49 protein-coding genes, 1 tRNA gene and 2 riboswitches (2 of these 52 running past the window's edge) are annotated in these 57,671 nt (G+C 42.5%); of the genes, 18 read left to right on the top strand and 32 right to left on the bottom strand.

Annotated elements, in window-relative coordinates:
• The 4 genes from hpaB to LQ226_RS17440 form a co-directional block, all read right to left on the bottom strand.
• On the bottom strand, positions 1–907 hold the 5' portion of the coding sequence (hpaB, locus tag LQ226_RS17455) for a 4-hydroxyphenylacetate 3-monooxygenase, oxygenase component (protein WP_231419330.1). 512 nt of this gene lie to the left of the window's left edge; only the first 907 of its 1,419 coding nucleotides appear in the window; the start codon lies at positions 905–907; its stop codon lies off the left edge, out of view.
• Positions 908–1,036: 129 nt separating this feature from the next.
• Positions 1,037–2,398, bottom strand: coding sequence for a sodium/glutamate symporter (locus LQ226_RS17450; protein ID WP_231419329.1), 1,362 nt, complete (start codon positions 2,396–2,398; stop codon positions 1,037–1,039).
• A gap of 342 nt (positions 2,399–2,740) precedes the next feature.
• Complete coding sequence (locus LQ226_RS17445; protein WP_231419328.1) at positions 2,741–4,708, bottom strand: beta-propeller fold lactonase family protein; 1,968 nt, start codon at positions 4,706–4,708, stop codon at positions 2,741–2,743.
• A gap of 15 nt (positions 4,709–4,723) precedes the next feature.
• Positions 4,724–6,823, bottom strand: coding sequence for a hypothetical protein (locus LQ226_RS17440; protein ID WP_231419378.1), 2,100 nt, complete (start codon positions 6,821–6,823; stop codon positions 4,724–4,726).
• Between the two features lie 240 nt (positions 6,824–7,063).
• Between LQ226_RS17440 and LQ226_RS17435 the strand changes: the two genes are divergently transcribed.
• The 5 genes from LQ226_RS17435 (at position 7,064) to LQ226_RS17415 (ending at position 10,570) form a co-directional block, all read left to right on the top strand.
• Positions 7,064–7,136, top strand: a tRNA-Ala gene (locus LQ226_RS17435).
• Positions 7,137–7,594: 458 nt separating this feature from the next.
• Positions 7,595–7,801, top strand: a complete 207-nt coding sequence (locus LQ226_RS17430; protein ID WP_231419327.1) for a PLDc N-terminal domain-containing protein — start codon at positions 7,595–7,597, stop codon at positions 7,799–7,801.
• On the top strand, positions 7,798–8,706 hold the full coding sequence (locus LQ226_RS17425; RefSeq protein WP_231419326.1) for an ABC transporter ATP-binding protein: 909 nt from the start codon (positions 7,798–7,800) through the stop codon (positions 8,704–8,706). Before LQ226_RS17430 ends, LQ226_RS17425 begins: the two co-directional genes overlap by 4 nt.
• On the top strand, positions 8,703–9,482 hold the full coding sequence (locus LQ226_RS17420) for an ABC transporter permease (RefSeq protein ID WP_231419325.1): 780 nt from the start codon (positions 8,703–8,705) through the stop codon (positions 9,480–9,482). Before LQ226_RS17425 ends, LQ226_RS17420 begins: the two co-directional genes overlap by 4 nt.
• A 308-nt stretch (positions 9,483–9,790) precedes the next feature.
• A complete protein-coding gene (locus LQ226_RS17415) occupies positions 9,791–10,570 on the top strand; it encodes an SDR family NAD(P)-dependent oxidoreductase (protein ID WP_231419324.1) in 780 nt (259 codons plus the stop codon).
• Between the two features lie 17 nt (positions 10,571–10,587).
• Here the strand turns inward: LQ226_RS17415 and LQ226_RS17410 are convergent, their stop codons facing one another.
• Together LQ226_RS17410 and LQ226_RS17405 are read right to left on the bottom strand one after the other, a co-directional pair.
• Positions 10,588–11,313 carry a peptidoglycan recognition protein family protein gene (locus tag LQ226_RS17410; RefSeq protein ID WP_231419323.1) on the bottom strand — a complete coding sequence of 242 codons (726 nt, stop codon included), beginning with the start codon at positions 11,311–11,313 and terminating at the stop codon, positions 10,588–10,590.
• The gene (locus tag LQ226_RS17405) at positions 11,291–11,599 is read right to left on the bottom strand and encodes a hypothetical protein (protein ID WP_231419322.1); all 309 of its coding nucleotides are present in this window, start codon (positions 11,597–11,599) and stop codon (positions 11,291–11,293) included. Before LQ226_RS17405 ends, LQ226_RS17410 begins: the two co-directional genes overlap by 23 nt.
• A gap of 202 nt (positions 11,600–11,801) precedes the next feature.
• Between LQ226_RS17405 and LQ226_RS17400 the strand changes: the two genes are divergently transcribed.
• The 5 genes from LQ226_RS17400 to LQ226_RS17380 all read left to right on the top strand — a co-directional run bounded on the left by LQ226_RS17400 (position 11,802) and on the right by LQ226_RS17380 (position 17,537).
• Complete coding sequence (locus tag LQ226_RS17400; RefSeq protein ID WP_231419321.1) at positions 11,802–12,815, top strand: ABC transporter ATP-binding protein; 1,014 nt, start codon at positions 11,802–11,804, stop codon at positions 12,813–12,815.
• Positions 12,796–13,770: an ABC transporter ATP-binding protein gene (locus LQ226_RS17395; RefSeq protein ID WP_231419320.1), complete on the top strand. Its 975-nt coding sequence runs from the start codon at positions 12,796–12,798 to the stop codon at positions 13,768–13,770. Before LQ226_RS17400 ends, LQ226_RS17395 begins: the two co-directional genes overlap by 20 nt.
• A gap of 34 nt (positions 13,771–13,804) precedes the next feature.
• Complete coding sequence (locus tag LQ226_RS17390) at positions 13,805–15,472, top strand: ABC transporter substrate-binding protein (protein ID WP_231419319.1); 1,668 nt, start codon at positions 13,805–13,807, stop codon at positions 15,470–15,472.
• Between the two features lie 149 nt (positions 15,473–15,621).
• Positions 15,622–16,626 carry an ABC transporter permease gene (locus tag LQ226_RS17385; RefSeq protein WP_231419318.1) on the top strand — a complete coding sequence of 335 codons (1,005 nt, stop codon included), beginning with the start codon at positions 15,622–15,624 and terminating at the stop codon, positions 16,624–16,626.
• Positions 16,627–16,640: 14 nt separating this feature from the next.
• Positions 16,641–17,537: an ABC transporter permease gene (locus LQ226_RS17380; protein ID WP_231419317.1), complete on the top strand. Its 897-nt coding sequence runs from the start codon at positions 16,641–16,643 to the stop codon at positions 17,535–17,537.
• A 47-nt stretch (positions 17,538–17,584) separates the two neighbouring features.
• On the opposite strand, the gene LQ226_RS17375 is transcribed toward LQ226_RS17380, so the two are convergent.
• From LQ226_RS17375 to trpE, 9 genes are all read right to left on the bottom strand, one after another.
• Positions 17,585–19,057, bottom strand: coding sequence for an FAD-binding domain-containing protein (locus tag LQ226_RS17375; protein ID WP_231419316.1), 1,473 nt, complete (start codon positions 19,055–19,057; stop codon positions 17,585–17,587).
• A gap of 120 nt (positions 19,058–19,177) precedes the next feature.
• On the bottom strand, positions 19,178–19,477 hold the full coding sequence (locus LQ226_RS17370) for a hypothetical protein (RefSeq protein ID WP_231419315.1): 300 nt from the start codon (positions 19,475–19,477) through the stop codon (positions 19,178–19,180).
• A gap of 204 nt (positions 19,478–19,681) precedes the next feature.
• A complete protein-coding gene (locus tag LQ226_RS17365) occupies positions 19,682–20,281 on the bottom strand; it encodes an anthranilate synthase component II (RefSeq protein ID WP_231419314.1) in 600 nt (199 codons plus the stop codon).
• 43 nt (positions 20,282–20,324) lie between these two features.
• On the bottom strand, positions 20,325–21,134 hold the full coding sequence (gene trpA, locus LQ226_RS17360; RefSeq protein WP_231419377.1) for a tryptophan synthase subunit alpha: 810 nt from the start codon (positions 21,132–21,134) through the stop codon (positions 20,325–20,327).
• Positions 21,127–22,338 carry a tryptophan synthase subunit beta gene (trpB, locus tag LQ226_RS17355; RefSeq protein WP_231419313.1) on the bottom strand — a complete coding sequence of 404 codons (1,212 nt, stop codon included), beginning with the start codon at positions 22,336–22,338 and terminating at the stop codon, positions 21,127–21,129. Before trpB ends, trpA begins: the two co-directional genes overlap by 8 nt.
• Positions 22,316–22,975, bottom strand: coding sequence for a phosphoribosylanthranilate isomerase (locus LQ226_RS17350; protein ID WP_231419312.1), 660 nt, complete (start codon positions 22,973–22,975; stop codon positions 22,316–22,318). The genes trpB and LQ226_RS17350 overlap by 23 nt, the downstream gene beginning before the upstream one ends.
• The gene (gene trpC, locus LQ226_RS17345) at positions 22,972–23,733 is read right to left on the bottom strand and encodes an indole-3-glycerol phosphate synthase TrpC (protein WP_231419311.1); all 762 of its coding nucleotides are present in this window, start codon (positions 23,731–23,733) and stop codon (positions 22,972–22,974) included. Before trpC ends, LQ226_RS17350 begins: the two co-directional genes overlap by 4 nt.
• On the bottom strand, positions 23,726–24,751 hold the full coding sequence (trpD, locus tag LQ226_RS17340) for an anthranilate phosphoribosyltransferase (protein ID WP_255688801.1): 1,026 nt from the start codon (positions 24,749–24,751) through the stop codon (positions 23,726–23,728). Before trpD ends, trpC begins: the two co-directional genes overlap by 8 nt.
• The gene (gene trpE / locus LQ226_RS17335; RefSeq protein ID WP_231419310.1) at positions 24,744–26,270 is read right to left on the bottom strand and encodes an anthranilate synthase component I; all 1,527 of its coding nucleotides are present in this window, start codon (positions 26,268–26,270) and stop codon (positions 24,744–24,746) included. The genes trpD and trpE overlap by 8 nt, the downstream gene beginning before the upstream one ends.
• Positions 26,271–26,690: 420 nt before the next feature.
• Between trpE and LQ226_RS17330 the strand changes: the two genes are divergently transcribed.
• Positions 26,691–28,232, top strand: coding sequence for a potassium/proton antiporter (locus LQ226_RS17330; RefSeq protein WP_255688800.1), 1,542 nt, complete (start codon positions 26,691–26,693; stop codon positions 28,230–28,232).
• A gap of 112 nt (positions 28,233–28,344) precedes the next feature.
• On the opposite strand, the gene LQ226_RS17325 is transcribed toward LQ226_RS17330, so the two are convergent.
• Positions 28,345–29,304: a DUF2927 domain-containing protein gene (locus LQ226_RS17325; protein WP_231419308.1), complete on the bottom strand. Its 960-nt coding sequence runs from the start codon at positions 29,302–29,304 to the stop codon at positions 28,345–28,347.
• Between the two features lie 252 nt (positions 29,305–29,556).
• Positions 29,557–29,658: riboswitch (purine riboswitch) on the top strand.
• Between the two features lie 112 nt (positions 29,659–29,770).
• Between LQ226_RS17325 and LQ226_RS17320 the strand changes: the two genes are divergently transcribed.
• Positions 29,771–31,072: an NCS2 family permease gene (locus LQ226_RS17320; protein WP_231419376.1), complete on the top strand. Its 1,302-nt coding sequence runs from the start codon at positions 29,771–29,773 to the stop codon at positions 31,070–31,072.
• 426 nt (positions 31,073–31,498) lie between these two features.
• Complete coding sequence (locus LQ226_RS17315) at positions 31,499–32,704, top strand: helix-turn-helix domain-containing protein (protein WP_231419307.1); 1,206 nt, start codon at positions 31,499–31,501, stop codon at positions 32,702–32,704.
• An 85-nt stretch (positions 32,705–32,789) separates the two neighbouring features.
• On the opposite strand, the gene LQ226_RS17310 is transcribed toward LQ226_RS17315, so the two are convergent.
• Positions 32,790–34,991, bottom strand: a complete 2,202-nt coding sequence (locus LQ226_RS17310) for an ATP-dependent helicase (protein WP_231419306.1) — start codon at positions 34,989–34,991, stop codon at positions 32,790–32,792.
• A 124-nt stretch (positions 34,992–35,115) separates the two neighbouring features.
• On the bottom strand, positions 35,116–36,354 hold the full coding sequence (locus tag LQ226_RS17305; RefSeq protein ID WP_231419305.1) for an aminopeptidase: 1,239 nt from the start codon (positions 36,352–36,354) through the stop codon (positions 35,116–35,118).
• A gap of 378 nt (positions 36,355–36,732) precedes the next feature.
• Between LQ226_RS17305 and LQ226_RS17300 the strand changes: the two genes are divergently transcribed.
• On the top strand, positions 36,733–38,364 hold the full coding sequence (locus LQ226_RS17300; protein ID WP_231419304.1) for a BCCT family transporter: 1,632 nt from the start codon (positions 36,733–36,735) through the stop codon (positions 38,362–38,364).
• Between the two features lie 106 nt (positions 38,365–38,470).
• On the opposite strand, the gene queE is transcribed toward LQ226_RS17300, so the two are convergent.
• The 3 genes from queE to queC are packed head-to-tail and all read right to left on the bottom strand — an operon-like array spanning position 38,471 to position 40,325.
• Positions 38,471–39,187, bottom strand: a complete 717-nt coding sequence (gene queE / locus LQ226_RS17295) for a 7-carboxy-7-deazaguanine synthase QueE (protein WP_231419303.1) — start codon at positions 39,185–39,187, stop codon at positions 38,471–38,473.
• On the bottom strand, positions 39,184–39,654 hold the full coding sequence (gene queD / locus LQ226_RS17290) for a 6-carboxytetrahydropterin synthase QueD (RefSeq protein WP_231419375.1): 471 nt from the start codon (positions 39,652–39,654) through the stop codon (positions 39,184–39,186). Before queD ends, queE begins: the two co-directional genes overlap by 4 nt.
• Before the next feature lie 5 nt (positions 39,655–39,659).
• On the bottom strand, positions 39,660–40,325 hold the full coding sequence (gene queC, locus LQ226_RS17285; RefSeq protein ID WP_231419302.1) for a 7-cyano-7-deazaguanine synthase QueC: 666 nt from the start codon (positions 40,323–40,325) through the stop codon (positions 39,660–39,662).
• A gap of 95 nt (positions 40,326–40,420) precedes the next feature.
• Positions 40,421–40,465, bottom strand: a riboswitch (PreQ1 riboswitch).
• Between the two features lie 960 nt (positions 40,466–41,425).
• On the opposite strand from queC, the gene LQ226_RS17280 reads away from it, so the two are divergent.
• Together LQ226_RS17280 and LQ226_RS17275 are read left to right on the top strand one after the other, a co-directional pair.
• Complete coding sequence (locus LQ226_RS17280) at positions 41,426–42,268, top strand: STAS domain-containing protein (RefSeq protein ID WP_231419301.1); 843 nt, start codon at positions 41,426–41,428, stop codon at positions 42,266–42,268.
• 139 nt (positions 42,269–42,407) lie between these two features.
• Positions 42,408–42,914 carry a cupin domain-containing protein gene (locus LQ226_RS17275; RefSeq protein ID WP_231419300.1) on the top strand — a complete coding sequence of 169 codons (507 nt, stop codon included), beginning with the start codon at positions 42,408–42,410 and terminating at the stop codon, positions 42,912–42,914.
• A 157-nt stretch (positions 42,915–43,071) separates the two neighbouring features.
• Here LQ226_RS17275 and LQ226_RS17270 read toward each other — a convergent pair whose 3' ends face one another.
• On the bottom strand, positions 43,072–44,130 hold the full coding sequence (locus LQ226_RS17270) for a class I SAM-dependent methyltransferase (RefSeq protein ID WP_231419299.1): 1,059 nt from the start codon (positions 44,128–44,130) through the stop codon (positions 43,072–43,074).
• Positions 44,131–44,136: 6 nt separating this feature from the next.
• On the bottom strand, positions 44,137–45,474 hold the full coding sequence (locus tag LQ226_RS17265) for an FAD-dependent oxidoreductase (protein WP_231419298.1): 1,338 nt from the start codon (positions 45,472–45,474) through the stop codon (positions 44,137–44,139).
• Positions 45,475–45,608: 134 nt separating this feature from the next.
• Here LQ226_RS17265 and LQ226_RS17260 point away from each other — a divergent pair, with 134 nt between their 5' ends.
• Positions 45,609–46,160, top strand: a complete 552-nt coding sequence (locus LQ226_RS17260; protein WP_231419297.1) for a GNAT family N-acetyltransferase — start codon at positions 45,609–45,611, stop codon at positions 46,158–46,160.
• A 50-nt stretch (positions 46,161–46,210) separates the two neighbouring features.
• On the opposite strand, the gene mbcS is transcribed toward LQ226_RS17260, so the two are convergent.
• The 7 genes from mbcS to LQ226_RS17225 form a co-directional block, all read right to left on the bottom strand.
• On the bottom strand, positions 46,211–47,794 hold the full coding sequence (gene mbcS / locus LQ226_RS17255) for an acyl-CoA synthetase MbcS (protein WP_231419296.1): 1,584 nt from the start codon (positions 47,792–47,794) through the stop codon (positions 46,211–46,213).
• 156 nt (positions 47,795–47,950) lie between these two features.
• A complete protein-coding gene (locus tag LQ226_RS17250; RefSeq protein WP_231419295.1) occupies positions 47,951–48,589 on the bottom strand; it encodes a YczE/YyaS/YitT family protein in 639 nt (212 codons plus the stop codon).
• 301 nt (positions 48,590–48,890) lie between these two features.
• A complete protein-coding gene (locus LQ226_RS17245) occupies positions 48,891–49,526 on the bottom strand; it encodes a YczE/YyaS/YitT family protein (RefSeq protein ID WP_231419294.1) in 636 nt (211 codons plus the stop codon).
• A gap of 277 nt (positions 49,527–49,803) precedes the next feature.
• Complete coding sequence (locus tag LQ226_RS17240) at positions 49,804–50,493, bottom strand: GntR family transcriptional regulator (RefSeq protein ID WP_231419293.1); 690 nt, start codon at positions 50,491–50,493, stop codon at positions 49,804–49,806.
• A gap of 66 nt (positions 50,494–50,559) precedes the next feature.
• Positions 50,560–51,408 (bottom strand): YitT family protein, encoded by an 849-nt coding sequence (locus LQ226_RS17235; RefSeq protein WP_231419292.1) that lies wholly within the window; start codon positions 51,406–51,408, stop codon positions 50,560–50,562.
• A gap of 262 nt (positions 51,409–51,670) precedes the next feature.
• Positions 51,671–52,111, bottom strand: a complete 441-nt coding sequence (locus LQ226_RS17230; protein ID WP_231419291.1) for an SRPBCC family protein — start codon at positions 52,109–52,111, stop codon at positions 51,671–51,673.
• Positions 52,112–52,173: 62 nt separating this feature from the next.
• Complete coding sequence (locus tag LQ226_RS17225; protein ID WP_231419290.1) at positions 52,174–52,551, bottom strand: hypothetical protein; 378 nt, start codon at positions 52,549–52,551, stop codon at positions 52,174–52,176.
• 144 nt (positions 52,552–52,695) lie between these two features.
• Between LQ226_RS17225 and LQ226_RS17220 the strand changes: the two genes are divergently transcribed.
• Positions 52,696–53,931 carry an Ig-like domain-containing protein gene (locus LQ226_RS17220; RefSeq protein ID WP_231419289.1) on the top strand — a complete coding sequence of 412 codons (1,236 nt, stop codon included), beginning with the start codon at positions 52,696–52,698 and terminating at the stop codon, positions 53,929–53,931.
• Between the two features lie 332 nt (positions 53,932–54,263).
• On the opposite strand, the gene LQ226_RS17215 is transcribed toward LQ226_RS17220, so the two are convergent.
• A complete protein-coding gene (locus LQ226_RS17215) occupies positions 54,264–56,687 on the bottom strand; it encodes a glycogen/starch/alpha-glucan phosphorylase (protein WP_231419288.1) in 2,424 nt (807 codons plus the stop codon).
• Positions 56,687–57,671 carry the 3' portion of a glycogen synthase gene (locus tag LQ226_RS17210; protein ID WP_231419287.1) on the bottom strand. Its footprint extends 455 nt past the window's final position, so only the last 985 of its 1,440 coding nucleotides appear in the window; its start codon lies off the right edge, out of view; it ends in the stop codon at positions 56,687–56,689. The genes LQ226_RS17215 and LQ226_RS17210 overlap by 1 nt, the downstream gene beginning before the upstream one ends.

Here is a 57,671-nt window from a genome sequence, read left to right as displayed (position 1 = left end):
GAGCAACACCGAGAACAAATTCAGCCTTAATCACTTGCCTTGAGACAATCTGATGGACCGTAAACGGAATAAATTTGCCTTCCTTATAAAGGCTTGTTACCGCTCTTACATTCTCATAAATAAAAACCCGCTCCCATGGAACGACCACATCTTCAAACAAAACGACCGTATCCATTTCATCAAACCGGGATGAAAGAGGCGTATCCGATTCTACAAACGAACGCCTGCAGACGAACGTTAATCCTTTTGTATCCGTCGGGATTGAAAATAAATACGATTGATCTTCTTCTGCGGTACCGGGGTTGGAGTATACAATGACCTCATCTGTAATTCCTCCTTGCGTCGCTAGTAATTTAGCTCCGCGAATCACTAAACCATCATCCCGTTTCTCAACAATCCGAGCATTCGTGACTTCATCATCAAGGAACGCTAGCTTAGACCGATTCGACTGAGGACTGATGAACGTATGCGTAAAAGATAGGTCATTCTCCCTCGCATATTCATAGAAGTCCCTCAATTTCTTCGGGAAGGTCTTTTTCTCCCCTTCTAATAGATCAAGAGAAGCTGCAAAAGAGGTAAGAACGGTATTCATATAGTCTGGACTTCTCCCCATAAATCCTCCATTATGAGTGGCCCACTCCTGTATCATTTCTCTACGCTTCTTTACATCTTCCACAGATCTCGGGATCAGATACGATACACCGATTCCCGTTCCTGACTTTTCGCATGTAAACGTCATATTTTCTTTTTGATGCTGCAAATCATATAGGGCTGCCTGACTTTTCATAACACCAGCAAAAGCTCTATGCTCTGAAAGTTTTCCGGTAATCCTCTCTCCGTCATACCATATGTTGCTCTGTAATGTATCAATTCGCTTGATATACTCGTCACCTGTTATGGCCGGCATGTGCTCACTTCCCATTTTTATAAGTTCATACCTATATTATTAGGGAAGCCTAAAAACGTGAGCCCGAACTAAAGATCCACTCACCCCACGAAAAAAAGAGCTTCTCACAATGAGAGCTCTTTCTTCACACTAGGAAACTTTTGAATCCTCTGTAGGAATATACGCTTTTGAACCTGGCACAAGCCAGCCAACTTTACCCGCTACAGCAAGGATCACCAGACTTCCACCTAATAAGATCAATGAGAACACAGGACCAAGTCCACTCATCGCCATTACAGGTCCAAGTGCAATAATCAAGATTTCGATCGGGATCATACCTACATAACCGAGCGCATAATCATCAAGCGTCGTACTTTCAGCCTTCGGGTCGACAATACGAAGTAAGGCAATCCCCATCGCTACCGTTCCGGTACTCCATCCCCAGCCAAAGATTCCATTCTCAAACCAGTGCTGATGGAATACGCGCGGAGCAATAAAACGGAATATGCAGTATGCCCAAATGACACCAAACACCATTAAGGCTAATAGCGGCCATAAGTAAGACGCCACAACGGCCAGGTTAATCGACGTCATTCCGAATACCACGATAAGATCTGTAGCTGTTCCGCTTAAGCGATCAATGATACGCTTATCCACGTATTCGTTCGTCCCTGTCCCATTTAACACCATTTGAATAATGAGACCAACGACAAAGGAAAGGCTCAATAACGGAATGCTCACTTGCGGAAATACGGCTTCAATTCCTGATTTCAGATAATAACTGCCTAACACCACGACACCTAAAATCGCAATGTGGAAGAATAAAGGGTCAACCGTATTACTAGAAACCGTATCTTCCCCTGATACAACACGCTTATCTTTCTTCACAAGTCCTGTCCGTAATTCTTGTGGCAGGTCGCTAAAATCTGAAATAAAGTTCGTTTGTTTCTTTTTTGTGTTCGTTTTAATTAGGAGAAGTCCGCCTAAAATGGAAGCCACAAGTCCAATTGTCGCAGAGGTATACCCAAGGTCTGTCGCTTCTTCCCATCCGAGACCGCTAAACGCCTCTCCAATCGCAGCAGCCGTACCATGACCTCCAAGAAATCCTGCGCCTAAGATGAGCCCAAATCCATCTGGAACGTCACTGACTCTCGCGATGACAAGATACGTAACTAAAGCTCCGCCTCCCCACATTAGGAGTGTCAGTAGCATAGAATAGACCCACATATTTCGGACACGACCGAATGTTTTCTTCCACTGAACTTTAGCAGCACCAATCGGAATGGCACCAAAAATAACGGCAATAAGAACGGTTGGATAAGAAGATACCATATCGCTAAAAGGTAATAGATCAAATCCATTCGGACCAAACGTTAATCCTAAAACTCCGGCTGTAATACTTGCTGGAATAAATAATTTTTGCATAAACACGACTTTGGCACGGAGAACCACACCAATTAGTAATAATACTGAAATGACACCTAAATCAATAGCTAAATCCCAAACTGTCATTTACCCACGCTCCTTGTATGATGTTGTAGTCTTTCTTTCTTCTTTCGTATAGGGTAACTCTGTAAATGTAGGGTAGAGTTGTCGCGGAAGTTAAAACTTCTAAAATATGGAAAGGTTGTTCAATAAAAACGACTTTTTCAGGCAGAAAAAAGCCGCTTCAGGTAGAGGGATCCTCTTGTGTTGGCAGCCTATGTGCGGGAATTCGACAAAATATCTCGACTTCCGACTTATTTAATTATAAGCATTTTTACGATTTTCGCAAGGAAAATTTTTTTGATAGGTTGTGAAGGTATTTCCTCCGATACAAAAAAGACCCAAAGCCAGGCTCTGGGTCTAGAATGACTATTCAATTGATTTCAAGTAAGCTGTAATCTGTTCAACTTCTTGCTGTGAAAGAAGAGAGACCTCTTGGTATTCATGTTTCTCTACTGCTTCTTCCAAAGTCTCAGCTGAACCATCATGCAGGTAGGGAGCTGTTGCCCATACCCCTCTTAATGTCGGTGTATCAAACTGATTCGTTTCACGGGGATTTGTAAAGTCCGCACGAGCATCCCCATCTGAAGGCTGATCTCCTTCATTGGTTGTGCCGATATCGTGCAAGAAATCCGTGTTGTCTGTTGTTAAATCCTTGTTTTCACCCACTGCCTGGTCGCTGTCTGTGAACTCACTTCCTGCGTGACAGCTCATACAATTCCCTTTTCCTTCAAACAATTCCTTCCCTTGCATCGCTTCTTCTGTTAACGAACCATCTTCTGCACGATAAGGGCTCTTTGGTGGTTCAAAGTCTGGGGATTCTTTTAAGTAAGCAAACAAGGCATCATACATGTGGGACACATCTTCCGGTAGCGGTTTACTCGCATCATATTCCGTCATACCACCCATTTCCCCTTGAACGGTTAACAAGTAATCTTTAAAATCATCACGACTCCCGTCCCACATAAACAACCCTGTCTTTGTTGCAACAGCGTTACTTGGAACATTACGGGGGCCCTTTTGCGTTTGGAGTGTTAGACCATTGATCAAACCGTCGCTATGGCAAGACGCGCAGCTCATCCAGTTGTTCCCCGTGATCTCAGCGGCATATTCATCACTATTGGCACTGTAGAACACTCTTTTCCCTTCTCGCACGAGAGGATCTAGCGGATCGTTGCCTATGAGGGCGATTGCTTCTTTCGATTGTGTAGCAGTCGCATAAGGACTTGAACCACCCGTATCTATAGTGGCGAGATCGTGGCTCATCGCGTTATGAACATAAACACTCTCTCCGTCAGGACTCATAACAATGCCACGGGGATTGTCTCCTTCAATCCTTCTCAGTACCTGAGTCGCATTCCCCCCGCGTTTTCGGTCAAAGACAACTAAGTCTTCACTTCCGGACATCACTACATACGCCTTGGCCCCATCTGGTGAAAACGTAACATCATAAGGGTTTGATACGATCATAGTTTCATCTTTCTTATCTGTTACGTTCATTTCTTCAAAGAGCTCTTTACGCTCATCGACCATCTCTTCCCCTTTCTCTAAATCAATAACTGAGATCGCTGGGAAGATTGTTTCTTCAAAATGAATTGGGGTATCCGTATTGGTTAACAGATGTGGAACCCAGGCCCGCTTGCCATCAGGACTAATAACAAAGTTCTCGAGCGTATTCGGAATACCCTGGCTTTTCTTTTGATCGGCCTGGTCAGGTGAATCGGCAAGCTGAATTTCGTCTATGACTTTCTGATTTTCTGTATCAATGACACTGATTTTCCCAGATAAGTAATGAGGCACATAAAGTTTATCACCATCCGGGGTGAGGGCTAGTGTCCTCGGGCGTTCTGGCACTTGAATCTCTTTTTCTACTTGCCCTTTCTCCACATCAATGACACTGATCGTGTTCGAACGATAATTGGCCACATACAATGTACGGCCATCCTGACTTGTAAGCACTCCATACGGCTCAACCCCTACATCAAATGTATCAATCACTTCCTGTTTCTCTACTGAAATGACATCCACTTGGTGGTCATCCATGCTAGATACATAGAGATAGTGTTCATCGGGACTGAGTGTTAATTGACGCGGTGCATCTCCGACGGGAATCTCAGTGACTACTTCCTTTGAATCAGCCTTCATCATGGTTACGGTTGATACATCAATATTGGCTGTATAAATATAGTCGCCACGATCGTCCAACACGATGTTGTCACTATGAGCCGGTTTATTACGAACGACGGAATTATCCACGGTTATGCCTTTGGTTTGGTTTTGGATAAAAAGGAACGCTCCCACTAGCAGGAGCGTAACTATAAGAAATCCTTTTTTCATATGGATCAACCTTCTTTAATTTCGTGTAATCTCTACGTCTAATAATACGGGAGCAATGCCATGTTCGCCATGACCTGCTTGAATCTGTAATACATTGTCTTGATCCGTATTGCCACTGTCATCATCTGTCTTGTAGAAGTCACCCGTATCCCAGAATTCACTCACTTGCATGCCTTGATCCGTCGCAGGACCATCAATTACTACATCAAAGAATTCCGTGTAGCGGGAAACAATCGTTTCACGATCTAATGAAGCCGGTTTTTGTTCGTCCTCGTTCATATTCGCCAAATTATTGATCGCTACACGATAAACAGCTGCTACTCCCCCGGCCGTTTCTGGTGTGTAGACCATCTCTTCGCCTTTCGTTGCATAAGCTTTCACTTCTTCATCCCAAAGCTTCTCATCCATGGCTTGATAGATGGTGCGGGCCGCTTCACGATATTGCTCGTCTTTTGTTGCAAGGTAAGCTGCCGTTAAACCACGAATCGCTCCAATCTGAGCATCTAGCGTTGTAGCATCTTCGGCGCCTTCCCCAATTTTATAACCGCTTGCGACAAGCCCAGAATCGAGCATTAATTTATCTTTAATAAAGTCTGCTTGTTTCGTAATCAGTTCAAGGGCCCGTTTCCCTTCTTCTGTCTCAAGACCTTTTGCAGATTCTGCATTTGCATATCCTACAGGTAATCCATCAATCGCACGCTCGAAGATTCGCAAGGATTCGATGGTGTAACCCGCTTCAAATGTATCCACATAATCCCCTTGCTCAGAACCGCTATGACTCGTTACAAATGCGCCCACTTCTTTATTAAAATGCATGGCATCTAAATTCTTAAACACGTGCATCATCACGTCTTTGTTCGCAGAATATGGATCATTCGACGCTACATCATTGGACGCATGATCATCCAGGTTCTCAGCAGGTGCGCTTGGATAAGGATTGCTATCAAATAGCGCACGGAAAGCCGGATTAACATTTTCATTCGCTGGACGCTGATCTGTCATGCCGTAAAACTCAGCAGATGGCCAAAGCATAAGCCACTGGTCACGCAGTTGGCTGCTAGCATCTGAGACTTCTAGACTCTCAGCATTTGCTGCTTGATCATTTCCGTCTTCTGTGACGGCGATTTTATGTGGTAAGTATACAAGCCCTTCTTCCGGATTGTAGGAATCTCCTAATTGCGCTTGAGTAAGACCCTGGTCATTTGCACTGTAAAATAGAGAATCGCGAACATAATTCACTTTGTTCCAAATTTCTTCCGTCAAGATCAGACCCTGCATGCCATCTGCTGAACTTACGCCAAGTGCGATATTCTCATCAGAATCTCCGTCAGCCGATTCGGCTTCTAGTTCTTCGTCTCCATCCACCGTGTGGAAACCACCCATGAAATCTCCAGCCCAAAGGGATTGCTTAAGGAACGTACCGCCATATGCAGCTGGTGTTAACACTTTATCCATCTTCCCGCGATCCCAGCGTAGCGATTGGAAGTCCACCTGGTACATCGGAACGTACGTGCCATCATCATTTGAAGCATACTCCCCTGTGTTCACTTCCTGAGCATAGTGAGGATCCCCACTTGAGTATTCAATCATAGTCGGGTACATGTTTTGGAATATTTCTTCCCGTGGATAGCCTACTTGATCAGCTAATGTATAGAAACGTTCACCAAGAACTTGAGAAGGCTCTTTCTCTTCCTGTTCTGCTATATTCTGAACAGCCGGCCCGTTCACAAGATGTAAACCTAGTCCTGACTTCTCCACAACTTCGTACATGGCTTCTTCAGAATACTCATATGCTTCAACGCCTGCTGTATAATCAAATTTTGTTGGCGCATCCACATTTTTAGGATCTAACACATCAAGATCAAGCCCAAGCCCTTCAACGAGAGGTTCTCCAGACAATTCGAACTCCGCATAGGCAAGCATATTGCCCGCTGTATCAAATGAGTTGTAGTCTTTTACAGAGACACTTGCTACAGAAGACCCTTTCGCTTGCTGATCTCCTTCTCCCTCTTGCTGTTGATCCGTTTCTTCTACTTGTTCATCCGTCTTAGAAGATGCCTCATCATTTGTACAACCTGCTAGTAGAATGGCTGAAGCAAACATCATTGAAGACATCACTTTCCATGGCTTTTTCACGTACACTCTCTCCCTATATGTATAATGATAATCGTTATCAATGAGAACTGTTATCAGTTTACCGAAAACCCTAGGGAATGTAAAGGTTTTCTATAAAAAACCTACCTATTTAATTAAGACTCCCCCACTCCTGGTTGTTCTTTAAAAAAATCGCTTTCACTTTCTCTGTACAGACTTTTCTGAATGATGTATAATTTAATTGTCTTCACAATTACATACGGGGCATTAGCTCAGTTGGGAGAGCGCCTGGCTGGCAGCCATGAGGTCGCCGGTTCGAGCCCGGCATGCTCCACTATAAAGAAACCTTTGATAATCAAAGGTTTCTTTTTTTGTGCCTACTCCCCACTCACGAAGCTGTGAGAGTGTTTGCGTTTGCTTTAGGTGAGAGTTAGGCAGGCCCACCTTTTCCATATTTGAGTGAACGCAAACATGCCATCTAAAACCTCCCTTGAAACTAGCCTCAGGGCCGTTCCCCCTTTTATAGCCAGAGCTTGTTCGGGGACTGCGAGACTCCTACGGGGGAAAGAGCCTAGGTGAGACCCCACAGAGAGCGAATGCGAACGAGGAGGCTCCCCATCTCCCCGTCGGAAAGCGAGTTGTCCCCGAACAAGCCCAAGCACTCATAAAATATAACGGCCCCTTCCAAGTAAAATAAAATTTAACAGAGCCTACCAAAAAAATATTAATTGATTTGAACCCCTCCCTCTCCTCATACGTTATATACATAAAGAGAAAAAAGGAGGAGTAGGTATGACTGAAATATTCCAGTCCATTCCGTGGGTCTTAATCGCCCCCATCCTTGTCATTGAAGGCATCTTACTAATCGTTGCCCTAATTGATTGGGTGCGCACAGAACAAACGAATGGGCCAAAGTGGGTATGGCTTCTTGTCATCGTGCTACTGAATCTTATTGGACCGATTCTTTACTTTATATTTGGAAGGAGCAATGATCGATGAGTCTTGTTCACGTGCAAGATTTAACGAAACGCTTTGACGCTCAACCTGTCGTGGATAGGTTATCTTTCTCTTTAGAAAAAGGCAAATGCGTTTCGCTCCTCGGCCCGAATGGAGCCGGGAAGACAACGACACTTCGCATGCTGTCTGGATTAATGAAACCAACATCAGGGACTGTTTCCTTTGAAGGGATGCAAGGTCATACAGACATTCGCTCCCTGATCGGTTACTTGCCTCAATATCCTGTCTTCCATAACTGGATGACAGGAGCAGAGTTCCTGACGTATGTGGGCCGCCTCTCTCATTTATCTAAGAAAGAGGCCGTGACTCGTGCTGATGATTTATTAAAGCGAGTGGGCATTTACGAAGCCAAGAACCGACGAATCGGCAAGTATTCAGGTGGTATGAAGCAACGACTCGGTATTGCACAAGCTATGATTCATCGGCCCAAACTTATTATACTTGATGAACCCGTCTCCTCTCTCGACCCGATTGGACGTCGCGAGGTGCTGAATTTAATTGAGGAACTAAAAGAAGAAACAACGATTTTGTTCTCCACCCACATTTTGAGTGATGCAGAAGAAGTGAGTGATGAACTTATTCTGTTACATAACGGGACATTGCTCCATTCAGGCACATTAGAGGCGCTCCGAGACACGCATGCTGTAAACAGAATAGCCCTTCGCTTTGAATCGCACCCAGAATCGTATTTAGAGGCGATTGAATCTTTACCAGAAGTGACACGCGTCGAACGAAACGGGGATACGTTGCTTGTTGAGGTTCGTGATTTAGCAGTTGGACGATCTAGTATTCTTAAAACTGCGGCGAGCCAGCATTGGCCACTCACCTCGTTTGAATATGGGCGTCTTTCCCTTGAGGAGTTATTTATGAAGGTGGTGAACGAATGAGGCAGTGGATGGCACTTTTTCAAAAAGAATTACTTGAAAACTGGCGAAATTTTAAATGGATCTGGGTACCGATTACATTTATTTTGCTAGCCGTCATGGACCCGATCACAACTTACTATTTGCCTGTCATTCTCGAGAAGTCCGGTGAAATGCCTGAAGGAACAACGTTTAATTTCCCAACACCCACACCATCTGAAGCTTTCCTGTTAAGCTTTGGACAACTTAATCTCCTCGGGGTTGCCGTTGTACTCCTCATGACAATGGGGATCATCGCAGCCGAACGAAAGAGCGGGGTAACAGAATTAATCCTAGTCAAACCGGTAAGCTATGCCGCCTATATTACAGCTAAATGGGCTAGTACTCTCTTACTCGTCCTTATCAGTTTATTTCTTGGTTTAGTAAGTAGTTGGTATTACGTAAACATTCTGTACGGAGAGTTAGCCTTCTCTTCGATGCTCGGATCCTTCCTCCTATATAGCGTCTGGATGATGTTGGTTCTGACCATTTCTATATTTATGAATGTTTTCTTCAAGACACCTGGTCTTGTCGGGTTTCTATCAATAGCGGTTGTCATACTAATCAATAGCCTAAGCGGGCTTATATCACGCTTCATGGATGGGTACCCCGCTCAAATTCATACGTTTATTCGTACGTATGTTACAAACGGTACAACAAACGGAGACCTCTGGCTCACCGTCGCCATTACTCTTTTATTGATCGCTGTTCTGCTCGTTAGCTCCATTATGTTATTTCGAAAAAAAGAACTAGCCGCATAAAAAGGGAGGCTCTCATGAGCCCCCTTTTTTCGTTATCTCTCTTTAGATTTAGAGTACAGCCAATTAGGGTAAAGTATAGAAGATCGAGCATCCTGTTCATTCACCTCACACCTATTTCATATACGTTAAAAGGAGCTTAAACATGTTTGCTATTGTTTCTTCCATCATTATTGTTATAGCCGTCCTCATCTTTCTGATTTTCGGACACTTCCGTTCATGATGTCATCAAGTTGACTTTATGTAGAAATTTTTGTATGGTTTAAATACTTAAACATACGAACTAATATACATTGTAGGAGGTTCTCCAAATGAATCCAACAGCCCTTATTACAGGCGCATCTAGTGGTTTAGGGTATGAGTTCGCTAAGCTATACGCTGCGAATGGCTATAATTTAATTATCACAGCTCGAAACGAAGAGAAACTTCAACTGTTGAAAGAGGAATTAACACACATCGACGTGACAGTAATTCCAAAAGACCTTTCTCAGCCCGGAGCTTCGAAAGAACTTTACCAACAGGTTATGGATAAGAAACTCCCTGTGACGGCCCTCGTTAATAATGCTGGTTTTGGGTTAAACGGAAATTTCGACGAGCTTTCTCTTCAAGAGCAACAGGACATGCTTCAAGTGAATATTACAGCTTTAACTGAGCTCACTCACTACTTCCTGCCTTCCTTAAAGAAGGCGGCGAATCAAGGCTTGTCCGCTGGTATTTTAAATGTAGCCAGCACCGCTGCTTTTCAACCAGGCCCTAAGATGGCTGTTTATTACGCCTCTAAATCTTATGTACTCTCTTTCTCTGAAGCACTTGCCGAAGAGCTAAAAGATACAAACGTACACGTTACAACACTTTGTCCTGGAGCAACGGGTACAAACTTCTTCAAAACAGCCAAAGCAGAAAATGCGAAACTTGCTGCTAGCACCATGTCTCCACAAGCGGTAGCAAAAGCAGGGTTTGAAGGCTATCAGAAGAAACACCGTGTAATTGTACCTGGACGCATGAACCGGGTTGGAGCTTTAGCTGCCAAGTTCGTTCCTCGCTCTGTGGCTGCTCGAATCGCCCAAAATATGAATGGTGCCAATTCCTAAAGGAGTTGGCACCATTTTTATGCATCGATAACATAGATGATCCACCCGAATTCTTCTTTTAATACCGCCGCATAGCGATCTGCTTCTTCTTTCGATACAAATGTGCCTGTAACAAGTCGATAAGGCGGATTAAAGTTTGAATGATCGGCTCGTTCATAAATGGTCCAATTAAACCGACTTAACACCCTCTGCTTGCCTTTGGTTAACTCTTCTGCTGAAGGAAATGTACCTGTCATGATTCGATAACGTTTGACGTCTGCCTCTACCTTCGCATGTCCTAACACAGCTCGGTAATCAAAACACGGGCAGGCCTTCCATTCATATCCCGGAAATTCATTATGTCCTAGCGTTCGTTCATAACTGGTCATTTCTTGTTTTAACGCTTCATGAAGAGATTTTAAGGCCTTCTTCTGCTCAGGTGTAGGTTCATAATATCTGAAATCCCCGACCACACAAATTCCAACAGCGCGCTTATTCGCGCTTCCAACATGATAACTAATTCGGTCCAGATCATGATTCCATTCGATTGTCCCATCCTTCAAAATCACAAAATGATAGCCAATGCCCGGCCATTGATTTGTATTTACATGGTACCTGGCAAAGGCTTCTGAATCCCCTTCGTCTGTTAAGGAGTGATGAATGGCAATCTCTGTTTTATTCTCTAAAGCAACCCGTTTGTACTCCCCATCCCGCGCTGTCTTACCGCGCAAATCTACTAATTTAGGTAGACTCTTGATCTTCATCTTCATTCTCCTTTTCTTTAAGTTCTTCCACAACTTTTTCAATGGTCTCTCGATCTACTTTTGGTTCCTTTTCTTTTGAGTTCAATTCCTCTTCTAACACTTCTCGTATAACTTCCTTTTCAGGGGAATGAATCACCCCAAGGAAAATAAGGATTGAAAGAATAATACTTACATACATTTCGTACCGATCGACCATATCGATAAATCCACAGTCCTGTAAGAACATTCCTATGAGTGCCGCAATGGCCACCCATAGTCGATAACTTTTCCATTTGCTCTTCTTCAATAGCTCACCTCCTTCCTTTCTATAAAATATGAAGGGTGGTCCACTTTTGACTGTATAATCCAGGAAAAACGGCTCCTTTCACTCCTATAATCGCGTCCATTTTAATACGAGGTGCCTCTGTTCTATCAAATTCTATCCATGAATATTCATTCTGCTGCTTGAATAGAGTGTTAGTACTAGTTTTAGAGAAAGAGGTGCCACTATGGAGGAAAGCCAGGACATTTTACACGTACAAGGATTACGGACAAGTTTCTTCACGGATGATGGAATCGTACCAGCGGTTGATGATATTAGCTTTACCATTCAGAAAGGGGAAGTGTTAGGTATTGTTGGGGAGTCGGGTTGCGGGAAAAGCGTAACTTCATTATCCATTATGGGCCTCCTCCCTCAGGCTGGGAAAATTATCGGAGGTGAAATCACCTTTGAAGGTGAGTCCCTTACAAAAGCGAACGAAAAACGAATGCGTTCGATACGCGGGAATGATATGGCGATGATTTTCCAAGAGCCTATGACTTCTCTTAATCCCCTCTTTAAAATTGGTAATCAGCTTACAGAAGCCATTCGTACCCATCGTTCTTGTACAAAAGACCAAGCGAAAAAACGTGCCATAGAGATGCTTGAATTAGTCGGTCTCCCAAGAGCCGAGCAGCTTTTAAATGAATACCCTCACCAATTATCAGGTGGGATGCGACAGCGTGTGATGATTGCGATGAGCATGATTTGTGATCCTAAGCTTTTAATCGCGGACGAGCCCACCACTGCTTTAGACGTTACGATCCAGAAACAAATACTTCAGTTAATGAAAGAGTTAAATCATAAACTCCACACCTCCATTATGATGATCACTCATGACCTAGGAGTAGTGGCCGAGGTATGTGACCGGGTTGTGGTGATGTATGCAGGAAAGATTGTTGAAGAAGCGCCTGTAAGGACTCTCTTCAAGGAAGCTTTACACCCTTATACACAGGGGCTCCTCGCCTCTGTTCCAGATATACGATCTAAACAGGAGCGCCTCCAATCAATCCCTGGCAACGTACCGAAACCTGGTTCTATTAAGCAGGGATGTCGATTTGCAGCGCGATGTAGTCATGCTATGGACCGCTGTCACGTTGAGGATCCTTCCCTTTACACGCGTGATGAGAATCATCATGTCAGATGCTTTTTGTATGATTCCCAAACCAAAAAGGAGGCCGACCATGAAACAACCTCTACTTGAAGTCAACCACCTCAAGAAATACTTCCCCATTACAGGAGGCATTTTTGGAAAGAAGATCGGAGAAGTCAAAGCTGTTGATGGGGTTTCCTTTGCCGTCTATCAAGGAGAAACCCTAGGACTTGTTGGGGAAAGCGGATGTGGAAAGTCTACGATTGGACGGGTTTTGCTCCGTTTATTAGAAATCACTGACGGTGAAGTACGTTTTGAAGACAAAGACATTCACACCCTAAAAGCCTCCAACATGAAAAAGATTCGCAAGGACATGCAGCTCGTCTTCCAGGACCCATACGCTTCCCTAAATCCACGGCACAAGGTTGAAAAGATCCTTGAAGAACCGCTGATCGTTCATGGCATCAAGAATAAGAAGGAACGTAAAGAACGGATCTACGCCATGCTTGAAACCGTCGGCCTCGATCGCTATCACGCCTCTCGTTATCCACACCAGTTTAGTGGTGGACAACGCCAACGCATAGGGATTGCACGAGCTTTAATGACCCATCCGAAGCTTATTATTGCAGATGAACCCGTTTCGGCTCTCGACGTCTCGATTCAGTCTCAAGTGTTGAATTTATTAAAGGACTTACAAGCCGAGTTTGATCTGACTTATATATTTATTGCTCACGATTTAGGAGTTGTTCGTCATATCAGCGACCGTGTTGGCGTAATGTATTTAGGAAGAATGGTCGAGCTGACAGATAGCGAGCAACTTTATGAACAACCGCTTCATCCTTATACGAAATCGCTCCTCTCCTCTGTTCCTGTACCAGACCCTGATTACCGATCAGAGAGCGATATACTCACAGGAGAAATACCAAGCGCCTCTAACCCTCCAGCAGGATGCGCCTTTCATACAAGGTGTAAGGAGTGTATGGATGTATGCAAGACCACAAGACCCACTTTTCAAGAAGTTAATCCAGGGCACCATGTTGCGTGTCACCTATACGGGGATGCGTAACCTTATATAAATAACCTAAGGGGGAATTTCACGGATGACGAAACGTTTTTGGCTTGCTTCATTATTGCTTATGCTTGTCTTATCTGTTGCTTTAATCGGTTGCAGTGACAAGGAGAAAGAAGAAGAGACGAAGGAACCTGCTACAGATGAACAAACGGATGACACAGGAGAAGAAACAACCGATGAGGAATCAGAAGAGGCTACAGAGGTAAAAGATACACTTGTTTATGCGCGCGGCGGTGATTCAACTGCCCTTGATCCTATTACCACAACAGAAGGAGAAACATTCCGTGTCACGGAGAACCTGTTCGAAACACTCTTAAACTATGAAGATACCAATACAGAATTGGTACCAGGTTTAGCGAAAGAATGGAATGTTTCAGAGGATGGGTTAACGTACACGTTCACCCTTGAAGAAGGCGTGACCTTCCACGACGGAACACCTTTTAATGCCGAAGCTGTTGTATTTAACTTCGATCGTTGGATGAACGGGGATGCTGATCAGTTCCCTTACTATACGATGTTTGGTGGATTTAAAGGAGATGAGGGCCACGTCATTAAGGCCGTTGAAGCTACGGATGAGTTTACGGTTCAATTCACACTAAATCGTCCACAAGCTCCGTTCCTGAAGAACTTAGCGATGTCTCCGTTTGGAATGGCAAGCCCAGCTGCTGTTGAAGAATACGGGGATAAGTTCACGGAAAATCCTGTTGGGACCGGACCATTCAAATTCTCAGAGTGGAAACGAAACGAGCGCATCGTTTTAGAGAAAAACGAAAACTATTGGAAAGAAGGCTTACCAAAGCTTAATAAAGTCATTTACACCGTTATCCCTGAAAACTCAGCTCGCCTAAATGCATTAATGACAGGTGAAGTCGATCTTATTGACGGTGTAAACCCTTCAGACGTGGAACGAATTAAAGCAGATGATTCCTTACAGCTTCTAGAACGTCCTTCCATGAACGTTGGTTACATGGCCTTTACGGTTAATCGTGAGACACCTATGGCTGATGCGAAAGTTCGTCAGGCCCTTTCTCATGCCGTACCGAAAGACCAGATTATTGAAGCTTTCTACGGAGGATTAGCAGAACCAGCGAAAACGGTGATGCCTCCAAGTATCGAAGGATATAACGATGACATTGAAGATTATGAATACGATCTAGAGAAAGCCAAATCCCTTCTTGCTGAAGCGGGTTATGCGGACGGTTTCGAATTTGACTTATGGTATATGCCTGTCCCACGCCCTTATATTCCAGAAGGTCAGAAGATTGCAGAGGTTCTTCAACAAAGCTTCGCTCAAATTGGCGTAACGGCAAACTTACAAACAGCTGACTGGGGCACGTATCTTGAGAAAGCAAGTAAAGGGGACTTTGACGCCTTCCTTCTTGGCTGGACAGGTGATAACGGAGACCCAGATAACTTTATCTACACATTACTGGATAAAGACAGCATCGGTAGTAACAACTATGCATACTACTCAAACGATGAGCTTCATGACGTTTTAATTGAGGCACAAACGATTACAGACCAGGCCAAACGTAATGAACTCTACAAAGAAGCTCAAGTCATTGTACACAACGATGCACCTTGGATCCCGCTCGTTCACTCCACACCAGTCATCGCAGCTAAGAAAGAAATCAGCGGCTACATCCCGCATCCAACAGGCTCAGAACCAGTCACCAACACCGAATTCACTAAATAAATTCATACATTAAAGCATTAAACGGTGCCAGACACCCTGCCATACTGCACAGCAATAAAGGACTGAAGGGTGTCTGACACCTTCCTTTACTGTACAGCGTTAAAGTGGTGCAGGGTGTCTGGCACTCTAGTTATTATGGGAGGTGTGTTATGGGGGCTTATACGATAAGAAGGATTTTGATGCTCCTACCCGTTTTATTCGGCATGAGTTTACTCGTCTTTTCGATTATTTATCTCATCCCTGGTAATCCTGCGCAAATCATATTGGGTCAACGAGCTACACTTGAGGCTATTGCTGAAGTGGAGAAACAGCTCGGTCTTGATCAACCGTGGCACATTCAATATGTCGACTATCTTACAAGCCTTCTTCAAGGTGATCTTGGGACATCCATTAAAACAGACGTTCCAATCAGTCAAGAGATCTTTACTTATCTCGCTGCTACAGTAGAATTGACGCTCGTCGCGATGGTGATTGCCATTTTCATCGGTGTCAACGCAGGCATTATTAGCGCATGGTTCCATAATTCATGGTTCGATTATACAGCCATGGTTTTCGCTCTTATTGGAGTATCGATGCCAATCTTTTGGCTTGGTTTAATGGAACAATACATTTTCTCTGTGCAACTAGACTGGCTCCCCTCTACTGGAAGGTATGAGGCTTCAAGCGTAATTGATCCTATTACTCATTTGTATTTAGTGGACACGCTCTTACAAGGAGACTGGAAACAATTCGTTGATGTATCTAAACATTTAGTTTTGCCTGGTATTGCTCTTGCCACAATCCCGATGGCGATTATTGCTCGCATGACCCGTTCATCCATGCTAGAAGTGATGCGCTCTGATTACATTCGAACAGCACGCGCGAAAGGCCTGGGTAACTTTTGGGTCGTGTACAAGCATTCGTTAAAGAATGCTGTCATTCCAGTTCTCACTGTCATCGGCCTTCAAACCGGCCTCTTACTAGGCGGAGCCATCTTAACAGAAACCATCTTTGGCTGGCCTGGTATTGGACGATACATTTATGACGCTATTCAGTACCGGGACTACCCTGTCATTCAATCTGGCATTCTGTTAATCGCCACCATCTTTGTCTTTATTAATGTCATTGTAGATTTACTTTACGCCTTTATCGACCCAAGGATCAATTATAAATAGAAAGGAGGAATCACATGAACCACGCTACCCCTACACTAAATCACCCTGAAAACCCAACTGTTCAGAAGCCCTCTTCACCATGGCGCGACGCCTGGAGAAGCTTTTCCAAAAACAAAATTGCTATAGTGGGATTAAGTATCGTACTCTTCTTTATTCTACTCGCCCTCTTTGCACCGCTGATTATGCCTTATGATCATACAAAGCCTGACCTTCTGAACCGCCTGCAGGGTCCATCTGCCGACCATTGGCTCGGTACAGACGACTTCGGTCGCGATATTCTTTCAAGGATTATTTATGGCGCACGGATCTCTCTATGGGTGGGATTTTCATGTGTTGCCGGCTCCATCATTGTGGGCTGCACCCTCGGAATCTTAGCTGGATTTTATGGAAAATGGGTGGATACGATCATCTCGAGAATCTTTGATATCCTCCTAGCTTTCCCCAGCATCCTGCTTGCTATTGCGATTGTGGCAATACTTGGTCCGGATCTCCAAAACGCTCTTATCGCCATTGCGGTAATCAACGTCCCAAACTTCGGGCGCCTCATTCGTTCTAAAGTCTTGAGTGTGAAAGAAGAGGAATACATTACCGCTGCAAAGTCTATCGGTATGAAGGATATACGGATCTTGTTTCATCACGTTCTTCCAAACAGTATGACCCCTGTAATTGTTCAAGGAACCTTAGCAGTTGCTACGGCGATTATTGAAGTAGCCGCTTTAAGTTTCTTAGGACTCGGCGCCCAGTCTCCTGATGTGGATTGGGGGAAAATGCTCGCAGATTCTAAAGGGTATCTCGTACAAGCTCCTTGGACAATGATTTTCCCTGGACTTGCTATTATGCTAACGGTACTTGGCTTTAACTTAATGGGTGATGGCTTGCGAGATGCCCTCGATCCGAAAATGAAACAATAAAAAGATCGCGAAGGGGCTGCTCACTCTTCGCGATCTCTATAAACGTATTACTCCTTGAATAAATCAAAAGTGATCTGTTCGCTTTCATCCTTAGCTTTGGTCGCTTCCCTCTTCTTCCCTTTTGCCTCTGAATTCCCTTTATTCTCCACTTCATCCCACCGAAGCTTCACGTTTCGATTCGCCTTCTTTACATCGACAATAGGACCACAATAATCTAGGTGGAAGAACCCATCATATTTCCATGGTTCATGAATAAACGAATTCGGTACATGCTTTAATGTCGAAATATACTGACGAACGAATCTACCTTCCGAGTCATGCTTCTTCCCTTCTCTAACAGGATCATATAAACGGAGTTTTGTACCAGGCTCTAGAGCAAGCAGTGAATAAACCTGCTTATAGTGAATACCAGGTTCATAATCTATGAAAAGCCCTGCAAGGTATTCACAAGATCTCTTCCCATCCAACCCCATCGTATGACAAGCAAACGATAAAAGCATGGCCCGAGCTCTTTCATTGAGCCACCCTGTCTTAAGAAGAGCTCGCATAGCTGCGTCAATCATTGGAATGCCCGTTTGTCCAGTTGCCCACCGCTCAAATCCCTCCATCTCCACTCGTTCTTGATGAAAAGAAGAGTTCAGAGGACCATAAACAACATCCGGGCCATCTTTAAGCCATTGAATAGATCGACAACGAGATTGTAAATTTGAGTAGAAGGCTTTTAACTCCTTCTTCTCCTCCTGATCTTCACATACTTCCATTGCTTGTTCTGTTCGCTTGGCGACATATTTCATTGATAAGTTCCCATAAGCCAAGTAAGGGGAAAGACGACTACACGCATTTGTTGAAGCAAGAGGGTGTTGTCTGTCTTCCTTGTAACGCCTATAACGATCTTCCAGGAAACTATCAAGTGTTTCATGAGCCAACTTCTCCCCGCCCTGCTGACCGTAACGAATTCGTTTTCCCCCAACATTAAAACGATGTAATGGATCAAGTTGGGTTGAAAATGTGCTCGGCAAGCTTTCCTCATCTACCGTTGTGAGTAAAGAAGGAACTTCTTGAACAGGCTGTTGGACAAACGCCTTCCATTCGGTCTGAAACGACCGCACACTCTCTTCCTCACGTGCTATACCGAATTGTGAATACTCATGGAAATCTAGTTCCCTCTTACCCATCCACTCCCGCACTTGTCGATTTCGTTCATATGTAATTGGCCATCCACTCTCTTCGTGCGCATGGAGCGTAAAAGGCCCAAATGATTGATAGATCGTTTCTAATACAGGTTCAATTTCTGAAACGGTAACAAACAAAGAGCCACCAATCCCATTCAACGCTTCACTTAGATCTTGTAAACTCTCTTGTACAAACTGAAAATGACGAATCGATAATTCACTTTCCTGCCAAATGGAAGGCTCCGCCACATACAGTGGCAAAATGGGCTCTCTTTCCCGCCACGCCTCCTGAAGTGGTCGATGATCATGCAAACGTAAATCCCGTTTATACCAGACAACATGTAACACAACGATCCCCCCTCTTGATGTACAATTATTGTAAATCAAACAGGAAGCAAACGTACAGAAACTAGCATATTTAAAACGAAAAAGAAGCACTCGTTACCCGAGTGCTCCTCTTCTTATCGTTCAACTATAGTGATGGGCACAACCCCAGCAAAAGTCATACACAAACGCTGCATCTACTTTCTTTGTTGTCCCATTAGCAGATCGTAAGTAAAAAGTACCTTCATCATTATGAATATAGTCTCCACTACCAACGTATTGACCGTTACGTAACTCAATCAAACAATTGGGCACATTGACGACATTTCCGTTTCTAAAGTCCTTCAAAAGTTGAACAGTCTTAGGATCCTGATTCTGTTTCGCTCTGGAAATGTGTTGCAATAAACTTAGATCTGATTCAAGAAATTTCGCTGTCATGGTCATATGCAGGCCCTCCTAATTTACTTATTTATTACCCGTTTCCAATTATTATAAAACGCCGCGCGTGAAAAAACTCGCGAAATTTGTAGATTGTTCTAAATTTTCTGATATATAACCTTAAAAAATTATCATCTCTCTTCATGATACTAAAAAAAGTTCAGCTTAAGGATGATATGAATCCATAAGCTGAACAATTTACTGGTGACCTTATTGAACTGTTGCTTTCTCAGAAAAGCCTACTTCATAATAATCTAAGAAATTCTGAAGTAGCTTCTTTCCATGCTCAGTCAAGATCGACTCAGGATGAAACTGCACGCCTTCTACTGCGAAATCAACGTGGCGGACACCCATTAAATCTCCGCTCGGTGTACGTGCAGTGACTTCCAAACTATCTGGTAACGTCACTTCATTCCCTATTAAAGAATGATAGCGCGCAACGGTAAACGGAAGTGGAATTTGATTAAATAAGCTACGTCCATCATGCAAAACGAGTGAGGTTTTGCCATGAAATAGTTCCTTCGCACGTCCAACTTCTCCACCGAATGCCTGAATAATCGTCTGATGGCCTAAACACACGCCCAAGATCGGCGTCACACCTGCGAACTGACGAACAACCTCTAAACAAACCCCTGCTTCGTTTGGGCTGCATGGGCCTGGTGATAAAAGAATAGCATCAGGATCCATCTCACGAATTTCATCAATCGTCACTTCGTCGTTCCTTCTTACGGTAATATCTCCATAAATCTCTCCTACATATTGAACTAAATTGTATGTGAAAGAATCATAGTTATCAATCATTAGGATCATATAGACTCTCCTCTTCTCTACTAATCTCAGCTCTCGGGAATCATTATTCCCCTTTAACTAACTTCTCTACGTCCTTTTGTAAGGCTTGCAACGCCTCGGCTCTTGTACCTTCATTTGTTAACTCTTCATGATGTGAATCAATTAACTTTATAATTTTACTGCCAATAATAACACCGTCACTATACCCCTGCACAAGCTTAACTTGTTCATAACTTGATATCCCGAAGCCTACTGCTACAGGGACCTGGCTATACTGCTTTACTTTCTCTAGAAACGAAGCAATATCAGGATTCATATCCTTACGCTCTCCTGTTACACCAAGAGAAGAAACACAGTATAAGAAGCCCTTTGCCTGCTCTGCAATACGTTTGATGCGTTCTTCAGAGTTAGGCGCTACAAGTGAAATGAGCTCAACCCCGTATTGCTCTGTAAAACCACGGATCTCTTCACTTTCTTCCAATGGAATATCCGGGATCAGTAAACCATCTACATCATTCTCTTTCATGGCTTCAGCGAATGCCTCGAGTCCATAGCGCAGCACAGGGTTATAATACGTGAATAAAACGATCGGAATTGTCACCCCTCGCTCCCTCATTTTAGGAACGAGTTTCATAGCTTCTGTCAGATTCATACCTTGCGCTAACGCACGACCTGCTGCTTCTTGAATGGTAGGTCCATCTGCTAAAGGATCTGAATAGGGAACACCTAACTCCAATACATCAGCCCCGCTTTGCTGCATCGTTAAGGCAATCTCAACAGTTGCTTCAGGAGTCGGGTCACCGCTCATGATAAACGGAATGAATAAATCCTTTTCGCGCTTCAATCGTTTTTGAAAACGTGTTTGATCAACCATTTGTTTCATTGTGCTCCCCCTCCTGAAATTGTTCCATAATGGTATTCATATCTTTATCTCCTCGACCGGACACATTAATCACAATCGTTTCACTCTGATCCATTTGTTGTGCCTCTTTCACTGCTTGAGCAATGGCATGAGCACTTTCAATGGCCGGGATAATCCCTTCCGTTTGAGAAAGAGTCTTAACAGCTTCTAGTGCCTCACTATCTGTAATAGACTCATAACGAACGCGCCCAGAGCTATGCAGGTATGCGTGCTCAGGTCCTATACCAGGATAATCTAATCCGGCTGAAATGGAATAAGGCTCCACAATCTGTCCGTGGTCATCTTGAATCAAATACGTCATAGACCCATGAATAATACCTTGCGTTCCATTAAGAAGCGTTGCTGCGTGATCTGGTGTATCGATCCCCTTACCAGCTGCCTCAACTCCAACAAGCTCAACATGATCTTGTAAGAATGGGTAGAACATTCCAATTGCATTGCTTCCGCCACCTACACATGCGTAAATACGGTCAGGAAGTTTGCCTTCTTTCTCTTTGAACTGGCGCTTCGTCTCATCCCCAATGACTCGTTGAAAATCACGAACCATTTTCGGGTACGGGTGTGGCCCTACCACAGATCCAATTAAGTAGTAATGATCATCACAATGGGCAACCCAGTAACGGATCGCTTCATTTGTAGCATCTTTCAGCGTCTTATCACCAGAAGAAACCGAGATCACTTCAGCCCCTAACAATTGCATACGAAATACGTTTAGCTGCTGACGTTCAATATCCTTTTCTCCCATGAATACTTTACATTCTAATCCGAGCTTTGCTGCTACAGTTGCTGAGGCAACACCGTGCTGACCAGCACCTGTTTCAGCAATGATTTTTTTCTTTCCCATTCGCTTAGCAAGAAGAGCCTGACCGATCGCGTTATTCAGCTTATGAGCCCCTGTATGGTTTAAATCTTCTCGTTTTAAATAAATATGAGCGCCGCCCAGCTTCTTCGTAAGCTGATTCGCGTATGTTAGCGCTGTAGGTCTTCCGCTATAGTGCTCTAATTCATGACGATATTCTTCTTGGAAACTCTCATCTTTCATGGCTTCATCAAGTGCGTCTTCGATCTCTTTTAACGGGGCCATCAAGGTTTCAGGAACAAATTGGCCTCCATATTCACCATAACGTCCTCGGTTATCCGGATATACGACTGACATGTTGTGTCCCCCTCACGAAATTGTTCATTTTATCAACGTCTTTTGCTTCGTCTGTTTCAATCCCAGAGGATACGTCAATCCCCTTAGGTTTCAGCTTCAATAGTTCACTCACATTCTCATCGGTAACGCCACCAGCAATAAAGCACGGAACGCCTTGCCTTTTTCCTTCTTCAATATAGAATGGTGCCTGACCCCAATCAAAACGAACACCTGAACCGCCCCAGTGTCCCTTTACTTTGGAATCGACGACATACCCATCCACTACCCCTTGAAACAATCCCATTCGTTCAAGGGCGTCTTCAGAGTGGTGAATCGCCTTCCAAACAGGCTTCTTAAATCGCTCTTTAATAGCTAACACTTCTGATAACGTTTCTGTCCCATGTAACTGAATAATATCTAGATGGGTAAGATGAAGTGCTTCTTCAATCTCAGCCACAGAAGGGTTAACAAACACCCCTACAATCTGTTGTCCCTCTCCTAATGGAGCGCGTTCTAACCAGCTTGACACCTGCTCCGGAAGGACTTGTCGTTTACTTTCAGCAAATATAACCCCAACATAAGGAACGCCTGACTCTATTGAATATTTGAGATCTTCAAAGCTTCGGTTTCCGCAAAATTTAAGCGCAGTTTTACTCATGAAGTAACACGTCCTAACATATTGTGGATTTGTTTTGTCGCATTGTTCTCACGCATAAGAGCCTCTCCTACAAGGATCGCTTTGGCTCCAGCCTCCTTGACCCGTTTTACGTCTTCAAAGGTAAACAAGCCACTTTCGCTGACAACAAGACTACCCGCAGGAATTAAGCTAGCAATCTTTTCTGTTTGATCTAACGTGGTCTTAAAAGTTGTTAAATCTCTATTATTGATTCCAATAATCTTAGGTTGAAACACATCAAGAATACGCTCAAGCGTTTCTGCTGCATGAACTTCCACAAGGGCATCCAACCCTAACTCTGTGGCTTTTTGATAAAGAGCGTAAAGCTTAGTCGGTTCAAGTACTTCTCCAATAAGCAAGATCGCATCAGCACCAATCCTTGCACTCTCTTCAATCTGCAACTCATCGATAATAAAGTCTTTTCGTAATACCGGGATAGAAACATGTTTCTTAACAGCTGTTAAATCTTCACGTTTCCCTTGAAAATACGTTTGATCGGTAAGCACAGAGATTGCGCTTGCACCTGCTTCATTATAGACCCCTGCTATTTCAAGAGGCCTGAAATCTTCACGAATTACGCCTTTAGAAGGGGACGCCTTTTTCACTTCTGCAATTAGGGAAATGGCATCTCCCCCAGAGTTCAAAGCTTCATAGAAGGAACGCTTTTCCACTGATTCTGCTTCTGGTAGTGTAAGATGTTTCACTTCTTCCTTTTTCGTTTCAATGATTCGATCAAGCATAATGAGCTCCCTCCAACGTATGTCGTAACGATTGATAATAATGGTGTACCGTTCCATCTTCTAACGCTGTCTTCACTTGCTCTACGCCCTCTTCAATTGAAGAAGCTTTACCTCCCACAAATAATCCGGCTCCGGCATTGAGGATAACGATATCTCTTGCACTGTCATTCGCTGTTCCTTCAAATACTGCCTGAATAAGCTTAGCGCTTTGCAGTGAATTTTGAACTTGAATATCTTTTAGTTGCCCCCGCTTTAAACCAAATTGTTCGGGTTCCACTGTTGTTCTCGTAACTTTCCCGTCTTTCAGTTCAACCACGTCTGTTTGTTCAGAAATAGACAGTTCGTCTAAGCCGTCTTTTCCTGTTACAAGGAGCACATGCTGTGAACCTAGTTCATGGAGCGCACGAGCCAATTTCTCACCTAGTGCGGTATCATAAATTCCGATGACTTGATGTCTCGCATTTGCAGGATTCGATAAAGGGCCCAGAACATTAAATGCCGTTCGAAAACCCAGTTCTCGTCTTGCAGTTACGGCATGCTTCATCGCTTGATGATAATTAGGAGCAAATAAGAAGGTCATGCCTGTGTGAGAAAGCATGTGTGCTGCTTGTTCAGCCGTGGTATTAACCGGCACTCCCAAGTATTCTAAGACATCAGCACTTCCGCTCGCAGAGGACACTTTTCGATTCCCATGCTTAGCCACCTTCACATCCAAGGAGGCTAATACAATAGCGACCGCTGTCGATATATTAAAGGTAGATAAGCCATCCCCACCTGTTCCGCACGTATCAACCACAATCTCTTCTGTATGCTGAATGGTACGCATGTGTTTTCGCATCCCTTTTGTAAACCCTACAAGCTCATCAACGGTCTCCCCGCGGAAGCGTAAGATCGATAGGAAGCTAGATAGCTGTTCCGTCCCAACTTCACCTTGCATAATTAAGTCCATCACTTCGAAAGCTTCCTGCTCTGTTAAGGTTTCCTCGTTTAGCAAACGATTTAACGTGGTTTTAAGCATAATTTTTCTCCTCCTCATGTGAAGTCGTTCCAAACAGTTCTTCGGCCTGATCGATCGTTTGTAACAAAGCACTTGCTTTGTTCACCGTTTCCTGCCACTCCTTCTCAGGGTCAGAATCAGCAACTACACCTGCTCCTGCCTGAACGTGAGCGACTTGATCTTTCAGTAGAATTGTTCTGATTGCAATACATGAGTCAAGGTTTCCATCAAAACCAAAGTAAACGACGCCACCGCCATAAACATTACGGGCTGTAGGTTCTGTTTCTTGCAGAATTTCCATTGCTCTAATCTTCGGGGCTCCTGAAAGCGTCCCTGCCGGAAAGGCAGATTGAAAGGCTTCAATCGGGTGGGTTCCAGGGTTTAAATGGCCTGTCACTTTGCTGATCATATGCATCACTCTTGAAAACTTCATGATTTCAGCAAGGACCGGCGTTTCTACAGTGCCAAATGAAGCCACTCGACCGACATCATTCCTGGCTAAGTCCACTAACATATAGTGTTCCGCTTTTTCCTTCTCATCTTGTAAGAGCTCTTGTGCTAATTGATCATCTTCTTCCTCACTTTCACCACGCTTTCTGGTTCCTGCAATCGGATGAATCTCAATTTCATCATCAGCTACTTGGATTAAACGCTCAGGGGAGCTTCCAATAAGTTCATAATCGTGATAATTGATATAAAACATGTAAGGTGACGGGTTCACGTGACGTAATACACGGTAAAGCTGAAGCCCATCAACGGTAACTTTCTTTGAAAATCGTTGGGATAGTACGGATTGAAATATGTCTCCTGCGCGAATGTATTCCTTTATCTTCTCTACATCTTCTTTGAACTGTTCCTTTTCATAGTTCGTCTCGACACCCTCGAGACTACTGGCATTCTTTCCTTTATGAAAAGCTAAAAATGGTTGAGCCTCATGGGTTGAGGATAACTTCGACAACAACTGGTTTACTTCTGATACAGCTTGATCGTATTTGTGACGAAGCGTATTTTCATCATCCTCTCCGTCATTTCGAACGAACCGAACGAGCGTTAATTCATTTGACTGATGATCATAAGCCAATAACGTTCGGCAAAACAGAAAGTGATAGTGAGGCATATTCAAATCATCAAAGCGAGGCTCTTTGATCTTCTCCATGTCTGAAATGGCATCATAAGATACAAATCCGACCCCTCCGCCGTGAAATGGCAATGGTACGTCAGGCAACTTCACCTGTAGACGATCGAAGATTTGATCAAATCCATCCCGAAGAGAGCTCGCTTCTGTTGTTTCTTGCCTGTCTTCGTCATAAAACGAAATAAGGCCATTGTGTTCTGTCATCGTAATAAATGGGTGTAAACCAATAAAGGAATATCGAGACCAAGAGGAGGTATGGTCTCCGCTTTCTAATAAATAAACCGCTTCTTCGCGCAAGCGTTCATACATTTGAATGGGGGTTACCGTATCACTATAGCACTGATAGGTAACTGGAACCGTCTTATGGGTAGACGACTCCTGTAAAAATTGAAGTAGTTCTTTCATGAATCTCACCTCTCCATATTCGTTATGGAGAATGAAATGGTCTGAGGATAAATATATGGGGAACCATCTTCTTTGATGGACCTATGCTCAACTCTACTCAACTAAAAACTCCTCAACTCACCTATCTCATTCTCAACTCATCTAAACTAACTAATCTCATCTGTTACTAATTCTACGAATAAACTCTACTCTACATACGTCTAAAATCTCAAAATAAATACTCTAAACTAAACTCTTCTAAAACTTGTAAACTAGTGTAATACATGCCTTCCTACATGTCAATCGGACAGCTGTCTAACCGATAAACAGAAGCTTTAATTGGAGATCAGAACGTCTTTTTTATATAATAATAAATGAGTAAATATACAACATCTTCCTATACTTCAAGCTTTCCATGTACCTGAAGTACAAAAGAAATAAATGGGTAAGATAGTAAGAGCGTTTAAAAGGCGTTGTTGGAAAAGGACGGGATTCTGTATCGAAGAGCTATTTCAATCCAATCAAACCATAATGTTAATAGCTATTTTATTAATCACAAGCGTATTAGTCACAAAGTTCTCTACGCGACTCGGCGTCCCTTCCCTTGTCTTATTTATAGGGGTCGGGATGCTTGTTGGGAGTGACGGCCTGGGTTTTGTGTATTTTGACAATGCAGGGCTTGCTCAAACAGTTGGGACCTTTGCCCTTGTCGTTATTTTGTTTGAGGGTGGTCTCGAAACCAAATGGGGCGTAATTAAGAAAGTTGCGTTCCCTGCCCTGCTTTTAGCAACAGTCGGTGTGTTAATCACAGCAGGTCTTGTAGGCGTGGCTTCCAAGTTTATTTTTGATATCTCTTGGCTAGAGGCGTTCCTTTTTGGGTCTATTGTAGGCTCAACAGATGCCGCAGCTGTATTTGCGGTATTAAGGGGAAAGAACGTCAAAGGAAACATTGAAGCAACGCTTGAAGCCGAGTCGGGTTCTAATGATCCGATGGCTGTATTTTTAACCATTTCATTTATCGAACTCATTCAACAACCAGAAGCAAATGTTTTCATGCTTGCCGGCTCTTTCTTCTGGCAGATGGGAATCGGATTAGCGGTTGGGCTCGCAATTGGAAAAATTGGAAGCATGTCGATTAACCGAATTAATCTAGACTCAGGAGGACTGTATCCTTTATTTGCCCTTTCATTTGCCTTACTTACGTACAGTGTAAGTTCTCTCATGCAAGCCAGTGGTTTATTGGCTGTGTATGCGGCAGCTCTTGTAATCGGCAATTCTGAATTAACCTATCGTCACTCTATCTTGCGATTCAATGAAGGCTTCACATGGATGATGCAAATTTCCATGTTTGTCATACTAGGATTGCTCGTTTTCCCTTCTCAACTATTTACTTCAGATGTTGTAGGGAAAGGAATATTGCTTTCTGTCATCCTCATTTTTATCGCGCGTCCCGTTGCTGTCTTCTTATCACTCGGAACATTTCCGTTTTCTATTAAAGAAAAGCTTTTCTTATCCTGGGCAGGTCTCAGAGGAGCCGTTCCCATTGTGTTAGCCACTTTCCCTTTAATGGCAGACCTTGACGATAGCCAGCTGATCTTTAACGTCGTATTCTTTATTGTACTTACATCCACACTGCTTCAAGGGGCTACCATTACACCACTGGCGAAGAAGTTCAAGCTTGCTGGGGAAGCACGTGAAAACCCTGTTCATTCCCTCGAACTCATATCCATCGGGAAAGCTAACGTGGAGCTTGTCGAATATGAAGTGACACCTACTACGTCCATAAACGGACAAAGTCTTGAGTCCATTGAATTTCCTGAAGGCACGCTCATAAACGCCATTATACGAAGGGGTGATATTGTTACCCCTTATGGGCAAACCGTCATCCAAGAAGGCGATATCTTGTATATTCTGGTCTCGAAGAAAAACAAATCAGAATTGCAAAAGCTCCTTCAGGCTGAAACGCTTCAAGCACAAATCTAACAGGCTCATTAAGCACTCTTTAAGAAAGGTACTAAATAATAAAAAAGCGGAGACCTTAAAGAAAAGGTTCTCCGCTTTTTTTGCCATTTAGAATTCGTTATAGAATGTCCATTCAGGGCTTTAAACTAATTAAAATATCAATCGCCTCGTCAGGTGCCATACCCGGCTCAACTTCATCTTCATAAAGCATTTGAATAAGGGTGGCATCAAGATCCGTAAACCCTTGAGTAGTGGTGTAATCCTGGAAGAATATACTGTCAGGATAGCTATATGAATCTCTAGGTAATCCTAGAGATTGGGTAATTTCTTCACGAACTAAGTGGCTCTTCCCCTCTTGAGATGGCTTGTCTGTTGAGATGAGGATCGTCGCATTCGTAATTTTATACCCCGCTTCCCAGGAGTAATAAAACAATCCCCAATTCCCCTCACGAGGGTTGTCCACGTAATTTCCAAACTCCTCAATCGGAACATAGTAAATATTGATATTCGCATCTTTATCTACGAGCTTTACATCAATAGCAGATTGAAGGGTATTCACATCTTCAATGGTAGATTTCACCGCATTCATATCTTCATCTGTAGGCGATCCATGAACTTGAATACGTGGATTAATCTCCCATTTACGAATGGGGAGGGCGTCGGAGTTAAACTCGGCACCGAATGCAATTTCCTGGAAGTATTCAATCGATTGATCTGTATACTTCATCCCTTCCTTCGCCTGAAAATCTAATGTCTGAGGAGCTTTCATGGCTACTCCTTGCAAAGAAGTGATTGAACTTGAAACGTGAAGCGTATACGTTTCGTCAGACTTATAGGGAACAAGTGGTGTAACGAAGACTTTTCTCTTATTATCGCTTAAACTGACTTGCACCTTCATACGTTCTCCATCACTTGACCTTGTTATGTATACCGAATCTTCCGAAACTGTCCCACTATCAAGCGGTGTATTAAAGACAATCCTCCACTCTTTACGAGGTGATACAAGTAACGGATCATCCGCATGAACGAGTGCGGGTTTAATATGCACAAAGCCTATTACCATAACCACCAATAGGATCCAGCGCTTCGCCATAGGACCCCTCCCTTACTCTTCTATTTTCTACCATTTTATCATCTATTCTATTAATTGGAACCACTGGAAACACATTCATCTCCTATTTTCTTATCTCCTGTCTCATTCGTAAAGGAAAATTATTCATTTAACTTATTTCTTGTTGTTTAAACACTTAATTTTTCGAAAATAATAAGAGTATTGACGGTACTACCCTATACTGCTAAAGTTGCTTAAGTGGCGATAAAGCCATCAATTAAATGAAATTATACACTACACTTCACTTCATTTCCTTGTATAAGTTCGAGAATAGGGCTCGAACGTATCTACTAAGCTACCGTAAATAGCTAGGCTACAAGGGATTTCGTTTATCCATTCACCTATTTCAGGGTTTGATACGCGATCCCTTTGTAGAACGTAAGCTTCGGTAGAGTACCCTATCCGAGGCTTTTTTTAATGCATAAAGGGAGGATCAACTATGAACCGCATACAAGAGTTCTTTCAGTTCAGAGAACGAGAAACCAACTTCAGACAAGAAACCATCGCTGGGATGACAACTTTTCTTGCGCTTGCTTATATTCTAATCGTAAATCCAGCGATCTTAAGCCAAGCTGGCATGGATAAAGGTGCTGTGTTTACCGCTACAGCCTTAACGATTATATTCGGTACACTTATGATTGGCCTGATTGCCAACTACCCAATCGGAATTGCGCCGAGTATGGGGCTTAACTCTTTCTTCACATTTGCCGTTGTAAACACAATGGGCATCCCGTGGGAAACAGCAATTACAGGCGTATTCATCGCTGCAATTTTATTTACGATTTTAAGCTTGTTGAAAATTCGAGAGAAAATCATTAACGCCATTCCTAAAAACTTAAAGCACGCCGTATCTGCAGGAATTGGCTTTTTCATTGCTTTTATTGGTTTAAAGAATTCTAACTTAATCGTTAGCAATCCAGACACCATTGTGGCATTCGGAGATTTAACAGATGCGAGCACGCTTCTAGCTGTTTTTGGATTTATTATTACGATTATCATGCTCGTATACGGTTGGAAAGGCGCCATCTTCTATGGAATTATCATTACGACCGTTGTCGGTTTAGTAACAGGAATGATTGAAAAGCCTGAAGCTATTATTGGTGGCATTCCAAGCCTTGAGCCAACGCTAGGCGTAGCCCTTCAACCTGACAATATAGCGAACGCCCTTTCACCGGCCGTGTTACCTGTTATCTTCACATTCCTATTTGTGGCCTTCTTTGATACAGCTGGTACGCTGATCGCCATTGCTTCTCAAGCTGGCTTAATGAAAGACAATAAAGTACCAAATGCTGGTCGTGCTTTACTATCAGACAGTACAGCTTCTATGGTAGGTGCCGTACTTGGAACATCAACAACAGCTTCCATGGTTGAATCCTCAGCCGGTATCGGAGCAGGAGGACGTACAGGCTTCACATCAGTCATTATGAGCATCTGTTTTGCCATCGCCATATTCTTTGAACCTGTACTCTCAATCGTACCGATCACCCTTACAGCACCAGCTCTTATCATTGTAGGTGCCATGATGGCAACAGAAGCCAAAGCCATTGAATGGAATCGCCTAGAAATCGCGATCCCATCCTTTATCACAATTCTGATGATGCCATTCACAAGTAGTGTAGCCACAGGAATCGCACTTGGTTTTATCCTGTACCCTATTACGATGATTGCATCCAAACAACACAAAGACATGCATCCCATGATGTACGTCCTATTCATCCTATTTATCCCGTATTTAATCTATAGCGCTTAACAAAAAATCCCCCTTGCACCTCTCCGGTCGCAAGGGGGATTTTTTTGTCACAGTCCACTTTTATATGAAAACTTTGGATCCTTACCCTTAGCTTTGTTGGAGTGTATGGATGAACGCCCCCCTCCTTTCAGAAGCTGATGGCAGGTCCGTTCCTCTTCTTACAGCCAGGGCTTGCTCGGGGACTGCGAGACTCCCGCGGGGTAAGGAGCCTAGGGAAGACCCCACAGAGAGCGATAGCGAACGAGGAGGCTTCCCAGCTCCCCGCAGGAAAGCGAGTTGTCCCCGAGCAAGCCCAACCGCTCAATCAACATAACGGACCCAACCTCCTAAAAAAATTGTACAAAAAACACATATTCCTTATACATCTTTGCAATTTAATGCTATTATATGTAAACGAATAGACTACAATAAAAGGAGATTATAGTAATGGAGATGAAAACAGATAGCTCCCTACGCGCTCTGTTCACCTTTCATTATTCGACTAGAGTACCCGTCTATTTCTTCGAGTACGATACACAGAATAAAACTTCATTGGGAGAGATCCCAACACCATTAGAGCGTCTACAACAAGAGGAAAGAAAGCTTATCCAAGAAAAAATGAAGCAAAAAGGCCGTATCCATCACATTACGGACCCATTCCACCGCCACTTTTTAGCCATTAACACCGAGTCATTTGCCTCGATTCCTACAGGTTATTTCTGTATAGGTCCCTTTCTATACGAGGACTTAAACAACCAAGACATTCAAAAGGCTTTTCAAAAACAAAGAGAATCGATCTATGTTTCAAGAAAGGTACTCGCTTATTACAAAGAGCTTCCTGTGGTTCATACGAAACAAGTCCTTTACTACGGGCAGATCTTGCTCGCATTATTGGCGAATGATTGGACTACACCCGTTATTGATCAAACGTTTGATCAATTCACCTTTATTCCAAAGAAAAGAGAAACGACCAAAGAAGATGGACAATTCTTAGCGCGTTCGTATCAGTTAGAGAAGAAATTCCTACACAAACTGCGAAATGGAGACCCATCCGCTATTGATGAACTGAGTCACGCTAAATACTATCCAACTCCTGCTTATGGCAAGGAAAATATACTGCGATCTTATAAGAATCGATTGATTGCAACGGTTACGTTAGTAGCTCGCACGGCCATTGACGTTGGCATGGATGAAACCGAGTCCTTATCCATTTCTTATTATTACATGCATGAAATCGAGCAAAAGGATCGAATTGAAGACCTTCTTCATTTAGAGAAGATTATGGTCCACGATTATTTGTCTAAAATTCAAAAACAAGAAAAAGAAGGACACTCCCCGCTCATGCAAGCATGCCTTGAAAAAGTTCAGGCTAACCTTCATAAACCCATCACGATCGAGAAGATGGCAAAAGAGTTAGGGGTCCGATCAGAGCATCTTTCTTCCCTCTTTAAAAGGGAAGTAGGCCTGTCTCTTCAGCAGTACATTCATCGCCAAAAGATGAAAGAAGTAAAAAAAGCATTACTTAAACAAAATGGTTCTATTCTTTCTGTCGCCGAACAATTCGGGTATAAGAGTGCGTCTCATTTTTCACGTATCTTCAAGAAGTATGAAGGAACTTCTCCAAGCGAATACCGAAAACAAAATCGAAGTTAAGAACAATAGCGCAAGGCGCCCAAGCATACACAAGCTATACATGACTAGAAAATAAGAAAACGAGGCTCTGTAGAGCCTCGTTTTCTTATTTATTCAATCCTCTTAATCGCTTGAAATTCCAACTAATGGGGCGTGTAACCTCCATTTCTTCAAAGTAGATTTTATACATCCTTTTTCGCTCATCAACTTCTTCTATCGTTCCCATCCCAAACACAGGGTGCTCTACAACCTGTCCTTCCTTAAAATCAGCTTCAGAGGTATGGGTCTGATCGAGTTGAGCGTTCATTCGTATAACTTCTTTCGCTTCTTTCTCAAATTCTTTTTCAATAAACCCAATACGCTCATATAGTCTTTCATCAAGTTCAAACAGAAAACGAGAGGGGTATTTCTTTTCGCCCCGTCCGTTTCCTCCCTCAGATTCCGTTAAGTAAAGTTCCCGCTCTGCCCTTGTCATTGCTACATAAGCTAGGCGCCTCTCTTCTTCAAGCGCGTACTCTTTCCGATCTCTGAGAGAACGCTCATTGGGCAAGATCCGATCATTAAACCCAACTAAGAATACATAGGGATACTCTAACCCCTTTGAAGTATGAATGGTCATCAATTTGACGGCTTCCCGCTCATCCTCTCGATCATTCTCCGTATAAAGCGTAAGCATTTGTAAATAGTATTCAAGCGAGATTTGTTCACCCATCCCCTCTTCATACTGCACAACCGAATGCTTCAATTCCATCAGATTATCTAACCTCTCATGATCTCCGTCTTCCCGAATCAAAGCTTCATACCCCGTTGCCTGCAGCGTATCCTGCAACAAATCTGAAACGGAAAGTTCATGACGTTTTACTTTCATTGCTTCAATCGCTTCAATGAATTCCTTGGCTTTTGTTCGATTAAAGACCGGATCCTCGATATGATTGCAAAGCGTTTGATAAAGCGAAGCCCCTTCTTGTTCAGCACGCTCCCTTAAAAAAGCAATGCGTTTCTTCCCCATCTGACGTCTTGGTGTATTAATAACCCTCATAAATGACAAGTCATCTTCAAATGCCAACAATCTGAGGTGGGCAAGGGCATCCTTAATTTCTTTCCTCTCAAAGAATTTAAACCCTCCGAAAATGCTGTACTCCATGTTTTCATGAATGAGTTCTTGTTCCACAAATCGAGACAAGTAATTGGCGCGATATAAAATAGCCACATCATTTAACGAAGCTCCATGTTCCTTCTGTAGCATTTGTATACGTGAAACGATCCATTTCGCTTCTTCTTGCTCAGACTTCCCATGATAATGAATGACATTCACGCCATCAGGGTTCTCTGTAACCATATCTTTATCTACTCTCAGCTTATTTTGCTTAATAAGGGCATTGCCAACATTTAATATTTGCGGAGTGGAACGATAATTCTCGTTTAACACAATCGTTTGACACTGAGGAAACCACTGATCGAAATTCACCATAAATTTCGGATCCGCACCTCGCCATTCATAAATGGTTTGGTCTGGGTCGCCAACCACAAATACATTTTGATGTCCTTTACTGAGTAGCCGAATCAGTTCGAATTGTTTCGGACTGCTATCTTGAAATTCATCAACTTGAATATAGTAGAGTCTTTCCTGCCACTTCTCCAATACACGCGGGTACTCACCGAAAAGAACGAGTGTGAAATTTAGAAGATCATCGAAATCAAGGCCATATACCTTCTTTTGTTTCTTTAAGTAGGACAGAATAATTTTACGGTCCAGATCCTCTACCCGTTCTGGGTCCAGTGTTTTCTCTCTTGATATCAGGTCAAAGACATAGCCAGTATCTGCTTTCATCTCACCAATCTTTTTTAAGATCCTAGCAAACTTATGATCATTCACTTTTAAGCCAAGCTCTTCGTAGATTTCTCTTAAGATCGACTTTTGATCTTCCGTATCCAGAATAAGAAATTGTTTCGGGTAAAATAGATGGTGAATGTCTTCCCGCAATATACGTACACAAAAGCCATGATACGTACTAATATACCCCGTATCACGTTCTCCTCCGACTAACTTCTTCACTCTTCTTCTCATTTCTTGTGCTGCTTTGTTCGTAAATGTGACACAAAGCAAATTAGAGGGCTCAAGCCCTAATTCACTCACTAAATAGGCATACCGATTTGTAAGAGTCCTCGTCTTCCCAGAACCAGCTCCAGCTATAACTCTTACAGCACCTTCAGTAGTCGTAACCGCCTTTTGCTGCTGTTCGTTCAGCCCATTAAAGATTCCATCCACTTCCATATCGATACCTCCGCACAGAACGTTTGTTTGCACACCATTATACCAAACTTCTCTCTACTTTAACCATTGGAAAAGAGAAACCACCGATGCCAAAAAGAATAATGGAGCTTGTAATCAAAAAAAGGAGAGCTCTAGTAGAGCTCTCCTTTTGAATAGGTTACGAAAAATCAAATGCCCAGTTTCCATTACGGAAAACAGGTTCTGTTTCACCAGTTGATGTAATTCCATCAATATCTAGTTCACCGGATCCCATCATAAAGTCGACGTGAACGAGACTGTTGTTAACACCATTTTCATCAAGCTGATTGTCGTCCATTTTCGCTCCCCCTTCAATACTGCTAGGGTAAGCTTTCCCTAACGCAAGGTGGCAGGAAGCATTCTCATCGTACAATGTATTATAGAAGATAACACCGCTTTGAGAAATCGGCGACTGATGAGGGACAATTGCAAGCTCTCCTAAGTGACGAGCTCCTTCATCCATATTCAACAACTGTTCTAGCGTGCTATACCCTTGTTCAGCAGTGAAATCGACCACTTTCCCATCTTTAAAAGTTAATGAGAAGTTTTCTATTAAATTTCCACCGTAGCTAAGAGGCTTTGTGCTTGTCACAGTTCCGTTTACACCATATTTGTGAGGCAGGGTAAACACTTCTTCGGTAGGCATATTAGCGTTGAACGAAATGCCTTGCTCAGACTTAGAAGCGCCACCCTTCCAGATATGCCCCTCTGGTAGTTCTACCTCAAGATCCGTCCCCGGTGATTTATAAATAAGCTTTTTAAATTGCTTTTTATTAAGATAATCACGTGCTTTCCCTAACGTTTCGTTGTGTTCATCCCACGCTTTTAAAGGATCCTCTTGGTCTACACGCGTAATCGTAAAGATCTGGTCCCAAAGCTTAGAAACTGCTTCTTGTTCTGGTACATCAGGAAACACCTTTTTAGCCCATTCTGGATTAGGTATGGCGACAATTGACCAAGTGATCTTGTCATTCATCGTGTACTTTCTAAAGTTCTTCATCGCTTCTCCGCTTGCTTTACTAGCAGCCGCAATTCGAGAAGAATCAATCCCATTCAGGTTATCAGGATCCGTTGAACGAATAGACAATACTGCAGCACCATTTTCTGCAAAGTAGTCATATTGATCTACTTTCCATTGAGGTACTGTTTCTAGAACATCTTGTGACGCATGTTCGAAATAAAGGCGTTGCAAGACGTCATCAGCCCAATTGATGTGAACATCTTTAGCACCAGCTTCATACGCTTTCTTAGCTACAATTCGCGCAAAATCAGCACCATCAACAGGAGCATTCAACATAAGAATTTGATCTTTCTGTAAGTTTACCCCTTTATGTATGGCTAATTCCGCATACTTTTCTAACTGTTCATTTGTAGGCATATAAGCCCTCCTTTAAAGGTTATGAATTGTTTGACTACTCATAAGCATATCAAATTTGCAGCTCTTTTTGTAACAATATCCCTACCTCTTTCTACTTTTGCAACATCTTACATAACACTATATTTTGTAAAAACATATATTTAAGAAACGCAAACCAACAACGTAGTCATTTACCCGATAAATGTCGAAAGAAATCGGTTTTTTTATATTTTTTTCGACAAATCTAAATCCTTCTTCAACCCAACAATAACGGTAAGTTTGTCCAGTTTGATCATCTCGTTCTTTTTGGATTATTTGAATAGATTGTACAATTTGTTCTGTACAAAAAGTTAGTAATCTATTATGATTAACTATGTACTTTAAAGAAAGGACGATTAGATGAATAAAAAAATAATGGATTGGCCCACATTTGCAGGGGCATTATTCCTACTATTAGCAGTTACCATTCCACTCATTTTATTTCCTCAAAAAGGTCAAGTAGTTGTGGACAAAACCCAAGATTTCATTACCACTAACTTCGGGGTTGTCTTCATGATTGTTGGCCTCGGCATTTTCTTATTCCTCCTCTATGTCGCATTTAGTAAAAACGGTCAAGTAAAACTAGGAGACAAAGGTGAAAAACAAGAATTTAGTAACTTCTCCTGGGCAGCCATGCTTTTCTGTGCCGGTATCGGTTCTAGTATTCTATACTGGGGTACAATTGAATGGGCTTATTACTACCAATCTCCCCCATTCGCCGCTGAAGGTGGCACACAGGAAGCGATTCAATGGGCAAGCGTATACGGCATCTTCCACTGGGGACCAATCGCTTGGGCCATTTATACATTACCTGCTTTACCTATTGCTTATTTCTATTATGTTCGTAAAAAGCCAGTATTAAAGATCAGTGAAGCTTGTCGCCCTGTTATCGGGAAACGAGCAGACGGGCCACTTGGTACGATTATTGATGTTCTATTCATGTTCGGTTTAATGGGCGGTGCTGGGACAACCCTTGCGCTTGGTACACCAATGATCGCACAAGGTATTTCAAGCCTTACTGGAATTGAAGTTACACTTAAACTAAAAGTGGGTATACTGTTAGTTTGTACAGTTATCTTTGCCATTAGTGCATACTCCGGATTGAAAAAAGGGATTAAAGTTCTAAGTGATGTGAACTTATGGTTATCACTTTTCTTACTTGCTTTTGTATTTATTTTCGGACCAACTAAATTTATCTCTGAAACAACGTTTAATAGTCTTGGATTATTAGCAGATAACTTCTTCCGCATGAGTACGTGGACAGAATCGTTTGCTGGTCTAAGCACATTTGCTGAAACGAACTTCCCTGAATCCTGGACAGTCTTCTACTGGGCTTGGTGGCTTGTTTATGCACCGTTCGTAGGACTCTTTATCGCCAGAATTTCCCGAGGTCGTACAATTAAACAGATGGTTCTTGGAACAATGTTATACGGCACGCTTGGAAGCATCTTATTCTTCGGGATAATCGGAAACTTCGGAATGTACATGCAACTAACAGGTCAGTTTGATGTTATTAATGTTTTAAATACTCAAGGGGCACCGGCTGCCATTATTAGCGTTATTGCTCAGCTTCCAATGGCTCCAATTATGATTGCAACCTTCACCGTATTGGCTATTATCTTCCTAGCCACAACATTTGACTCCAGTTCGTATATCCTGGCTTCTGTTGTACAGAATTACGTTGAAGATGAGCCACTACGCTGGAACCGCCTATTCTGGGCATTTGCTCTTTGCTTACTTCCATTAACGTTAATGATTCTAGGCGGATTAGGCACATTGCAAACAGCCAGTATCGTTGGCGGAACACCATTACTATTCATCATGGTGATGTTGGCCTGGTCATTTATGAAAGCTTCGACCGAAGATATCGTAGCCTCTGATGACTATCAACCAAAAACGATTAACTTAGATTCTAAACAAATCAAACGACGCTTAAAACGTAAGAAACGTCTTCAAAAAGAGCAAGAACAAGAAGACTCTCAAGTAAGTTAACCCCCCTATTAATATAGAAAGAAAAGCTGCTCCTGATAAACAGGAGCAGCTTTTTTCTTCATCAAAAAAAGCCGTATCCCTTCACTGGAATACGGCTTTCTACAACCTATACACCTCTTCTATTACCCCATAAGAGCGCATGAACTTGCGGAAGGACGCGCACGCGGTTCAATTCAGTTGAAGCCATCACCTGGTCAATAAGCCATTCATATTTACCAAGTAAATGATGCATCAACTTCGTATCGTCCACTTCTTCTGTATCATCATTCCCTACTTGTACAAAGAACGGAATGTTCGGGTAGCGCTTATGGATTCCTTTGGCATATTCCAAATCTTCTTTATCAAACACGACCACTTTTAAGCTCGTCGTAAGCGGGTTAAGCTCCGCAATAATTTCATCAAGTTTATGCCAATCCGTCTTCATCAAGGAACTTGGAGGTTTAGGCGAGATCGTTAAGTCATCAATATTCTTGAACCAGTCTTGCCACTTGCTCCCCTGCGTCTCAAGGGCCACTTCACACCCATTCTCATGCAAGAGATCAACAAGGGTACCCATATGTTTCAACAACCCAGGATTTCCGCCAGAGATTGTAACGTGATCAAAAGCATCACCACCAACATCTCGTAGCTCTTCAAAGATTTCATCCGCCGTTAATAGACGAATGTCCTCTTTCGCACTTCCATCCCAAGTAAACGCTGAGTCGCACCAAGCACAACTGTAATCACACCCAGCTGTCCTAACAAACATGGTCTTTCGCCCAACAACCATCCCTTCCCCTTGGATGGTCGGTCCAAATACCTCTAGAACTGGAAGCTTACTCAAAGCTCCATCCACTCCCTTCTTGCCTCTGCAAAGCTAGTTGGCGTTTCATAAAGCTTCACAAACTCCACGCGAAGGGATTGTTCATCCTGAGGGATGGCTCCTGCCATCTTCTCATAAATCCACACCACCATATTCTCAGCTGTGGTGTTCATTAAAGGAAGGGTTTCGTTAATATAGCGATGGTCCAGATGAACTTCAATTTGTTCTTTCCAAATTTGCTTAATATCCCCAAAGTCCATTACAATTCCGATTTCATCCGTATACCCACTAATTCCAAACACGACGCGATACGTGTGTCCATGAAGGTTCTTACACTTCCCTTCATAACAATGTAAGTGGTGAGCAGCATCAAACGTAAACTCTTTACTTACCATAACGCGTTTCTTATGATACTTAAGGTCACTACGCTTAATATCCTGGTCAATTTTTTGTAAATCTTCTACGATGCGAAATCCATATTGATCCATAGCCATTATGCGTTCGCTCCTTCTTTTTGTTTCATATAGGTGTCTAAGCCGTTTTGGCGCAATTTACAAGATGGGCACTCCCCACAACCTGAACCTCGCACCCCGTGGTAACACGTTAACGTCCGTTCCTTTACATAAGTTAAAGCATCTAAATCATCCGCTAGTCCCCACGTCTGGGCTTTATCTAACCACATAAGTGGCGTATGAACCACAAACTGATCATCCATCGACAGGTTAAGCGTCACATTAAGCGACTTTATGAATACATCACGGCAATCCGGATATCCACTAAAGTCCGTCTCGCATACCCCTGTAACAATATGCTGAGCACCGATCTGTTTCCCCATTATAGATGCAAATGATAAGAATAATAGATTACGTCCCGGCACAAATGTAGATGGCAAATCTCCATTCTCCCCATCTTTCACTTCAATATCATCACGCGTTAGAGCATTCGGAGCTAATTGACTCAATAAAGACATATCAAGAATCGTATGCTTCACCCCAAGATCTTCCGCGATTTCTTTAGCCACTTCTATTTCTTCATCGTGACGCTGGTTATAATCAAACGTCACCGCTTCCACTTCATCAAAATGCTTCATCGCCCAGAACAAACAAGTTGTACTATCTTGCCCTCCACTAAATACGACTAAAGCTTTCTTTTTATCCATAAAAAAATTCTCCTTTCAATAGAAAAAGAGAATTCTACACACCCATACTTCTTTCCGAACTAAATAAAAAAACCATACCTAAGGAAGGTATAGTTCGATCCTTAGTTTTTTATAGAGGGTGTAGCTAGAACCTCTCCTGCATCACCTGTGCAGATTTACATTCAATTTTATCTTTAACGATTGTAACACACCCCACCCCAAAACGTAAGATGCTTTCTTTCAGTAGAGGCCGTCATGTTTGATGAGTGGTTGAAATGTCTGGGCCCCTGGCGAGCTGTCGAGCCTCCTCGTTCCCGAGACACCCCTAGCTATAATTTTTATAAACGGCCCAATGTCTTCAGAGTGAACGGAAGTGGCAGATATGCTTCATATGACGTGTTTCCGTTTTCTCTAAATATAGCAAAGGTGGTTCGGGAAATTGCGAGACTCCTGCGGCAGAAGGAGCCTAGGGGAGACCCCACAGAGAGCGAAGCGAACGAGGAGGCTTTTAAGGGAATAATGAAGTTCGACTAAGACCGTCACGTCCTGTGACAACGTCGAACGACCCCACCTCGTGTGGGGCCGCGGAAAGCGAGTGATTTCCCGAACCACCTTCCGCTCAGGCTATCGCTAACGGAAACATTCTCTGAAGGCATAAAAAAAGAAAGCTAGCAGCTCGTTTCCAAGGTGCTAGCTTTCTCTTATGGGAGTGGTTTTTACAATTTAGGAGTCTTTTTACAATGCACACGGGGTAAAAGAATCTCCAATTGCACAAAGGGAAAAAAGCCGCCAAACCTTTCTATCTTAACCGGTTAAACATTTGTGGGACACGGAGTTCAATAAGCCAAAGGATATCGTTTTAACCTGGCGCAATCGACGACAACGAAAGGGGGGCGTTTGACGGCTTTTTTATGGGTAAAAGGTGGTCAATGGCGTTTGACCTATACCAATGTACCAAGTTGAAAATGCTTTCAGCAACATAAAATACTCGGAAATCAAGATGTTTTTATTTTCTCAATAATCCAAACAAGAATTATAAGAAATTACTAGTTATTGTTTTCATTCCCCTTTTTGGTCCGATATGATGGAATAAGCACATTTAAGGTGGAGGTGGAAGCCAAATGAATTTATATCATGAACTTCATGATTACATAAAACGTCATACAAATGAAATTACAGACCAATGGCTATATATGAGAGGAGAAGATGTTACTTCCTACTATTCTTCAAAGAGTTCAGCAAGTACAGAACAGTTAAGAGAGGAAAACTTTGAATTGATTCAATCGTTATCTAAAGTTTTCATTTCAGAAAAGACAGACCCAAACCTTGAATTGAAAGATTGGGCAGAACGTATATCAGAGAAACGAGCAGGGGAGCAAGTTCCGATTCACCAAGTATTGGAGCAGTTCTCAAATTTCCGGAAAGTTCTATGGGACTATGTGAAAGGCTTTGCCATAGAAAGTGACCTTTCCCTTGACCAAGCGATGGACATCGGACAAATGTGTAATAATGCGCAAGACTATGTCATCTATCAATTTTCCAAACATTATTACGAAACGAGCATTCGCCAAATCCATACTCAACAACAACTGATTAATGAATTAAGCGCACCCGTTATCCCTATTACAGACCAAGAAGCGATCATCCCTCTTATCGGTGATTTAGATCCTGAACGCACCAAGCATATACAAGAACATACTCTAGCCCAATGCAATCAGCATCCATACGAAACGCTCTTCCTGGATATGTCTGGTGTCCAGAACATTGACACACTTGTTGCTCACCATTTATATCAGCTCATTCAGTCACTCGATTTATTAGGGGTAAAATCAGTAATTTGTGGAATGAATCCAAGAGTTGCTCAAGTGGCTATTCAGCTCGGTATCCATTTCTCAAACGTTCCGATTAAGAGCACCTTATATCATGCACTGGACGAGATCTCCTTCTTCCAAAACAGACACTAACTACAGAACCTAAAGACTCAGGTATAATGATGCTTGAGTCTTTTTTTGCTTTTATTTTCCTTTTTCTTCATATTTTATGGTTTAATTATAACTAGGCGAGGGTAACTATGTAAGGAATTGGATATAGGAGGAAAGTCTTATGCATGCATTTTCTGATCAAGTTAAAACCTACTACTTCGAAGACGATGGAGAAATCCCGAATAACACTTTGCCGCTTCTTGTGTATCCAGGAGTGCTCAATGAATATATTGACCAAATGGACGAGATCTTTTTACAAAAAGGTTGGCATAGCACGTGGATTGGTTCGGTCTTCACCCATCATCATTATCACAGTACGGCTCATGAAGTTCTCGGAGTGTTAAGCGGCGAAGCTACAATCCAATTTGGAGGGCAATGTGGTCGAAAATTAGAAGTAACCCCAGGTGATGTACTAATTATCCCAGCAGGCGTTGGCCACAAGCAATTGCACGGTTCAAAGGATTTCCTTGTCGTAGGAGCCTATCCAGACGGCCAGTTTAAAGATATGCGAACTGGAGATTCGAAAGAAAGACCTGAAGTGTTACACAATATTAAAGAGGTCCCCCTCCCTTCCACAGATCCCGTGTTCGGAGACGACCTTGTGTTCTTACCATTCTGGAGCGAGTAATCCTAGCACGATACATATAAGAAGAGGCTGCCCCAACGCCAGGACAGCCTCTTCTTATTTATATCTTGCCAAAGAAATAGTTTCTCTTCTCAAGCCCCTTCCCTAACTCAGCCCCTCTTCATACGTTCCCATAAAAATACTGATCTACATATGTAGATCAGTATTTCCCTGATGCAATAAGAGTCTCCGTTTCCCGGTCTGGATGCATTTCTGATTTCGGTTCCGTTTGTGGCATAAGCCAAAACGCGTACCAGCCACCTTCTTTAATGATCGAATTATAGGCGGATAAGGTAAGCCCAGATGTTTCGGCAAGCTCTTCAATATCTTCAGAAGACGGGAGAGCATATAAATTCGAATGGGCTGTAAAGAAGCTGTTAAAGGCACTTGAGAATGCTTGTCCTTGCGCTGCTTCATTCACTGGTGTAATAACTGAAATGCGTCCATCTTCAGAAAGCCAGGTCGATAAATTGCTTAATAGTTCCTCTCGTTCCACCGGAGCTAAGTAGTGAAAGACATTGTGTAATAAGATTAAGTCAGCTTCCTGACCTTCTTCAGGACGCCAGTCACTCGCATCCGCTACGATAAATTCAATATTCTCATATCCTTCGGAAGCTTTTTGTGCAGACTCAACGACCTGTTCGTTTACATCGACACCTATCATTCTTACTTCCGGGAAATCTTTAGCTAACTTACGCAAATATCCTCCGTGACCACACCCGAGATCGATGACGGTTTGAACCTCTTGATCCTTCATCATCTTTTTGATTCGGCGAATAGCGAAATGTTCTAATAATGTAGATGTTTCAGCTACTACATCACCAAACTTCTCATGATTAAATACAGCACGTTCATTCGATCTCATGTACTCCGGATAAGAAAGAAGGGTTGGGATATGGAGTTCCATCATTTCTTTCAACAGGGCACCTACTCCCCTTGAATCCTCTTCAAGGAATTCACCACAATGGTGCTTTGACGTACGATACCTTCCTCTTGGGCGTTTTCGTAGATGTTTAATCGACGCGCCTACATCCACCCAACATTGGAGCAGATCTTGACTGTAACCTGTTTCCTGCGCGACTTCATCTACTGTCTTCGGGTTCCGAAACGTTTTAAATAAATCAAGCTCATACCCTACGTACGCATGCCATGTAGGTAAAAAAGATTCATTTCGCTTCATCCAGTTCCTTGCCTTTAATGCCGTTTGGACAATGTTCATATCCCTTCACTCCTCTTTCTCCCATGGATAATCTTCAGTACGTTCAAAAAAGTATTGCAGCTGTTTTGACCTTGAGACAGTGTGTTTCCTCTTAGGAAAAGCTCCAATTTGAATGAGCCGATCCAGTACAGTATTATCCCATCGACCAAGCCCTGAGATGTTTAGCATTTGCTTAACATGGAGGGCTGGATCTTGTTCCATTTGTTCAATACTTTTAATTCGAATTCTCCTCCACCACGGGTAAGGAAAAGAATAAGCTAACGCCGACAAGTGACTTAATCCTAATAAGAATTTGGCTCTTGGCATCCGAACTTCTTCATACCATTTTAATAGACGATTATCGAAATGACCCTTCCGTTTCATCCATGCAATGAGTTCTCCAAGCACATCTGCATCTTGAATGGCCAGGTTCATCCCCTCCCCAGCCATAGGATGTACAGCGTGGGCCGCATCCCCAATTAAAGCTAAGTTTTCAACTACATATCGATTCACATGATACATCGTAGGGATCATTAATTGAATGTCCTTCCAACTTTCAAGGGAAGCAACATGTTCACCAAGCTCCGGACACAATTCCTCGTAAGCCCGGTGAAAGTACTCAATCCCTTCTTCCTTCATACTCTTGTAAGTCCCTGCTTTAATAAGGAAAACGGTTCTAATCTTGTTGTCAGGTAGCGGAAACAACCCCAGGAATCGGTGATTGGTTGTAACAATCTTACCTGTTGTGAAATCAGCGGGTCTCGGAATCGTCACCGTAAGGAAATGATGATTGTACGTTCGATTATTCGCTTTAAGTCCCATCGCATTCCGTGTCGGAGAATTGCGTCCTTCTGCTCCTATGTAAAATCTCGCATGTATGGGTTCAATAGATTGATCTTTGGTGTGGCGTATGAGCGCTTTACCATCTTTAAATCCGGTAAAACGGGCGGGCTGGATGTACCGGAAGCTCCCCTCATATTGCTTTAATTTATCAAGCAATATGGCTTTTAAGGTCTCATGAGGAATCATTAGAGCGTAATTATACGGAGTCGCTAAGGATTCATAATCCATACACGATTCTCCGACTTTCCTGGGAGGTTCAGAGATTTGCCTCTCTAACTCAATAAATTCTAAGGAAGAGAAGGAGTGGCCATTCGCTAATACGCGGTCAATTATCTCCAAGTCCTCCAGGATCGCTAATGTTTTAGGCTGCAACAACTCCCCCTTATATTGAGGGGATTCGGCCTTTAGCTGTTCCACAACTGTAACCTGAACACCCCGGCTAGCTAATTTGACGGCAAGTGCTAGTCCCCCAACACCTCCACCATTCACTAAAACCTCGGTATCGATGATTTTCCCTCCCATCCCCTTTAATCGATTGTTAATCTATTCCACTCGCCAGAATGGATGAAACATTCTAACGCTTCCCCCTCTTGTATCGTTTTGGCGAAACTTTTGGTAGAATATTTGGTAACCTTCAACAAGAGGAGGATCAGACGATGTTTATCTATCAAATAAATAAAGAGCTACATTTAAAATTACTAGACGTCACTGATATAGACCGTTTATTTCGTTTAGTTAATTCCAATCGCAGACATTTGCGTAAATGGCTGCCCTGGGTCGATGTTACAGAGAAGCCTGAAGATACAAAACGTTTTATAGAAAGTACGATGCAGAAATTTGCGGATAATAAAGGGTTTGAAACAGGGATTTATTATAAAGGAGAGTTAGCCGGCGTTATTGGCGTCCATGAACTGGACCATCAGAATAAGAAGACAAGCATCGGTTACTGGTTAGGCGAAAACTTCCAAGGGAAAGGGATCGTCACGAAAGCCGCCACCACTTATTTGCACTATTTATTTGAAACACGCGGGTTCAATCGTGTAGAAATTCGGTGTGCCAAGCGTAACAAAAAGAGCCAGGCCATACCTGAACGCCTCGGCTTTACGAAAGAAGGAACGATCCGGCAATGTGAATGGGTCAATGACCGCTACGTTGACCATGTGGTATACAGTTTGTTAAAAGAAGAGTATAAACTCATGCAATCATAAAAGACTGGTCATCACACTTGATGACCAGTCTTTCGTTTTGTCTTCTGATACTAGGCGCGTTCAGACTGCTTCTCTTGATTCCGAAGTTCAACTCGACGAATTTTACCCGATGTGGTCTTTGGTAACTCATCAAGATACTCAATTTTCCTCGGATACTTGTATGGGGCTGTATGATCTTTAACATGTTGCTGAAGCTCTTGAGTCAGTTCTTCATGATTAACCTCTATATTTGGTTTCAGCACCACGAATGCTTTCACAATATTCCCTCTGATTTCATCAGGACTCGCCACAACCGCACATTCCTGAACCGATGGGTGCTTCACAAGAGCGTCCTCAACCTCAAATGGTCCGATTGTGTAACCAGAACTGATAATAATATCATCACTACGGCCCTCAAACCAGAAATAGCCATCCTCATCCATGCTAGCCTGATCTCCCGTAAGATAATAATCTCCTCGATAGGACATCTTCGTACGCTCAGGATCTTTATAATATTCTTTAAATAAAGCAGGTGTATTCAAATGAACAGCAATATCACCTATCTCCCCAGCACCTAGAGGATTCCCTTCTTCATCAATGATCGCTACCTCATTACCAGGGGTCGGTTTCCCCATAGACCCAGGTTTGACTTCCATTCCTTTAAGGATACCGACTAAGAGTGTGTTCTCCGTCTGCCCATAGCCATCTCGTACCGTAACCCCAAAATGATTTTGGAAGATGTCGATAACTTCGCGGTTTAAAGGCTCACCAGCAGATACTGCACTATGTAAATGCGAAAGATCATACTGGTCTAATCCATCTTGTTTGGCCATCAATCGATATTCTGTTGGCGTACAACACAATACATTAATGTTGTGGTTGTCCAATAGGGTCAGGTAGCGCTTTGGATCGAACTTTCCTTGGTATACAAACCCGGTTGCACCAGTCCCTAGTACAGATAAAAACGGACTCCATATCCACTTCTGCCAACCAGGTCCCGCTGTTGCCCAAACCTTATCACCTTCCTCAATGGCCAGCCACTTATAAGCAGCTGTGCGAAGGTGAGCGTACCCCCATCCATGAGTATGGACAACTCCTTTAGGGTTACCCGTTGTTCCTGATGTATAAGAAAGAAAAGCCATATCATCCCTAGCAGTAGGGGCTAACTCAAGCTCATCATTCTCTTGGTCCATTAAGTAATCTAAATAAAGCCATCCTTCAGCTTCATGACCGACAACAAATTTAGTAACTTGATCAATAACATCTACATCAGCAAATTGATCGACATAAGGATAATAGCTAACAACGGCCTTTGCCTCGCCATGTCTAATTCGATACTGCAGATCTTTTGCCCGAAGCATTTCTGAACTTGGTATAACCACTAGTCCAGCTTTTAAAGCACCAAGATAAACTTCATACGCTTCAATGAGCCGAGGCACCATAACGAGCACTTTATCTCCTTTCTTAAGGCCCTGCTCCAAGAAAGCGTTACCAATTTTACTTGCACGTTTACTCAATTTCCGATACGTAATCTCACGAGCATTCCCTGAATCATCTTCCCAGTGAAGGGCTGTATGATTCGGGTCTTTAGCAAATCGTTCTACTTCACTAACAACATTATACTGTTCTGGAGCAATAAGATCCTCACGTTTCATCCTGACATCCCCTTTCAGCAAATCAATCACCTTCATTATACCAAATTTTCTAACAATTAAGGAAGAGTGATCCTTCTGCTCTTCCTTCTCCTCTACTAAACATAAAAAAGCACGAGGTCTTTCTTCTACTAATAGAAGCAAAGAACCTCGTGCCTATTATGAAATGAGTTCAACCTCATCTTGATAGCTAGGGTGAAAGCGATAATACATCGGATAGGTCCTCATATACCAGAATTGAATAGCTGGGCCTAAGAAGAGGATGCCAGCTAACGTCCCAAGACCAACTGGACCTCCGATTAGAAATGCACTAGTAGCCATTACAACAGCTACGACCGTTTGCCCCATACGTAAGCTTAGGTTAAAACGATGACTTACAGTTAAGAAGAGCTGATCCACTGGTGCACGCGGGAATTCGGGCACAATGTAGATCGCCACACCAAGCCCTGTAATCAGAACGCCTGATATGAGCATGATCACTTGCAACAGAAACGGAGCTGCTGCGAAATCTAAATGTCCAAATACGATCTCAAGCCAGAAGTCTAGAATGAATCCTTCTAGTAAAACGGGAATCACTGCCCGAAATTCAGGTGCTTGTTTAACTAGCCATCCATTTAAAAAGATAATAAGAAATTGAAAGATAGCATACCACGTACCTACCGTAAAACCGAACAGGTCAGACATCCCAATGAAAAAAGAAGTCCAGAAACCTGCGCCAAGTGTGGCATTAATAATTAATGCTACACCAAAGAAATTGACAAACATTCCAAGAAGGTAAACCGTTACTCTGTATAACATGACGATTTCCCCCTTTCTTTGATGTAATCTTTTACTAAGCTCTAGGGCCAATCAAAAATCCTGAAAACATTCTACACCCGCTAAAACCACTGGTCAATACGTGTGCATCAGTTATTTATTAACGATTTTTAACAAACTAACACTTACCATGAAAGAGACATCAACCTTTCCTCAGGAACTCTTAAACTCCCACTTCGTTTCCGTTATCTATATACGAAAAGGAACAACTTCAAAATAAAAAAGAACCTGAGGGTGCTTCCTTCTCTACCATAGAGAAGGAAGCTCTCAGGTTCTTTTTCATCTATACTAATTCAAGTTCATCTTGATATTGAGGATGTAACCTATAATAAACCGGATAAGCATGCGTGTACCAGAACTGAATACCAGGGCCAAGGAATAGCATATTCGCTAACGTCCCAATGCCAACGGGACCTCCAATCAGATACGCGCTAATCGTTACAATAACAGCTACGATCGTTTGCCCTGTTCCAAGACTTACATTAAAACGTTTTCCAATGGCAAGGAACAATTGATTCATTGGTCCACGCGGAAATTCAGGCAGGATATAGATCGCAACACCGAGTCCACAAAAGATGACGCCAGCGATTAACATGACGATCTGTACGGCATATGGTGCAGTTGCAAAATTAAAGTTAGAGAAAACGACTTCTAACCAGAAATCTAATATTAAACTCTCTAATACGACTGGAATAATCGCTTTATATTCTGGAGCTTGTCTTACAAGCCAAGCATTTAAAAAGATAATTAAGAATTGAAAGATCCCGGTCCAAGTTCCGACCGTAAATCCAAATAAATCAGAAAGACCTATAAAGAAAGAAGCCCAAAACCCAGCTCCTAATGCTGCATTAACAATCAAGGCTACACCAAAGAAATTAACAAACATCCCAATTAGATAAACCGTAATTCTATATGACAATGAAGGGTCCCCTTTCTTAGTTCCGATGGCTAAGATGACCTTTATTTTTAAACCATTGATAATTGTAAAATCTACCACTTCTAGAGTCAATGAATTTACTAGATTTTTTGCCAAAAATAGTTTAAATTTCTATGATAAAGGGAAATGTAAACGTTATCTTTTTTATATTGATGTTCCTCGATATATTTCATAATTTTTAGATAAGTATAATTTCGACCTAAATATTAAACCTACACTAAAAAAGACTGATCGTTGTGATGATAAACCACCCAACTGATCAGTCTTTAAGAACGTTCTCTAAGGAACGATAAGTTGTCTTCTGTAAGTTCATAGATTCCAAGCTAAATTCCATATGGCGATCAATTAAATACAACAGACGGTCAAGGTCCCGGTTGTCGAGCGCTTCTATAATATGCTCGTGTTCAATAATACGAGTATTCCCCTCTATAGAAGAATCCCGATCATAGAATCCGTCAAACAAAACTAGATACACGTTCATTTGGTCAAGAATTCGTTCCATATATTCTTGCAAAAAGCTGTTCCTGGTTTTTTGCGCCAAATACATATGAAAAGATTTATTGACGTTAATATAGTGTAAAATGTCTACACGCTCATACGTTTCTTTCTCTTCAGAGATTAAATCCTTCATGGCTTTAAGATCTTCATCCGTTACGAAATCGATTGCTAAGCGCGCTGCTGTGCTCTCTAATTCTTTCCTCATAACAAAGGCTTGTTTAATTTCCTCAACGTTAGGTTGAACGACAAAAGCCCCGCGGTTTGGCACAATGGTGACAAGACCTTCTTGCTCCAAGCGAATCATGGCATGGCGAATCGGCGTTCTCGAGACACTCAGTTGCTCAGCAATCGTCTTTTCAACGAGCTGCGTTCCAGGAGCAATCCTTCTGTAAAGAATGGCTTCTTTCAGCGATTGATGAACGTGATCGATCATTGATTTTTTCTCACTCATGGTGACTGATACATCCTTTATAAACAAGTTCTTTTGTGACAAGTTTATTCCGTGTCCATTTCTCTCTTACGCTAAGCGTTTGAAGTTCTCTCCAATAATTTCATTCATGGAATGAACCGTAATAAACGCTGTATGATCAATTTCTGCAATATATTTTTTGAGACGCGTATAATCCTTACGCTTCAGAATTGTTGTAATTACTTCTTTTGAGTCTTGTGTAAAGGCACCTTTCGCTGTATGAATCGTGGCCCCTTTTCCAAGTTCATTTACTATAAATTCTTGAACGCGTTCACTCTCACGACTAATGATGACAATCTCTTTATTATTATCGAATTGCTGTAGTGCGTAGTCGATCACAATTCCATTCAGAATGACACCAAAGAAAGCATAAAGCCCAATTTGTGGTCCAAATAGGAATACAGATGACGTGGCAATCGCAATATCAGATAGTAATACAGCTTTCCCAAGTTCTAAGGAGAAGAATTTATTAATAATCATAGCAACAATATCCGTACCACCAGTAGACGCTCCCTGGTGAAAGACCATTGCAATACCAGCGGCTGCAATCATTTGACCAATAATAAGTTGAATTAGAATATCATCAGATAACGGCTGACTTAAAGGCGCTAGTTCCTCTAAAGCCCAAACCATAAAAGATACTGCAAAGCTTGTATAGATCGTTTTCGCCCCGAAGTTAAATCCGATAAAGATGAACCCTAATATGAAACAAAAAACGTTTAAAATTAACATAACAAGTCCAAGAGAAATATCTGGATAAATATTGTGAAGAACGATTGAAAGACCACTTACCCCGCCTGTTGCCAGGTTGTTAGGAGATAGGAAAAAGTGAACATTTACCGCTAAACAAAATACACCCAGATTGATAATTAAAAAAGAAAGGACTTTTTTGAACATACGCATCTTCCTTTACTTCAAATTGTTTTCGTATTGTCGACCAAAATTGTAGTACAATCTGAAATTATAAGACGCAAATAAGACGGTGTAAACAGATAAATATAACTTTTTACAAAAAATCTACAGACAGCTCCATCCGCTGATACAAAGGCGTTAGAAAGCGTTTACTTAAACTAATTTTCTAACAATTATAAAGAACTTAATACACACATAAAAAAGGCTTAGAGCCACTTTGCTCTAAGCCTTCTTTGAACATCCTGCTTTATTTATCTTCTAGCGCGCGTTTAATAAGTTGGAGATGATCCCCATCTTCTTTTTGAAGAGTCTTCTTAAACATCGGCTTGATCATTTTCATCTTTAACGTAGAAGCTTTAAGTTCACACTCGAATGTAACCTTCGTTTCTGAATCTCCCTGGCTATGAAAGGCATAATGGTAAATCGTTTCTAACCCTTCAAGGGCACTTCGCACAGAGTAGCGCTCATTGGGTACGAAATCAATTACTTCAATAGTCGAGGTGACTTTTCTACCTCTGATTTCCCTTGTTTCACTTATTTTAGTCCCAATGCCAAACTCGCCTTCTGTAACCTTTTGGGCCTCCACGACATTTGGCATCATATCTTTAAAATGGTCAGGGTCCGTCGTAAAAGAAAAAACCTCTTCACACGGGCGTTCAATTACAACTTCATCTGTAAAAGCACTCACAATTAGTCTCCTCCCCAAACGTTCTAGTTCCTCTATTATATCAAATGGGGAGGGTTTGTAATCTAGGAAGTGTGTGGCAATGAGGGTGGATTCGTAGATTGGGTGTGGATAATATAAGAAAGCGCTTCCTTTTCTGTTGAAAATTTACCTTCTATTGGGAACCATCCAAAGCGTTGTCTCAAACCTTGAACAGCTTCAAGATCGATGTACTTTAATTGGCCTGACTCATCGCGATAGACAGCATAGCCTTGTGTATCCAATTGAATATTTCCTTGCTGCATTCGCTTCTCTATATACCTCCGGGCCTGCTTCCTTGTAGGAAAGGCTGCTACAACATCAACATATCCCCAAACCTTCTGGAGTCCTTGATAATCATAGCTCGACAATATAAAAAAGCAATCAGGGGTTTGTACAACGACGAAGCGTTTCGCTCTTTCCATAGTTTCTTCCCCTCCTAAATGTAGCCTCTCTTCCATTATATCTCACTTCCTTTCTTTTATACTAGTCCAAATGAACGATTCATTTTACAAGTATGCTAGACTTATAATAGAAGAAAATACTAGAAATTTTGGAGGTATTATCACTTGAGAACATGGAAGATCGCCCTATCGATGGTTATGGTTATGATGCTGATGGTCATGTCCTATTCCCCTGCTACCGCTCAGCCTTCGACATCTAAGGAACTCACGATGGCTGAAAAGAAAGAAATCTTAACCTTAACAGCACTGGATTATGGAATTCCACCAGAGATCTTAAAGGCTATTGCTTATGAAGAAACCCGCATGATGCAGTTTAACGAAGACGGTACCCCGATTGAAACAAACGACAAAGGAATCGGGATCATGCAAGTCACCAATTACGACGGTGAAGTTGATGAGAATCGACTTAAAACCGATACAGCTTACAACATAAAAATAGGCGCTGAAATCTTAAAAGACAAATGGAACTGGATGGAAGCAAACGACAAAAGAGGACTCCCATCTATTAATGAAAGCAATCCCAAAATCCTGGAGCACTGGTATTTCCCAATCATGGCTTATAACGGTGCTTCAAAAAGAAATGACCCATCTGAACAAGTTGGGCTAACCTATCAGGAAGGGATTTATGACCGCATCGAAAAGAGCAGCTTAATTAATATCTCTCCTCTTCCAGAACTCGACTTTAATTACAACGAAGAAGGTGAACTCAAATTCCCAACCATGCACTACCAATGGGATCAAGCCAACACCTACTCTAGCCAGATGTTCTCTAAAGGGGACAACGTGGTCCTAATGAATGCTTCTAACTTTAATGAAAATTTCAGCCCTGCTTACGGCAACCTAAGAACTTCTCTTGAAGATGGAGCACCCGTTGTTGAAGAAGTTCCTTACTATACACAACTTACCATTGTAAGCGGCCCTCACTTCACAAACGACCAGAAACGAGATAATCATTTCATAACCTACGAAGTGAAAGGAAACGGCATTAATGGATACATCGCATCAGCAAACCTGAGAGATGACGACAGCTTTCAAACGGTTTTCTTGAAGAAAGAATCCCTACAACCAAGCAAAGCCGTCTCTCCACAGAAAACCTGGACCGTTTCATTTAACACGAAAATTGAACGTGACACCGTCACACCAAGAAACCTATATATCGTAAGTGAAAACGGAGTCGGCATAAGCTCCACCGTCTCACTAACCGATGACCTAAAAGCCGTTACCATCAACCCCACAAAAGACCTAGACCCTGGCACGTACCACCTTTACATCAAAGATATTCAATCCGCCAAAGGGGTAGACATCAAAGAACCTATACAAATGACCTTTACCGTTCAGTAAAGAGCAAAAAGGATGACGCTAAGCGTCATCCCTTTTTTGTTGAACCTTCGATGTTGAAAAAATTTTTTAAGAATAGAGCCGTAGACGTTTAACATTCAACATTCTAATATGGCTTGTTTCCTTTCTTCCTATTACGGCAAAGGTGGGCCTGGAAACTGCGAGACTCCCGTGGGCAGAAGAGCCTAGGTGAGACCCCGGAGGCCGGCTTTGCCGGCTGAGGAGGCTCACCAGCTCCCCACAGGAAAGCGAGTGGTTTCCAGGCCCACCTTATACTCAACTAAAGTTAAAGGAAACATTCTCGCTAGATCCGAGTCCACTATATAGGAGGACAGTTAAATAAAGACTGGCTCAAGCTGCCAGATACCGCTCGCATACTCATGAATCGTTCGATCACTCGAAAACTTCCCGGAATGAGCAATATTATGCAAACTCATACGACGCCATTCTTGTTGATCCGCATAAGCTTTTGCAATACGCTGCTGCGTATCAATATAAGCAGAAAAATCTTTCAGCACGAAAAATTCATCATGGTCAATCAGACTATAGTAAATCGACTTAAAGTCGACATCCTCTTTTACAAACGTTCCATTCATCAGTTGATCTAGTATCCGCTTTAACCTAGGATCTTGATTGTACATCTCCCTTGCATGGTAGCCACCTTTTTCATAATAAGACAGCACCTCGTGCGGTTTGAGACCGAATAAAAAGATATTCTCCTCCCCTACCGCTTCAGCCATTTCTATATTAGCTCCATCATGGGTCCCGATTGTTACAGCCCCATTCATCATGAACTTCATGTTCCCCGTCCCTGAAGCTTCCTTACTGGCTGTTGAAATTTGTTCACTAATATCAGAGGCAGGAATGATCCGCTCAGAATCAGATACACCGTAGTTTCGAATAAAGACAACTTTAATTTGATCGTCAATAGAAGGATCATTGTTAATGACATCCGCAATGGTATGAATCAGCTTCACAACACTTTTGGCTAAGTGATAACTAGGAGCCGCTTTCCCTCCAAAGATAAACGTTCGCGGCGTAATTCTTGCCTTCGGATTTTCTTTAAGGCGATGATAAAGGTCCATAATATGAAACACATTTAATAACTGACGTTTGTACGCATGCATCCGCTTGATTTGTACATCAAAGATCGAGTCAGGGTCCACAGCAATACCGTAATGATCAGCAATATGATTCGACAGCCTTTCTTTGTTATGGCGCTTTACATAAGCACTTGCCTCTTGGAGGGCCGGATCATTTGTAAGAGGCTGCAGATTCATAAGGTCACTCGGATTTTTTAACCAAGTTGAACCGATCGCTTCTGTAATGACTTTAGACAGATCCGAATTCGCATACATAAGCCATCGTCTATGAGTAATGCCGTTTGTCTTATTATTAAACTTATGAGGAGCCCACTCATAGAATGATTTCATCAACTCTTTCTTTAAGATATTACTATGAAGCTTCGATACACCGTTCACACTATAGCTTCCAACCACAGCTAAATTCGCCATATTCACATACCCATCCGCGATAATAGCCATATGGTGAATCTTCTCCCACTCCCCGGGATATGTTTCCCAAAGCGTTTTGCAGAAACGCTCATTGATCTCATCGATGATCATATAGATCCTCGGGAGAAGCGTTTGCATCAAATCAACAGACCATCTCTCAAGCGCTTCTGCCATAAGCGTGTGATTCGTATAAGAGATTGTTTTCTTTGTAATGGACCACGCTTCATCCCAACCTAGTCCTTCCTGATCCATTAAAAGGCGCATTAACTCTGGGATCGCCAGGACCGGATGAGTATCATTTGTATGAATCGCGACTTTGTTAGGAAGCTCCGATAAGTCATTGTGCATTCTTTTGAATCGGCACAGAATACTTTGAAGATTGGCTGATACGAGGAAGTATTGTTGTTTTAACCGAAGTCGTTTGCCCTCCTCTGTAGAATCATCAGGGTATAAGAATTCGGATATGGCTTCTGTGGCTTTCTTGTATTCTATAAGACGATGATAGTTGTGGTCATTCATTTGGTTGAAATCGAAATCTTTAATCGCCGATTCTGCGCTCCATAAGCGAAGAGAGTTTACCGTTTGGTTTTGATAGCCTACTACAGGCATATCGTAAGGGACAGCCAGAACCGGTTCGTAATCCTCATGAACAAAGGTCAGACCCCCGTCTTTTTCATAAGAAGTAACACGCCCTCCGAAGCGAACTTCTACTGCTTTATCAGATTTCCGAAGCTCCCACACATTTCCTTCTCTGAGCCAATAATCCGGAATTTCTACTTGATAACCATCGACAATCTTTTGTTCAAACAAGCCATATTTGTATCGAATTCCGCACCCGTGCCCTGGAAGACGAAGGGAAGCCATCGAATCGAGGAAGTCTGCAGCAAGACGCCCCAATCCACCATTTCCGAGTCCTGCATCTGGTTCTTGCTCTTCAATTCGGTCTAAATCGATCCCCAATTCTTCTAACCCTTGTTCACACAACTCACGGATGCCAAGGTTCATTAAATTGCTTTTTAATAATTTACCGAGCAGGAATTCCATAGACAGGTAATAGACTTGCTTCTCACCCTTATCCCGGTATTGGTTGTTCGTCGTAATCCAACTTCGGCTCACGTGTTCCCGAACCATTGACCCAAGCGTCATATATTGATCAGCGAGTGTCGTCTCCTCCACTCCTTTTCCATGCATGTTCACAAGCCTCTCAAGATAAGCGTCTTTAAAAGCATCCACGTTTCGAAACATTATAACCGCACCTCCTGGTCAGTATATAATAGAAGCTTTTGATACAAGTTTACGTATGCGGCAGATGGTTGATGCCATCCGCAATCGCAAGCTTTGATATTTTGAGTAATGCGCCACCATAGTAATGGGTCATCATAGAAGTGAAGCGCCCTTCTGAATGTGTGAAGCATGTCGTGAGCGTTGTAGCATGTGAAAGAAAATCCGGTTCCTTCCCCTGTGAATTCATTGAAAGACACGACCGTATCTCGCAAACCACCCGTTTCCCGAACAAGGGGCACTACTTCATACCGAAAAGCCATGAGAGTTTTACTAGTCCCTGGTTCATACTTAGAGGGCAACAGAGAAATGTCAGAAGCCGCATACATTTGCCTCAACAACTCTTCATCTGAACCTAAATGAACAAACATTTTCCCTCTATACGTCTCTTCAAAAGCCTTTAGTTTCTCCTCGAATATTGGATCTCCTTTTCCAATTACAAGAACTTGTACGTCTTCTTCCATCATCTCATCGAAGACATGTACGATAAGGTCCATTCCTTTATCCCCCACTAATGGAGTATCCAACAAAAAGACCGGTACTTCTCTGACGGGCAGATGAAGCTGTTCCTGAAGGACTCTTTTATTAACTGATTTCCATTCTTTCAGAGGAGGATGACATACAAGAGACGGGTCAGTATAAGGGTCATAAACCGAACCATCCATTCCAATCTGAATTCCAGTCAGCTTAGCTTGTTGTTCTCTGATCACGCCGTCTAACCCACACCCAAAGTAAGGGTCCCCTATCTCAGAAGCAAACGTTTCACTCAAAGTGGTTAGATGATCACTGTAAACTAAAGCTCCTTTCGTGACGTTCACTCCTCCATAGAATTCACACCGCGCTTCTTCACACCCCATCAGATCATGGAATGTTCCAGAAGGATAGACACCTTGTTCATTCATTTGATGAATGGTAAAGACGGTTTTTAACGAGTCATAATAAGGATCA

Origin of the sequence: Pontibacillus sp. HN14 (genome assembly GCF_021129245.1) — a bacterium.
In the GTDB taxonomy this organism is placed as follows: Bacteria; Bacillota; Bacilli; order Bacillales; family BH030062; genus Pontibacillus.
This window is presented reverse-complemented; position numbering and strand designations above follow the sequence as displayed.

Bases quoted from the DNA above. Each gene is read 5' to 3' on its own strand.
- LQ226_RS17450 (WP_231419329.1), bottom strand. From the start codon at position 2,398: ATGACAGTTTGGGATTTAGCTATTGATTTAGGTGTCATTTCAGTATTA.
- LQ226_RS17445 (WP_231419328.1), bottom strand. From the start codon at position 4,708: ATGAAAAAAGGATTTCTTATAGTTACGCTCCTGCTAGTGGGAGCGTTC.
- LQ226_RS17440 (WP_231419378.1), bottom strand. From the start codon at position 6,823: ATGTCTTCAATGATGTTTGCTTCAGCCATTCTACTAGCAGGTTGTACA.
- LQ226_RS17430 (WP_231419327.1), top strand. From the start codon at position 7,595: ATGACTGAAATATTCCAGTCCATTCCGTGGGTCTTAATCGCCCCCATC.
- LQ226_RS17425 (WP_231419326.1), top strand. From the start codon at position 7,798: ATGAGTCTTGTTCACGTGCAAGATTTAACGAAACGCTTTGACGCTCAA.
- LQ226_RS17420 (WP_231419325.1), top strand. From the start codon at position 8,703: ATGAGGCAGTGGATGGCACTTTTTCAAAAAGAATTACTTGAAAACTGG.
- LQ226_RS17415 (WP_231419324.1), top strand. From the start codon at position 9,791: ATGAATCCAACAGCCCTTATTACAGGCGCATCTAGTGGTTTAGGGTAT.
- LQ226_RS17410 (WP_231419323.1), bottom strand. From the start codon at position 11,313: ATGAAGATCAAGAGTCTACCTAAATTAGTAGATTTGCGCGGTAAGACA.
- LQ226_RS17400 (WP_231419321.1), top strand. From the start codon at position 11,802: ATGGAGGAAAGCCAGGACATTTTACACGTACAAGGATTACGGACAAGT.
- LQ226_RS17395 (WP_231419320.1), top strand. From the start codon at position 12,796: ATGAAACAACCTCTACTTGAAGTCAACCACCTCAAGAAATACTTCCCC.
- LQ226_RS17390 (WP_231419319.1), top strand. From the start codon at position 13,805: ATGACGAAACGTTTTTGGCTTGCTTCATTATTGCTTATGCTTGTCTTA.
- LQ226_RS17385 (WP_231419318.1), top strand. From the start codon at position 15,622: ATGGGGGCTTATACGATAAGAAGGATTTTGATGCTCCTACCCGTTTTA.
- LQ226_RS17380 (WP_231419317.1), top strand. From the start codon at position 16,641: ATGAACCACGCTACCCCTACACTAAATCACCCTGAAAACCCAACTGTT.
- LQ226_RS17370 (WP_231419315.1), bottom strand. From the start codon at position 19,477: ATGACCATGACAGCGAAATTTCTTGAATCAGATCTAAGTTTATTGCAA.
- LQ226_RS17365 (WP_231419314.1), bottom strand. From the start codon at position 20,281: ATGATCCTAATGATTGATAACTATGATTCTTTCACATACAATTTAGTT.
- trpA (WP_231419377.1), bottom strand. From the start codon at position 21,134: ATGGTTGATCAAACACGTTTTCAAAAACGATTGAAGCGCGAAAAGGAT.
- trpB (WP_231419313.1), bottom strand. From the start codon at position 22,338: ATGTCAGTCGTATATCCGGATAACCGAGGACGTTATGGTGAATATGGA.
- LQ226_RS17350 (WP_231419312.1), bottom strand. From the start codon at position 22,975: ATGAGTAAAACTGCGCTTAAATTTTGCGGAAACCGAAGCTTTGAAGAT.
- trpC (WP_231419311.1), bottom strand. From the start codon at position 23,733: ATGCTTGATCGAATCATTGAAACGAAAAAGGAAGAAGTGAAACATCTT.
- trpD (WP_255688801.1), bottom strand. From the start codon at position 24,751: ATGCTTAAAACCACGTTAAATCGTTTGCTAAACGAGGAAACCTTAACA.
- trpE (WP_231419310.1), bottom strand. From the start codon at position 26,270: ATGAAAGAACTACTTCAATTTTTACAGGAGTCGTCTACCCATAAGACG.
- LQ226_RS17330 (WP_255688800.1), top strand. From the start codon at position 26,691: ATGGGTAAGATAGTAAGAGCGTTTAAAAGGCGTTGTTGGAAAAGGACG.
- LQ226_RS17325 (WP_231419308.1), bottom strand. From the start codon at position 29,304: ATGGCGAAGCGCTGGATCCTATTGGTGGTTATGGTAATAGGCTTTGTG.
- LQ226_RS17315 (WP_231419307.1), top strand. From the start codon at position 31,499: ATGGAGATGAAAACAGATAGCTCCCTACGCGCTCTGTTCACCTTTCAT.
- LQ226_RS17305 (WP_231419305.1), bottom strand. From the start codon at position 36,354: ATGCCTACAAATGAACAGTTAGAAAAGTATGCGGAATTAGCCATACAT.
- LQ226_RS17300 (WP_231419304.1), top strand. From the start codon at position 36,733: ATGAATAAAAAAATAATGGATTGGCCCACATTTGCAGGGGCATTATTC.
- queD (WP_231419375.1), bottom strand. From the start codon at position 39,654: ATGGATCAATATGGATTTCGCATCGTAGAAGATTTACAAAAAATTGAC.
- queC (WP_231419302.1), bottom strand. From the start codon at position 40,325: ATGGATAAAAAGAAAGCTTTAGTCGTATTTAGTGGAGGGCAAGATAGT.
- LQ226_RS17280 (WP_231419301.1), top strand. From the start codon at position 41,426: ATGAATTTATATCATGAACTTCATGATTACATAAAACGTCATACAAAT.
- LQ226_RS17275 (WP_231419300.1), top strand. From the start codon at position 42,408: ATGCATGCATTTTCTGATCAAGTTAAAACCTACTACTTCGAAGACGAT.
- LQ226_RS17270 (WP_231419299.1), bottom strand. From the start codon at position 44,130: ATGAACATTGTCCAAACGGCATTAAAGGCAAGGAACTGGATGAAGCGA.
- LQ226_RS17265 (WP_231419298.1), bottom strand. From the start codon at position 45,474: ATGGGAGGGAAAATCATCGATACCGAGGTTTTAGTGAATGGTGGAGGT.
- LQ226_RS17260 (WP_231419297.1), top strand. From the start codon at position 45,609: ATGTTTATCTATCAAATAAATAAAGAGCTACATTTAAAATTACTAGAC.
- mbcS (WP_231419296.1), bottom strand. From the start codon at position 47,794: ATGAAACGTGAGGATCTTATTGCTCCAGAACAGTATAATGTTGTTAGT.
- LQ226_RS17250 (WP_231419295.1), bottom strand. From the start codon at position 48,589: ATGTTATACAGAGTAACGGTTTACCTTCTTGGAATGTTTGTCAATTTC.
- LQ226_RS17240 (WP_231419293.1), bottom strand. From the start codon at position 50,493: ATGAGTGAGAAAAAATCAATGATCGATCACGTTCATCAATCGCTGAAA.
- LQ226_RS17235 (WP_231419292.1), bottom strand. From the start codon at position 51,408: ATGTTCAAAAAAGTCCTTTCTTTTTTAATTATCAATCTGGGTGTATTT.
- LQ226_RS17225 (WP_231419290.1), bottom strand. From the start codon at position 52,551: ATGGAAAGAGCGAAACGCTTCGTCGTTGTACAAACCCCTGATTGCTTT.
- LQ226_RS17215 (WP_231419288.1), bottom strand. From the start codon at position 56,687: ATGTTTCGAAACGTGGATGCTTTTAAAGACGCTTATCTTGAGAGGCTT.